The organism is Marisediminitalea oceani, from assembly GCF_003731635.1.
In the GTDB taxonomy this organism is placed as follows: Bacteria; Pseudomonadota; Gammaproteobacteria; order Enterobacterales; family Alteromonadaceae; genus Alteromonas; species Alteromonas oceani.
Genome location: NZ_RCUA01000007.1, coordinates 57,795 through 115,465, shown reverse-complemented (window position 1 = coordinate 115,465; position 57,671 = coordinate 57,795). Strand labels below are relative to the sequence as shown.

The following is a 57,671-nucleotide window of genomic DNA, read 5'->3' as shown; positions in this document are numbered from 1 at the left end:
GGGCGTCTCTATGGCGTTGGCCGACGGTATCGACGCGGTGCACGGCTGTGGCATCCAGGTAGACGGGATTAGTCTGATTGGCGGCGGAGTTAAAAGCACTTACTGGCGTCAGTTGCTGGCCGATGTCAGCGGCATTGCCATGAATTATCGCAAAGGCGGTGATGTAGGGCCGGCTTTAGGTGCAGCCAGGCTGGCACAGCTGGGTGTTTCACCACAAACACCGGTTAGTGATATTTGCCCGGTACCAGAGCTGGTTGCCAGCTACGAGCCTGATTCTGCGCTTAAAAACTACTACGATCAGCGGCGCCAGCAGTTCCGCGAGCTATACTTTTCACTTCATTCACATTTTTAACAAAAAACACAAAAGTCGATGAAGTTTACATAATTGTCGAATACACGCCGATTGCACAGTATTAGCAATCATCAAAATAACGGGCCATTCGGCCCACTCAGGAGTTAACTATGGCGGATTTTTTCCAGGACATCAGCCCAATCCAGTACGAAGGTGCTGAGTCCACTAACCCACTGGCATTCAAACACTATAACCCCAAAGAAGTGGTGTTAGGCAAAACCATGGAAGAGCATTTACGCTTTGCTTCCTGTTACTGGCACAACTTCTGCTGGGATGGCGCCGATGTGTTTGGTGGCAATACCTTCGACCGTCCCTGGTTACAGCCAGGCGATGCTATGGAGCGGGCAAAACAAAAAGCGGATGTCGCCTTTGAGTTTTTCAGCAAACTCGGCGCACCGTACTACTGTTTTCACGACGTTGACGTAGCGCCAGAAGGTGACAGCGTTAACGACTATATTCGTAATTTCAGCGAAATGACGGAAGTACTGGCGGCCAAACAGGAAGCCACCGGCATGAAACTGTTATGGGGCACTGCTAACGTCTTCAGTCACCCGCGTTATATGTCAGGCGCAGCGACCAATCCGGATCCGGAGATCTTTGCCCGCGCAGCAACTCAGGTATTTCACGCCATGAACGCCACTAAAACCCTTGGCGGTGCTAACTATGTACTGTGGGGTGGCCGTGAGGGTTACGAAACGCTGCTCAATACCGACCTCAAGCGTGAGCGTGCTCAGCTTGGCCGCTTTATGAATATGGTAGTGGAGCATAAACACAAAATCGGTTTTGACGGTTTGCTGCTGATAGAGCCAAAACCTCAGGAACCAACTAAACACCAGTACGATTACGATACGGCAACCGTTTATGGCTTCCTGAAAGAATTCGGCCTGGAAAAAGAGTTCGCGGTCAATATCGAAGCCAACCACGCAACGTTATCCGGCCATTCCTTCCACCACGAAATTGCCACCGCATTTGCACTGGGTGTGTTCGGTTCGATTGATGCCAACCGCGGTGACGCACAGTTAGGCTGGGATACTGACCAGTTCCCTAACAGCGTGGAAGAAATGACACTGATCTGTTACGAAATTCTCAAAAACGGCGGTTACACCTCAGGTGGCTTTAACTTCGACACCAAGTTACGCCGTCAGAGTATTGATGCGGCAGATCTGTTCCACGGCCATATTGGTGGTATGGATACCTGTGCTCTGGGTCTGAAAAAAGCCGCAGCAATGCTTGAAAACGACTTTATTGCCGATGCGAAAGCCAAGCGTTACGCAGGCTGGAACGGCGAGCTGGGCGAGAAAATCCTCAACGGTGCTTTCTCTCTGGAGTCACTGGCCGGCTTAACCACTGAGCAGCAGCTTAACCCAAGACAGGTGTCAGGCAGTCAGGAACTGCTGGAAAACCAGGTTAACCAGGTTATCTTCCGCTAAGTCGTTATTTTTACTTAAAAAGTGCAGACAACCTCTGCACTTTTTTTGTTTCTGAAGGAGACATAATTTGATTCGGTTACTTTTGCTATGTACCTGTCTTATCGCGCAATGTGCAGGGGCTGCCACCACATTACACCGGCTTATTTCAGACAACGCGGTGTTACAACGCAATAAGCCTGTTCCGTTAACCGGCACCACAGACTCAAAAGCACCGGTTCAAATCTTCTTTAATGGCGAACTGCTGGGTGAAACCAGCGCAAGCAACGGCAAATGGCGCTTTGAGTTGCCAGCCCAACCCGCCGGTGGCCCCCATCAGCTTGTTATCAAAAGCAACGACACCCTCACCGTTAATAACCTGTACTTTGGTGATGTGTGGCTCACCTCCGGGCAGTCAAACATGGAGCTCACCATGGCCCGTGTTGAAGAGGCCTACCCGCTCGATGTAGCCGAAGCCGACTTTCCGCTTATTCGCGAGTTCACGGTGCCCGATATCTATCGTTTCGATGGCCAGAACAACGATTACAGCGGCGGTCAGTGGCGTAGTGCCACGCAGCAAAACATTCGCCATCTGTCAGCCGTAGCTTACTACTTTGCCCGCCAGATCCACCTTGATCAGAATGTGCCCATAGGCATTGTTAATGCGTCGCTGGGCGGCTCGCCGATTGAGGCCTGGATGCACAAAGACATTCTAGCCCCCTATCCGGATAAAATTGCCGCCGGTGAACGCTTTGCCGATCCGGCAGTCGACGAGCAAACCCGCAAAGAGGATAAAGCCCGTTCAGATGCCTGGTATGCAAAACTCCATCAGTCCGATAAAGGGTTACAGTCTGATCCCACCTGGTATGACCCGAGCCTCGACGACAGCGACTGGCAATCAATCACCCTGCCCGGCAATCTGCCAACTAACGGCGAAGGCTTTATTGGTGTTTGGTGGCTCAGAAAAACAATTCACCTGGACGAAGTTCCCGCGGAGCCTGTCACACTCCGATTAGGACGCATTGTTGACGCCGACACGGCGTATATCAACGGCCATGAAGTTGGCGGCACAGGTTATCAGTACCCTCCACGGCGCTACAATGTTACGCCGGACATGCTTAAAAAGGGCGATAATGTGATTGCTATTCGCATTACTTCCGGCGGCGGCTCCACCGGTTTTGTGCAGGATAAAGCTTACTTTTTAGGCACCGACAAGGCGCGTTACCCACTGGCTGGCGAATGGCACTATAAGGTTGCGGCCGAAATGCCCCGTCTGAAAGGTTCCACCTTTATCCGCTGGCAGCCAACGGGGCTCTACAACGCCATGATAGCGCCGGCGACCCGGTTTCCGATTAAAGGCGCCTTGTGGTATCAGGGCGAATCGAACAGCGGCGCACCCCATGACTACGCCGACAGGCTCACGGCTATGATTAATCACTGGCGTGGCCAGTGGCAACAGCCAGACATGCCTTTCATTATTGTTCAGCTAACCAATTTTATGGCTCGCCGGGCTCAGCCGGTTGAAAGTAACTGGGCAGTTCTGCGAGACCAGCAACGCCAGGTTGGAACGCTTGACAACACCGCTTCTGTGGTCACCCTTGATGTGGGAGAGTGGAACGACATCCATCCGGTCAATAAGGCTACTGTAGGAGAACGGCTTGCACTGGCTGCCCGTAATATCGCCTACGGCCAGGACATTGCTTATCAGGGCCCAGTACCGACTACAGCAGAGCGACAGAACGACAAAGTCATTGTGCACTTTAGCCATACCGGCGAGGGCCTGACTGAAGCATCCCCCTTAACGCAGAGCTTTGCTATTGCCGGCGCTGATAACCAGTACTACTGGGCTGACGTACGCATTAGCAACGACAAGGTGATTCTATCCAGCGCTAAGGTCAGTCAACCGGTTCACGTTCGTTATGGCTGGGCTGATAACCCCGAACCCGGTTTGTTCAGTAGTACCGGGCTTCCCGCAGCGGCTTTCAGTATGGCCGTCACCAGCGCAACCAATGCTGATTAATCTTTGTTTCAGGCCGGAGTAAATATGAGCACTAAACTAAATTCATTCAGCAAGCTGGCGATGTCTTTATCACTGGTTTTCGCAATAGGAGCCTGTACGGGCGTTAACAGCACAAGCAGCACTGCCAGCTCCGCAACCGCCGATAGCGGTTCGCAGCCCGTTGAATTCTATGCCAATCAGGTTGGCTTTTTGCCGCAGCAGCAAAAGCATATCGTAATAACAACTTCGCAAGCGCTTTCTTATCGGGTAACCAATACCGCCAGCGGTCAGGTAATTCTGGAAGGCACTACCAGTTCACCGAACTACTGGCCACTGGCAGATCAAACCGTGGCTATAGCAGACGTGAGCAGTATTGCTACTCCCGGCCTTTACCGGCTGTCTGTTGGCGACAACGACTACACCACGTTCAGGATTTCTGCCCAACGTGTAAGTGCCCTGCATGACGCTGCGATTAAAGCGTATTATTACAATCGTTCAGGCATGGCACTGGACCCGGCCTTTGCCGGTAAATGGCACCGCGAAGCCGGTCACCCGGACACCCAGGTAATAAACCTCAACCAGCCGCAGGTGAGCCTGGCAAGCCCCCAAGGCTGGTACGACGCTGGTGATTACAATAAATACATTGTTAATTCAGGCATATCGACCTATACCCTGATGCGGGCATACCTCGACTTCCCGGATTTTTATGCACAGCGGCGCTGGAATATCCCGGAGTCCACTAACAACCAGCCCGATTTACTCGATGAAGTCAGCTGGAACCTCGACTGGATGCTAACCATGCAGGACAGCGACGGCGGGGTTTTTCATAAGCTCACCACGTTAAATTTTGCCCCGGCAGTAATGCCGGCAGAGGCCACAGAGCAGCGTTATGTGGTGGCCAAGGGGACCGCCGCGACACTCAATTTTGCAGCGGTAATGGCAACAGCCGCCAGAGTGTATCCGCAACAGCAAAGCAATTTTCTGGCAGCAGCGAAAAAAGCCTGGCAGTGGGCACTGGAAAATCCACAAGTAGCCTATAAGAATGCAGAAATCGTAAAAACCGGGGAATACGGCGACTCATCGTTTAACGATGAATTTGCCTGGGCCGCCAGTGAGCTTTTTGTTACCACCGGCGAGCAGGACTATCTTATTGAGGCGCAGCGTTATCTGGGCTCCCCGTCCACTCCGGGCTGGTCTGATACTATGGGATTAGCTTATCTTTCATTACTCTCTGAACAAGGCCAAAACGCTCTTCCCGCCGAGCGCTACCAGGCGTTAAAGACGCGCTTTCTGGACTACGCTGACGCACTGGTAGAAACCAGTCAGGCATCACCATTCAGAACAGCCATGACTGCCAACGATTTTGTGTGGGGCAGTAACGGCGTTGCCATGAACCACGCTATGGTTTTAGCCAGCGCCTACCGGATGAGCAATAACCCCGACTACCGTCATACCTTCACCGGCCTTGTGGACTATGTACTGGGGAAAAATCCGGTGGACTACAGCTACGTCACCGGGTTTGGTGAAACATCGCCACGCTTTATCCACCATCGCCAATCCCATGCCGACGACATTGCCGAGCCGGTACCGGGCTTTTTAGTGGGCGGCGCCCAAAACGGCCAGCAGGATAACTGTCAGTACAGTGCTTCGTTGCCCGCAACTTCATACAAAGACAACTGGTGTAGCTACTCTACCAACGAAGTCACTATCAACTGGAATGCCCCATTGGTGTATTCGCTGGCAGCAATGCTCACCCTTACAAAATAAGTATGTTGGGGGATAACAAATGTTAATCCTTTGTTACTCCCACATCTTCATAAAATTTGCATTAGAATAGTACAAACAAAGTCGATAAATCCCATAAAATAAGACTATTAGATATTACCTTTACGGCTTTTTGTTAATTAGATGTTGCGATATATGGTTTTTAGATTGTGATATTTTAACATCCCATTGATAGTTATGCCGGCTTCAACGAGTATTCTCCCACCATAATTGGCTTTCAAAATAGCGGTCACCAGCCGGTCAGCTTCAAAGCCAAGTAAATGGGTAACAATAACTCCATTCTATCTCAGCGGAGAAGTACACATGGCTAGGATTCGGGCACACAAATCTAACCGATACGCTACAACCTTTAATAAATCCCTCGTCGCACTAACGATCCTTTCTGCCCTGCATGGCGCGAATGCCCAGGAGCAGGATGATCAGGAAAAAGCGGCATCGAACGAAGAAGAAGTCGTAGAAAAAATTGAAGTTAAGGGGATCCGCGGTAATCTCCTTAATGCACAGAACCTCAAACGTTATTCGGATACGGTAGTGGATGCCATTACCGCTGATGACATCGGCACCCTGCCAGATCGCAGTGTTCTTGAAGCCATTCAGCGGTTACCCGGTGTATCCATTGAACGCTTTGCAGGCCCCGATGACCCAGACCACTTTAGCGTTGAGGGCAGTGGCGCCATTATTCGTGGCATGACCCAGACACGAAGTGAATTTAACGGGCGTGACTCTTTCACGGCTAATAGTGGTCGGGGCCTTTCTTTTCAGGACGTTTCGCCTGAGTTAATGGGTGGCGTTGATATCTATAAGAATCAGACCGCCGACATGATTGAAGGCGGTATTGGTGGGACAGTAAGCCTGCGAACCCGCAAGCCATTTGACTCAGAAGAGCGGGTCATTGCTTTTGGTGGTGATTATTCTTACGGTGATGTAGCCGAAAAAGGCAGTCCTACTTTTTCCGGCCTTTACAGTGACCGTTATGACCTCGATGGTAACGGCGAACTTGGTTTTTTAGTCAACTATGCTAACTCTCAGCTGTACGGTGAATCACACGGTATTCAGTCAGACGCTTACGTACAGGTGTACGCTCGCGAACTCGCGGGTGCTGAAGCTTTTACCGGGAGCGATAATAACGGTACAGTGTGGATCCCAAACGCATCGAACCTGTTGAAAAAGTTTGATGATCGTAAACGGGAAGGTTTCGCCAGCACATTGCAGTGGGAAAATGAAGACGAAACACTGCTGGCCACTATGCAGTATATTCGTTCCGATGCGTCCCTTTCATGGCACGAACAGGCTGTAAAATATCAGGGCGGCTACTACGGTATAGATAACCGCCGCACACGTGCGCTGGAAGGCACCGAGTTTGAATTCGATGACAATGGCCTGTTTGGCTCCGGCACCATGGTGCAGGGTGTTGACGGCTGGCGCGCCGCCGACGGCAATAACGACCGGGTAATCCGCTCATGGGAAAGCGGCGGGCGCCCGCAATTTGGCTATCCTTACCAGTTTGATTCGCGTGTCAAACAGACCGATACCCTGGTTGAGGATCTGTCGTTTAACCTTGAGTGGATGGCCACTGATGCGCTGGAACTGGAAGCTGATGTACAGTACATCAAAGCCAAAACCCGCGACGACGATGTGGTGGTTCATACTGCCGCTTTTGCCGGTCAGGCTTATGACGTAACCGGCAGCACACCTACCATGACCCTGATCGAGCCCTACTTCGGTTACCGGGATGCAAACCCCGACGTTTATGCCGAAGGGAATTATCCAGGCTTCACCGGCGACCCGGCTGGCGACAGCAACTACTTCCAGGATCCTACGTCTTATTTTCTACGCAGTGCCATGGATCACTGGGAACGTTCAGAGGGTGACTCTTTCGCCACGCGTCTGGATGCAACTTATCACCTCGACAGTGACGGCATTTTCACTTCTGTTCAATCTGGCGTGCGCTACGCCAAACGGGAACAAACCGTGCGCTCAACCAGCTGGAACTGGGGGGCCTTGGCACCTGAATTTAGCAGTGCAGCACCGGCTGGCTGGCTTGATACCATTCCGGTGGATAGCAGTAATTTTGAACTGGTAGACTGGTCTGATTTCCACGGTGGCGGCATAGCTAATATTCCAGGCAATCAAACCATTCACGCTACCGAAGCTTACGTACGTTCAATTATTGCAGGTGCGCGTCCGTATATGTCGGCAGGTGGTTCTTGGGAGCCTTATCCTGATCGCGCCGGCGTCGATGACAAATACGGTATCTTTACGCCCGGCGAGGTCAACGTCACGACTGAAGAGAATAAGGCGGTTTATGTACGGGTTAATTTCGAGGGCACCGGTGAACTGCGCTACAGTGGTAACGTCGGTTTGCGTTATGTTCAACTTGACCGTGAAGCCATTGGCGCGATTACTTTCCCTGATTTAGTACCTGACTTCCCACCACCGGAAGACTTACAAGGTGCACCTTTAACGGCTGAAATCGTGACCAACTGGCTGAATGACCAGATCAGTGCCGGCAACTACGCCGATATCGAAGAGGCCCTCGAGGCCGAAGAGAACCGATGGATCGGCGAACAGCGTAACTATTTGTCTACTGCCGAACGGAACTTTGGTAATGATGCTGAAGAGCGACTCGCCGCAGAAACCGACTTCGATATGTTATTGCCCAGTTTCAATCTGAAGGTTGAAGTCGCCGATGACCTGGTCACGAGATTTGCTTTCTCCAAAGCGGTTGCGCTGCCGGATATGTCAGAAATCCGTAACCGGGCTACGCTCGGCACTGAGTCAATTCAGGCTGTTCGTCCCATTACTAATCCGGATCCGGAAAATCCGCCTGAACCAGGTTCAAATCTGATTCAGTCTGCCTATGTGCCGGCCTGGACAGGTTCTGGGGGTAACCCATACCTGAAACCAATGGAGTCTACCCAGTACGATTTAGCCCTGGAATGGTATTTCGCCGAAGTCGGCCAACTAAGTGTGACCTACTTCCACAAAGACCTGAAGAACTACTTTATTCAGGGTGCAGCCGTACAGGAATACACTAACCCAACCACCGGTCAGGTGCAGTCGGCGCTGGTAAATGCCACCACCAACGGCGGCAAAGGCAAAATGGACGGCGTAGAAATCGCCTATCAGCAATTCTACGACATGTTACCAGCGCCCTGGGACGGACTGGGTATACAGGCTACCTACACCTACATCGACGCTTCCGGCGTGCCAAATAATGAGGTCGACGTAGAAGATGAAAGCTGGCTGGGTGATGACTTTACCGATACCGGGATCCGGGTCAGCCTCGACAATGTGCCGCTGCAGGGCCAGTCCAAACATACTGCCAATCTGGTTGCCATGTACGAAAAGAATGGCTGGAGTGCGCGACTGGCTTATAACTGGCGCTCGCGTTATCTGCTGACCACCCGTGACGTTATCTCTAAAGCACCGCTTTTTTATAACGACATCGGTCAGTTAGACGGTTCCATTTTCTACAACTGGAATGAGAATGTGACGGTGGGCCTGCAAGGTACCAACCTGACAAACTCACAGTCTGAAACCATTATGGTGTTAAATAATGAAGGTCAGGAAGCCGGACGTTCATGGTTTAAATCAGACCGTCGTCTGGCATTTGTGATCCGAGCTAACTTTTAACAGCCACATTGCAACGTGAAGGATCAGGCCCTGGCTCAGGGCCTGATTTTTTGTTTCAGGGGTAAAAATGCAAACACCGTTAAAGAAAATCATTGTGCTGGGCGGCGGCTCAGCCGGCTGGATGACGGCCGCTGCACTGGGTAAAGTTTTAAGTAAACATCCCTGCGATATTCAGGTTATTGAATCAGAAGATATCGGTACCGTAGGCGTCGGCGAAGCTACAATCCCGCAAATCCAGTTGTTTAATGATTTAATCGGACTCGATGAAGATACCTTTCTCAAACGCACTCAGGGTACCTTTAAACTGGGGATCCAGTTTCAGAACTGGCGCAAACCGGGCCACAGCTATTACCACGCGTTTGGTGAAGTCGGCAAAAACATGGAAGGCGTACATTTTTATCAGTACTGGCTCAAAATGCGCCAGCAGGGTAAAGCGGCTCCCCTTGATGAATATACGTTGTCATCGCTGGCGTGTAATGAAAAACGTTTTATGCGCCCCTTTGAAGCGGGCAACTCGCCGCTATCGAACATCGCTTATGCTTTTCATTTCGATGCGGGCCTGTATGCGAAATTTCTGCGTGAGGTAGCCGAGAGCCATGGTGTGCAACGGACCGAAGGCAAAGTCACTGAAGTCCGTCAGCATCCGGACGGTGCCATCCGCTCATTGGTTCTGGAAAACGGCGCTGAGTATGACGCCGACTTCTTCATTGACTGCTCAGGCTTTCGCGCACTGCTCATCGAGCAGACCCTGAAAAGCGGTTACGAGGACTGGCGTCACTGGTTACCCTGCGACCGGGCGGTTACCGCTCCCTCGGCTCTCACCGAAACACCCTGGCCCTTTACCCGGGCTGCGGCGCAGCAGGCTGGCTGGCAATGGCGCATTCCCCTGCAGCACAGGGTGGGTAACGGCCATGTTTATTGCAGTGAATTTATGACCGACGAGGAAGCAGAAAAGGCCCTGCGATTGAACATTGAGGGCGATCTGCTGGCAGACCCGAGACAAATTCGATTTATCACCGGTAAACGAAATAAGTTCTGGCACAAGAACTGTCTGGCGGTAGGCTTATCCGGCGGTTTTATGGAACCACTGGAGTCTACCAGTCTGCATCTGGTACAGGTGGCTATTTCTAAGTTTTTCAGTAGCTTCCCGTCTCAAACGCCGTGCCAGAGCGATATTGATCAGTATAACGCCGAGATGGACTTTGAATTTACCCGCATCCGGGATTTTCTGATCCTCCACTATCATGTGACCGAACGTGAAGACACTGAATTCTGGCGCTACTGTAAGCATATGGCTATTCCTGACACCTTGCAGGAAAAAATAAACCAGTTTAAGGCCAACGGCCGTATCAGCCGTTTCAATAACGAGTTGTTTAATGACCTGAGCTGGTTTGAAGTGATGTACGGTCAGGGCCTGCGTCCCGAGGGATATCACGCGCTGGCAGACATTTTTCCGGAGGAGGAATTGGCCCGTCGCCTGGAAGGGATCCAAAGAGTGGTGAGAAAATCCGTGGATTACATGCCCGGCCACGCCGAGTTTATTGCTAAAACCTGTGCCGCAAGCCGTGACTAATGTGAGGATGCTGCCGGTACCTGGCAGTAGCTATCAGGTATTGGTGATAGACGATTTTATGCCTGCTCCGCAAAAATTAATCGATTACGCGGTTGCCCGGCAACAGCCTCCTAGTGAATCGCCGGTGTACCCGGGTCTGAGGGCGCCAGTACCGCCCGGCTATCTGAAATACGCCATAGCCGCCATAAACCGGGTATTTCAGCGCGAAAAGGTCACTGCAAGGGTGAGTGATGGTGAAGCCTACTTTGCCATGGTAACCCGTACTGCTAAAGAGTTAACGCTTGAGCAATCTATTCCCCACTGTGACCGACCGCTGCTCAACGAGTTCGCCATTGTTCATTACTTGTGTTCACCCGCGTTTGGCGGCACCAGTTTTTACCGATACAAACCTACCGCTCAGGTGGCGATAACCCGGCCAGGCCTTCACGCTTATCAACAGAACCTGGCGCAACACCTGCAAACCTATCCTGCTGAGCGCGGCTATATAAATGGTGATACGCCATTATTTGAACGGGTATTGCAGGTGCCCTGTGAATTTAACCGGGCGGTAATTTACCCCTGTGCGCTGCTTCACTCGGGGGATATTTCAAAACAGTTTAAAACGGACCTAAACCCGTACACCGCTCGCTTTACCGTTACCGCCTTTTTACGCTAGTTACTCCGGTGTAACCAGCTCGGCCACGGCCTGATATGCCGCTTTGGGCTTGCCCTCGCGGTCCAGCAACAACGGATAATCCGTACGCCCCCGGATAGGCCAGTTGTTACGCCAGGAATCACCGTCGGTACTGCCCCAAAGCGTGACACGACTGATGTGTCCGGCGTGTTGCAGAAAGAGACTGAACAAGTCTTTATATTTGTCGGCCAGCAATTGCTGCTGCTCCTCGGGTAGACCATCAACATAAGGGTCATAAACCGGGTGCGCGGTAAAGCTCTGGGTAATATCCGCGCCAGTATGGGCATTTTCCGGTAGCGGTAACACGGTAACGTCCAGCTCGGTAATGGCTACTTTAGTACCGGCGTTAATCAGCGCCGCAATGCTTTGCTCAACCTCATTAAGGGACGGGTAAAACAACGAATAATGGCCCTGCATGCCCACGGCATGTACTTTAATCCCTTTGCTGGCCAGTTGTTTAACCAGCCGAACCGCTCCCGCCACTTTTTGCGGCTTATACATATTGTAATCGTTGTAGTATAGCTCGGCAGAGGGATCGGCCTGCCTGGCATATTTAAAGGCGTATTCTATGTAGTCATCACCGATGATGCGTCGCCAGGGAGTATCGCGTAGCGAGCCATCTTCATTAAGCGCTTCGTTGACGACATCCCAACCGGTCACTCGCCCTTTATAGCGGCCCACTACAGTGAAGATATGCTCGCGCAGGCGGGCGAGTAATGCCTCCCGGCTAATCATATTGCCCGCGTCATCCTCAAATACCCATTCCGGTGTTTGCTGGTGCCACACCAGGGTATGGCCAATCACTTTGCCGTTACATTGCTCAGCAATGCGGATTAACTGATCGGCCATGACAAAGGAAAAAACACCCGGCTCGGGTTGAATATGTTGCCATTTCATCGCATTTTCAGCGGTAAAAGCATTAAATTCGCGACAAACTGGTGCGTCTTTAGACGGCAGCGTTGACCGCAGCTCGCTTGATTTTACCGCGGTGCCAATTAAAAAATGCCTGGTATACTTGTCGGCCAGACCGGCGGCCGCATTAGCGGCGCAGCCAGTGAGAAGACAAGGCAGAACTAAGGAGGCAGTCAGGCGGCTCAACATCATCAGGCTCCTCTACTGCACATCAATACGGGTATGGGCAACTTTTTCCGGCTTACCGTAGCCTGGCTGACCATCGCCCATGTATACATCGAGCGCACCGGTATAAGGGACTTTTTGCCCTTGCTCGTTGATATAGACCAACTCGTCTGCACTCAGCGTAAGTGAAACCGTCTGCGCTTCACCTGCGCCAATCTGCGTACGGGTAAAGCCTTTAAGACTAAGTTTAGGTGTATCTACCGGAGCATCCGGCATGCTCACATAAACCTGAGTAACCTGACTGGCAGCCTGTTCCCCCAGGTTGCTAAGCTCTACCTGCAGCGTTAAATCCTCACCAGAAGCCAGCGATTCGGGGGCTTGTAAGTTGCTATATTGCATGGCGCTGTAACCAAGGCCATAACCGAAAGGATAAAGTACATCGCCTTCGAAGTAACGGTAGGTCCGATTCGCCATGGCATAATCGTCCAGCGGCGCAAACCCATCAAGATTCTTGTAGAAGGTAACCGGCAGGCGACCCGAAGGATTCACTTCCCCCCACAGAATTCGCGCCAGAGCTGTACCGGTAGCTTCACCCGGATAGAATGCCTGAATGATCGCATCAACATTTTGCTGCTCCCAGTTAAGCGCCATGGCACTGCCACTGAAGTTAACCAGTACCACCGGCTTACCGAGTTTTTCCACCGCTTTGATCAGAGCCTGTTGCTCTGCGGGTAGAGCAATACTGGTGCGATCGCCATAGTTAAAGCCTTCCAGCTTAACCGGCATTTCTTCCCCTTCAATACGAGGAGAAATCCCCACCGCCATTACTACCACATCGGCGTTGGCCGCTTTAGCAAGAGCTTGCTCCTGCAGCGCCTGGCTTTCATTCACCCAGCGCAACTGCCAATCTGCCCGCAGACCGCCAGCGGTGTTACTAACCGGATTGGATACCACCCTATGACTAACCTTAAAGTCGTAGCTTTCGTTTGCCTTAAGCTCCACCGCGCCGGTTACCACTTCACCGTTAAGCGTCACTTCACCCGGCCCATCGAATCGGTAACTGCCCGACTCCTGTGGCACCAGCTGGCCACTCGCCACCATAGCAAAGTCATCCAGCCACTTACCGCTAACCGGCGAACGCAGGTTACGCATTTGCAATTTATTCAGTACCTCAGAATGTATTGCACTACCGGTTTGCCTGGCTGGCACCCTTAATGAAGAGAAATCGGTGATAGCTTCACGCGCGACCGCATAGTATTCCACCTTCACGCCGGGGCTTAATTCACCAGATTCATCGCGGTGGAATAACACTGATTCATCGAGGATTTGCCAGTGGCCGTAAATGTCGTCAATCAGGGCACTGCCGGGAGCATAAGGCACCGCTGCATTGCCTGTGTAGTTTTTGATGCCCTGAAGTACGGTAACCGGATTAACCGGCAGACCATTGTAATTACCCAGCAGCACATCCTGATTATCCGCGTTGGGCCCAATCACTGCCACTTTAACGCCCGGCTGAAGAGGCAACACGCCGTTGTTTTTCAGTAATACCAGGGAGCGTTCCGATGCTTTTTGCGTAAGGGCCAGATGCTCTTCTGTTCCCACTACCTCCAGCGGAATATCAGCAAAAGGAACGCTACTATCCGGGTCGAACATGCCCAGTTTAAAGCGGGTCATCATCAGACGGCCTACAGCCTGATCTATCAACGACTCCTCAATAAATCCTTTTTGTACGGCAAAGGTAAGGTTGGCATAACTGCTCAGGCGTCCGGTGCCGCAGTTCAGATCAGTCCCACTCTTTACTGCCCAAGCTGCGGCAGCAGCAGGCGAGCGCGTTACATTGTGGGCTTTAGGATCGTAAAAATCGGCAATTGCGCCACAATCAGACATTACATGACCATCAAACTGGTAACTGCCGCGCAGAATATCTTTGAGTAAGCGGTCGGAACCACAGGCCGGGGCACCGTTGACCCGGTTATAGGCACACATAACCGCCTCTACATCGGCTTCCACTACCGCCTTCTCAAAAGCCGGTAAGTAGGTTTCGAACAGGTCTTTATCCGATACCACATAATCATCGGAATGGCGTGAGACTTCCGGCCCGTTGTGCACGGCAAAGTGCTTGGCGGTGGCAGCCGTTTTTAGATAGGTGTCATCATCACCCTGTAAACCATTGATGAACGCCACGCCTAGTTCCCCGGTCAGGTAAGGATCTTCACCATAGGTTTCCTGACCTCGTCCCCAGCGCGGATCACGGAAAATATTAATATTTGGCGACCAGTAAGTTAATCCGGTATAGCGATAACTCAACCCACGTTCCTTGAAGGCATGGTGCTTTGCGCGGCCTTCATCAGAAATGACCGTGGCAATCTCATTTAACAGCTCCCGGTCCCACATTGCAGCCATACCAATGGCCTGGGGAAACACCGTTGCCTCACCCGCCCGGGCTACACCATGCAGGGCTTCATTCCAATAATCGTAGGCCGGTACATCGAGCCGTTCAATCGCCGGTGCATCGTTGTACATTTGGGCCACTTTTTCTGCCAGTGACATTCTGCCCACCAAATCATCGACCCTTTGATTCATTGGTAACGACGTATCCTGATACGGCAGAACCTGTTCAGTTTGTGAGTCATTACTCTCGCTATTACTCATTGTATTATTGCTTTCGTTACAAGCAGTGAGGGTAAGCGCCAGCGTCAGCCAGGTTGCCAGCCGGCATTTGGCCAACAGGTCGATATTGCTTTTTTTGTGGATGGGTAGTTTCATCAGATGCCTCAACAATTGAATTAGAGGCACCATACCTGATGGGGTATCAGGCACAATCGAAGGACGGCAAAACGTAAACAAAAAGTTAAAAAACGCTAGACTTCAGTTTGAGTTGTACTTCATCCAATTTGCTTTTTACTGGCACACATCAGACGTTTTAACAGTGATAATGAAAACGTCGGTTGAATGGACTTTTATAACCACTTAACTCGATTAAGTATCGGTTTTAAGCCCGGTTTACGTTACACTGTGCTCAATTTTGCAACTGGTAAGATGACTGTAGTGAAAACCCTATTACATAGCCTCAACGGCGCGCTGTCGGCGCTACTTTATGGGCTCAACACGCTATTCTGGGTACCATTGGTATTAGCCCTGGCGGTGTTAAAGCTTGTTGTTCCGCTTAAACCCTGGCGGACTTTGATGACCTATCTGCTGGATGCCTGCGCCGTAGGCTGGATAAGCGTTAATAACTTTAATCAGCGACTATTCAGCAGAACAACGCTGGAAGTCTCAGGGCTGGAAGGCCTGGCCCGGAATGACTGGTATCTGGTAATCGCCAATCATCAGTCCTGGGTCGACATTTTATTACTTCAGCGAGTATTTAACCGCGAAATCCCGTTTTTAAAGTTTTTCCTTAAACAGCAACTGATCTGGGTGCCCTTTTTAGGTCTGGCCTGGTGGGCGCTGGACTTTCCTTTTATGCGCCGCTACAGCAAGTCGTTTCTGGCCAAAAACCCGCATTTGAAAGGAAAAGACATGGAAACTACCAAAAAGGCGTGTGAAAAGTTTCAGTACAAACCCACCAGCATTATGAACTTTGTGGAAGGCACACGCTTCACCAAAGAAAAACATGCCCGTCAGGCATCGCCCTTTAAGCATCTGTTAAAACCCAAGGCCGGCGGCATTGCTTTTGTTCTTAACGCCATGGGCGGTCAGCTTCATCAGTTAATTGATGTCACCATTTTTTATCCCGCCGGTACACCCTCTTTCTGGGATTTTATTAATGGTTCGGTCAGTAAGATAAAATTGCACGTAGACGTGAAGCCTTTGAAAGGTCTGTTTCCGGAAGATGTAAAGGTGATGGACTATTTTGAAAACCCCGAGCAACGGGCCCGTTTTCAGCAATGGCTCAATCAGCAGTGGCAGGCAAAAGACCAACGCCTGGAAAACTGGAAGACGGTGTAAGTAATGCTTAGAGTAGTACTGGCACCACTGATATTCGCAATCCATTTGCCGTTACAACTGGCCAACCTGGCCCTGTGGGGCGGGCTGGTTATTGTGTTTGGTTTACTGCGCTTTTTACTGCCGATTGGCGCAGTGCAACGAGCGCTGGCACCGCTGATGAACTTCTTTATGCTGTGTTTTGGTAAATGCAGTTTAGCGCTGATCCGGCTGTTTAATCCGGTCATCCTTGATTACCGGGTGCGGGGTGAGCTAAGTAAAGAAAACTGGTACCTGATAGTTGCCAATCACCTGAGCTATCTGGATATTGTCCTGCTCATCGAGTTTTCGGCCTTTCGGATCCCGGCACCCAAGTTCTTTCTGAAACAAGAACTGATCTGGTTACCCTTTGTAGGTCTCGCAGCCTGGGCGCTGGAAATGCCGTTTATGAAACGCTATTCGGCAGCCTATCTGAAAAAATACCCGCACAAACGGGGCGCCGATATCGAAACCACCAAACGCTACTGCCAGAAGTTTCGCCATAAACCCACTACTGTGATCAACTTTGTGGAAGGGACCCGATTTACCCCGGCCAAGCATGCCAGTAAACAAAGCCCCTACCAACACTTGTTGCCGCCAAAGGCCGGCGGTATCGCCTTTACCCTGGCAACCATGGGCGAGTTGTTCACCAATATTCTGGATATCTCACTGCTGTATCCGGATAATCCAAAGCATCCGATGCTGGCCATGTTAAGCGGTCAAATGCGACGAATCGTTGTAGATGTTAATGTGGTTGACATTCCGGCCGAAGCCATTGGCGATTATTATACCGATGAACAGTTTAAAGCCGGTTTCCAGCAATGGGTAAATACCCTGTGGCAGGACAAAGACCGCAACATTGATTGGATTAAAAAAGGGTAACTAAATGGTCACAGCGGAAACGCTTCGTGAAAACTTCGTTGAGCTGCTCAGGCAGGTGGATACTGATATCGTATTAAACGGTTCGCTGTATAACAGCTTTTCGTTATTGCTGATATTTGTGCTGGCTATCACCGGCCTGTTAGTTAGCAGAATCGTACTGAACTCGGTTGTTACCCGCTGGATCCTGAAAAGCAAAACCCACTGGGATGATGCGCTGCACAGCCACGGTTTTTTCAAACGATTAATTCACCTGACTCCGGCACTGATTATCTTTGCCAGCACCCACGTACTGCTCACCATCGACAGCCTGCTGTATACCGTTCTGTTGAAATGCTCACTGCTGTACCTGATGACCGTAGCAGCACTGTCTGTCAGCGCTTTACTCAATACATTTGAAGACTGGTATAACTCTACCCCTTTTGCTGCACAAGCCTCGATTACCGGCTTTGTGCAGGTGGCCAAGCTGGTACTGTTTATTGTACTGATGCTACTGAGCGTATCGCTGATTGTAGAGCGCAGCCCGCTGTTGTTGCTCTCCGGCTTAACGGCTATCGCCGCAGTATTGCTGCTGATATTCCGCGACACCATTCTGGGTTTTGTGGCAGGTATTCAGATTACGGCTAACCGGTTATTTACCAATGGCGACTGGATCCAGGTTGATAAATTTGGCGTTGACGGCGAGATCATCGAACTGGGTTTAACCAACGTTAAAGTAAGAAACTGGGATAACACTATTTCCACTATCCCTACCTACTCACTAACTAATGAAGCGATTAAAAACTGGCGTGGTATGCAGGAATCAGGCGGGCGACGCATCAAGCGTGCAATGTATATTGATATCCATTCTATCTGCCTGTATGACGAGAAAAGCCTGCAAAAAGTAGCCAAAATCCGCTTTATTGCCGATTACATCAAAAGCAAAATTGATGAATTACAACGCTACCATAAAGATAATTCCATTGATGAAGGCGACTTGCTCAATCGCCGCGCATTAACCAATATCGGTACTTTTCGCGCCTATCTGGAAGCCTATTTAAACAAACACCCAAAGATTAACCAGGACATGACGCTGATGGTGCGGCAGTTGCCGCCTAATGAGTTAGGATTGCCCTTAGAAGTGTATTGCTTTTGTAGAGATAAGTCCTGGGTAGCCTATGAGAAGGTGCAGGCTGACATTTTCGACCACATTATGGCGATGCTGCCCTTATTCGACCTGAGAGCCTACCAACGCGACAGCCATTTAGCGGCACTGTCTGGCCCTGCACCTCAAAGCCAGCCAGATGAAGCACCTGAGGCCATAAAAGACTGACAAAAGCATTCACCTTGTAAGATAAGGGCTTTAAATTGCCTATGCCAAGGACTTACTTTGTTTGAGTCGAAGAAAGACTAATAATTTCGCCCTTCTTCAGTGTTGTCATCGTCACTGGAAGACACAACAAACTAGAAGAATCATCATGGATGAGGATTCAGTTGATGCGGCACATGGATGTGCCGTCATTGACGGTCTAGTTTGTTCTTCCAGTGACGATGACGCTTTTCACTGATAAGGGCCGACAACGATCTTTATACACCAGTCTTAGCTAACTCCTTGCTTCACTTTCAAATCGCCATCTTTAAGATAAAAACCAACCGAGTAGGCTATTTATTCTGAAAACAAAAAAGCGCTCAAGTGAGCGCTTTTTGTTTACCGAAAATCGGTGAGCTGTTAATTAGCCGATTACGTAGAGCATCAACAGGCTGACTACCAGGCCGCTAACGCCCAGGTAACCCATCTCAATACGCTCGTGAAGGGCTTCGCTGCCCTCTTTACCAGACATAAAGCCCATGACGATGCTGCTCATGCCTAAAGTAAACGCTACTAACGCAACACCAAATAAAATTGCATCAATCCAGTCACTCATAATCTTTACCCTATAAAAATTCTGCGCGTATTATGCACTAAGGAAACAAAAATGAACATGCGCAAAATCAATATTCCGCTGAATAATGAACATGGTCAAATACGCTAATAATTAGTGTTACTTCCAAAACAATAGGGAATAAATATGTAGCTTTAAAACCAATAAAAACATAACCCATTGTTTTGTATAAACTTAACAGATTGGCCTGTGAATTGCGATACGACATTCGTATTGTTTAAAAGCATAATTTAGGATAACCATGAAAACTGTTGCTGCATCATTGATTTTAACCACTGCTTTTATTGCCCAACCTGCGCTGGCACACGTTGAAGTCGATAATCAATGTAATATGGAACTGCACGGCTCGGTAACCTTTGACCATGGCGATCTGACCATTACCACCGAAAGTGGCGAAAAGGTTCTGATCACGCCAAGTCACCAGTTATATGTAGATAACCAGGCAGTTAATCTGGATAACGACGAACAACGCTGGGTGTCTGATTATTACAGCAGTATTGAAACCGCTATTCCTATGACAGTTGAAATTGCCCGCGACGGCATCAAGATTGCCAGCTTCGCCATTACCGAAGTATTCACTGAACTGCTGGGTGAAGATAACGACCTGGCTGAAGATTTTGATACGCTGTTTACTGACCTGTCGAATGAGATTGACGAGCGCTTTTACGCTGCCGACGGTACTTATAAGTTCGACAGCACTGGCCTCGATGGCGACTGGGCCGATGCCGCCTGGAGCGAAGAGTTTGATGACAAGATTGAATCGCTGGTAGAGCGTTCTACCGGTCACCTGTTAATGGCGATTGGTCGTCAGATGCTGTTTGAAGACGGTGATATGGACGCCTTTGCTAACCGTATGGAAAACTTTGGCGAAATGATTGAGCAACGCGTAGAAGGTGAAGCGGATGCGCTGGAAAGTAAAGCTGAAGCATTATGCACCGTGCTGGCTAAAGCAGACTATGCCGAATCACGCATGCAGAAGAATATCGCCGGATTATCTGGTCTGGATTTACTGGAAACCACCGGCAAATCGACCCTGAAACAATAATGAAATCGCTACCGGAAGTGTTAAGCTTTAGCAAAACAAACACCGGTAGCGTAAATGACATCTCAACAGGAAAATAAACTAATACTTTGTGGTTGTGGCTGGCTGGGAGGTTATCTCGCCAGCCATTTTCGTTCTCAGATGACTATCTACGGAACCACCCGCAGTGAAGACAAAGCCCGGGCATTAAGTCAGCAAGGTATTCAGGCCATCCCTTATACGCTGGGAGATAATCCTCAGGACCTGCTTGCGGTAGCCCCCGACAGCACTTTTGTTCTTAATATTCCACCAGGCAGACGCAATACCGATTTAAACCAATTTACCTCAGCCATGCAGCAACTGATATCGGCGTTGTATAACCAAGCTCCTCCCAAACAGCTCATTTTTATCAGTACCACATCGGTTTATGGCGATCAGGAAGGTGATATCACCACTGGTACCGCGCCAGCCCCGAACACCGCCTCTGGCGAAGCCCATGTTGAGATTGAGCAATGGCTTCAAAACACTGCGCCGGACTCGGGATACATATTGCGCCTGGCCGGTTTAACGGGGCCCGATCGGCATCCGGTAAAGACCCTGGCAGGCCGGACACTGAGCGGCGCAACTCAGGTAGTAAACCTGGTTCATGTTGATGATGTGGTAAAGGTGATAGAGGCGCTCTTAGTGCAAAAGCCCGCTAACAAGCTCTGGCATTTATGCAGCGATGAACACCCTATGCGCGGTGATTATTATCCGCAAATGGCAAAACGGCTGGGGTTACCAGCCGTTGAATTTAGTGACGAATTAACCAGCGCAAGCGTGCCTTCAGGTAAACATATCAACCCCGGGGCAACCCTTACCGGCCTGGGGATAACGCTTAATTACCCCACCCCCTGGACAATGCAGCCGGCCTGATGGCCGGCCTGGCCTAGACTATCCAAACAGACTGACACCGAAATATTTCAGCGCCACGGTATTAACGAAGATCACCGCCAGGATAAGCGGAATAAACGTACCTACCGAAATATCCACATAGCGTTCGACCCAGCTACCTTTGTAGTTGGGGGCGCCAACCTGCAATGCCTTGTTAAAGTTATGGCGTTTCCAGCGATACATCACAAAAATACAGATCAGTAATCCGTTGAGTGGCAAAATCGTGTCGTAGAACACGTCATATACGACATCGAAGAAAGACTTATCCGCTCCCGCATAGGCGGTGAATGAAGTCAGAGCCGGCACAAAGCCAAACGACAATGCACACAGCGCGGCGAAGATAACCAGCAGAGCGCCTAGTACTACCAGCGACTTGCGACGGCTGTAGTCTTTTTCATCCATTAACGCAGCCACGGGCACCTCAAAGATAGAGACCAGGGAGGTTATGGCGGCAAAGAAAACCAGCAGGAAGAATATGCTGGCCACGATACTGGCGCCAATAAATCCGATGCTGGTTTGCAGTGCCAGAAAAATCTGCGGCAAAAATGAGAAAATCATACTAATTGATGACTCACTCAGCTCGTTAGGATCGATATTCGGATTAAACGAGAATATCGCTGGCAGGATCATCAGACCGGCGGTAAACGCCACCGCGGTATCGGTGATAGCCACCAGCTTGGCCGAGTTAGGGATGTCAGACTGGTTATCTATGTAACTACCATAGGTAATCATGATCCCCATGCCCAGACTTAATGAGAAGAAAGCCTGCGACAGGGCGCCGTTGATAACCGAGGCATTAATTTTGCTGAAATCCGGTACCAGATAAAAGCTCACACCAGCCATAGCGTTGTCGCGTGTCAGCACGAAAATCACCAGTAAAACCAGCATCACAAACAAGGTGGGCATGAGTAGCTTGGCCGCTTTTTCGATACCTTGCTTAACACCGCCCTGTAAGATGCCGTACATAATGCCCAGCACCGCAGCCATGTAAGCGAATATCACCGGCGAGTTGATAAAATTACCAAAGGTACTCGGATCGGCGAGTAACTCTAAATCGCCGGTCACCGCATAAAACAGGTAGCCAAATATCCATACCGTGATTACCAGATAAAACACGGCAATCATAAAGGGCGTAACAATGGATAACCAACCGGCTATCTTCCACTTTGCCGAGTTGCCGGTAAGATCAGAATAGGCTCCCAGCGGATCTTTCTTGGTATGCCGTCCCACCGACATTTCAGCCATCATTACCGGTAAACAAATAGCGAATACAAAAATGGCATACATCAGCAGGAATGCGCCGCCACCATTTTTTGCAGCGCCTACCGGAAATCCCACCAGGTTGCCAATACCTACCGCAGAGCCTGCGGCGGCCAGAATAAATCCAAGGCGCGATCCGAACTGTTCTCTGGTCCCGCTCATATAAGTTCCTCTTGTGATTTTTATTGTTGCTTTATTTCGGAACGGTGCGCACAACTTCTTTTATTGGTAATGACGGTTGGCTGCGTCCTGTCGTCCGATTTTTTCCAATTGGCATACTATCAATACCCTGTAAAAAAGTCTTGGGTTTCATCGGAAGCAATCAGCCAGCGGGCGGGTAACGCTGTACGCGCAACTTACCAGGGGATGGGTTTGTTGTCCCAGTCGAGGAAATAAGGACTGTGTTCTACTTTGCGTTGCTGAATCATGGCAACCAGTTGCTGCGCAGTAAACTCAGGCGTAAACAGTTTTTCAGGTTTTACGTTACGCTGAAAAGGCTCGGATAGCTGCGAGTCCACCGTGCCCGGATGATAGCAAATCAGACTGGTATGTTTGGCTCGCCGCTTATATTCCACCGCAGCGGTTTTAACCAGCATATTGAGCGCCGCCTTTGAGGCCCGGTACCCGTACCAGCCACCGAGGCCGTTATCTTCGATACTACCTACCCGGGCGCTCAGCACGGTTAAAGTTGAATGCTCAGAAGGAAAAAAGCCTACCAGCTGTTTTATCCACAGCATCGGCAGCACAGTGTTAATGGCAAAGTAGTGTTGCAGAGCCTCAGACGTGATGTCTTCAAGCCGTTTTTCCGGCTGTACCTCGCTGTCGTGCAATATACCGGTGGTACACACCACATGGTGAAACTGCATGTCGTGTTGCTTACATTCTGCCAGCCAGTCTGCAATCGCCTGCTCATCCGTTGTATCCAGCTGTACTGATTTGAGGTTTGCCTGCCCGTCGTCACTCTCCTGCGCCTGACGTGACACCGCGTAAACGGTAGCCTGTGGAAATACCTTGTGCATTTGCTGCGCAATGGCCTTACCTATAGCGCCGCTACTGCCAATCACTAATACATTCATGTTTTTTTAAGCTCACACTGCTGGCAACGTTTTTGCCCGGTTAATAAGTAAGATATGCGGTAACGGTGTTTGGCAAACCACAGGTAAAATCGGTCAGCAAGCGGCTTTACCAGTGGCCAGCGCAATGGCGCATACAACCAGCCTTTTCCTACCAGCCGCCAGGCTTCATAGGTGACATCCAGGCCGATAAGCATGGTGCCATCAGCCCGCATAGCATGGATGCGGTCGTTCAGGGCCTGCCAATCAAGCTCGGGGTAGCGCTGATCAAAGTCCGCCGCCATAATATCGACAAAGCCAAGTTTATTATCTTGGTTAAGGCGTTTCAGATGGCGCATTTCTATGGCGCACAGCGGGCAACCGCCGTCATAGAATATGGTGAGTTGTGGAGTTGTATTTGTATTCATGCCTGCTTATACGCACAAATTTATCGCCTGGATGACTTGAAGATCACGCTTTGCGCCACCACACTTCATGCATAACAAAAACGCGGAGTTTTTATGACAACCACAGCGACAGAAACCACAGCAACTGCCACCCTGGCCGGCGGCTGCTTCTGGTGTATCGAATCAGCTTTTAACCAGGTTCAGGGCATTAAACTGGCAACTTCCGGCTACGCCGGCGGCCACACTGATTCACCCAGCTATGAGGCCGTTTGTAAAGGTGATACCGGCCATGCAGAAGTAGTACAGCTGACTTACTATCCTGACCAAATCAGTTATCGGGAAATACTTGAAATCTTTTTTGCACTGCACGATCCAACCCAGTTAAACCGTCAGGGTAATGATGTGGGCACGCAGTATCGCAGTGCGGTGTTCTATCATGACGAAGAACAAAAAGCCGCAGCAGAAGCCATTATTCAGGAAATGACAGACGATAAGGTATGGCCGGATCCCATCGTGACCGAGGTAGTACCGTTATCCAACTATTCGGCTGCAGAAGATTATCATCAGTCTTATTTTAAAAATAATCCGCAAAACCAATACTGCGCAATGGTTGTCGCGCCAAAACTGGCAAAATTTAAAAAGACCTTTGCCGAGCGCCTGCGCTAATCAATTCGGGCTGGTTAAAGCCAGCCCGCTATATCTTTTCCTAATTAAACCAGCTGGCATCCAGCGGCATGCTGAACAACAGCGGTGCCATCCCCTCGTAACGACTACGGTTAGCCTCGCACTGCAGGTTCTTCATATAATTTACTTTCCATGGATCGTTTACCAGCCACAGGGTGTCACCAATCACCGCCAGCCCTTCGATTGAGGCATTGTCCATGACTTCCTGTGCAGCGCAGTTCTCCGGGTCGCCACCAGGCGCGGTAAATTGCAGGGCGATTTTCCGGGTGGGCTTTTCAGCCGCCGTATCAATGACCCACAACTCGTTATCGTTACGTGCCGCAGCAAGTAAAAAGCCGCTGGCTGCACCAGCAGGCTTATAATATTCCAACCCGTTGATTGGATGGCGACCACTGTCGAATGCCGGAACCTGCAGGCCCGGATCGGTGACTACGGCAAAATCAGTGCTGTCCCAGAAGCTATCATCCAGGGTCACCGAGAACACTCTGGGGTTGCCGGCATTATCCCGCTCAAGAGCCAGGTACATTGTGCGGTTCTGGCCCAGTGCCATGCCTTCAATGCCATCATTAGGAAAGTCTCCCACCGCATACTCGAGCGGAAACTGCAGAGGGCGCACATGTGTCATGGTAGCGTTGCCGCTATCGTGCTTTTCAATACGCACTAATAATGTGGGGTAATCGGTTGAACCGGTTGCCTCATAGCGCTGCTGGCAGCGGTCAGACATCGCGCCGGTGCGCGTGGCATCCTCAGTAACGGTGTAAAACACATTGGGTTGTTCGGGGTCGGCCACCAGCGCTTCTAAATCAGGCTCATCTGCCAGATACTGAGAGAAACAGCTGCGGCGAACACGGCTTGCCATGCCCATATCGTCCGGGCGCGGCGCCAGGGTGGCACTGGCAGGATCGATTCTGTGTAAACGACGGCGCTGGTACTCTTTTGCGCTACCATCGGAAATAGTGTAAAGCATCCCATCAACATGGGTCAGGCCGGAAGTTTGCGGATCCAGCATAACACCGCCGGCGGCCTCCATAATCCAGGCACCGGCAAGCACATGCTCCTGCGGCGCCGATTTTAATTCGTTTGTGGTTTCGGTAGGTTGCTTGTCGTTACTGCAGGCACTTAATAAGCCGGCGGCTAGCAGGCTTAAAAACCAGGCTGATTTCATTGTCAGGTCCAATCCATAGTCATTTTGCGCTTATCGTCGCTTACTGACTCACCGTGGTCAAGCCCGTTGAGCAAACGCCCTGAGCCGTTGAGCGCACTTGCCTGAAGCCAACCAGCACCGTATAGTCTGGCAGTAACTACTACAGGAGCAGTTTTGACCTCATCACCCCTTCCTCTTGTTATCGCCGGCCCTGTTTTAAGGCATACGCAACAGGCTGGTTTTACCTTATGGCTGGTTACGTCAGAACCGGCCGATATTGATGTATCCCTGCATCAGGCGCAGCAGGCACAAAACAGTAACTCTACCGACCGCGTTATTCAGGTGGGTGAAAAGGCTTTTATTCATGTACTGACCTGCTCACCACAAACGCCGCTGGCGGCAAACACGCTGTATCATTACCGGCTTAATTTTAATCACACTGAGCAACAGCAACGCTGGCAAAACGAGTTACCTTCGCTGTGCTACCCGGGCCAGAATGACCTGCATTTTCGCGTGCCCGCAGCGCTATCCAATGTGCTGCATGGCAGTTGTCGCAAACCTCATCACCCGTCAGAAGACAGTCTGGTGAGGGTTGATGAACTCATTCATCAGGAGTGTGAGGGCGGCGCGCAAAGACCAGACCTGCTGCTGATGACCGGCGATCAAATCTACGCTGATGACGTAGCCGGACCCATGCTGCAGGCGATAATGCAAACCATCAGACGACTGGGGTTATTTCATGAAGATCTCGATGAGGCAATTGTGGATTCAACAGCCCAGCTTGATGGTCACCCGTACTGCTATTATCACCGCCAGCAAATTCTGCCTCAGGTAGCCACCAATACGGCGTTATCCAAGCTCTTTTTTGGCGCCAAGAAAAAACCGGTGTTTACTTCGGTTAACGCGCAGAACCACCTGATTGGGCTGGCCGAAGTGATTGCCATGTATTTATTGGTGTGGTCGGAATCGCTGTGGGCCGATATCTCGTTTACTGCCGATGAGGTCGACCCGGACCATCAGGCCTTATTTAACCGCGAAGCTGACATTATTAAGCGGTTCAGCCAATCCCTCGGGCAGGTTCGCCGGGCGCTGGCACACATTCCTACCTACATGATATTTGACGATCATGATGTCACCGACGACTGGAACCTGACCCGCGGCTGGGAGCAGGAGGTTTACGGTCATCCGTTATCCCGGCGAATGGTGGGCAATGCGCTGGCCGGTTACTGGCTTTGTCAGGGCTGGGCAAATCAACCCGACAGGTTTACCGCTATCGAAAAACTCGCCAATGAGAACTTTACCGCTAAAGGCATGATGAACCACCCTGCTTTCATCGACGCGTTATTCGACTGGGAACAATGGCATTACCAGCTGGACACTCAGCCTCCGGTACACGTACTGGATACCCGAACCCGACGTTGGCGCAGTGAATCCAGTCTTAATAAACCGTCGGGTCTGATGGACTGGGAAGCCTTGTGTGAGTTTCAGCACCAGCTTATCGGTCAGGATGCCGTTATCGTTGTCTCCGCCGCGCCCATATACGGCGTGAAGTTTATCGAGGTGATCCAGAAACTCTTCACCCTGGCCGGCAAAGCGTTAACCGTAGACGCGGAAAACTGGATGGCCCATAAAGGTACTGCCAGTGTTATTCTGAATATCTTCAGACACTACAAAACGCCACCGCACTTTATTATCTTATCTGGCGACGTCCATTATTCCTTTGTTTACGATGTGCGTTTGCGGTTCAGGCGTAACAGCCCTGAAATCACTCAGTTTACCTGTAGCGGTATTAAAAACACCTTCCCGGATACGCTGATCCGCTGGCTCGACCGTTTCAACCAGTGGTTTTACAGCACCCGCTCTCCGCTCAATATTTTCACCCGACGACGCAATATGTCGGTGCACGACCGCCATCCTGACAGCAACGACAGTATCGCACTGCTTAATCAGTCGGCCATTGGCCAGATGCTGATTGATCCCGAAATCGAAAATGTTCGTTGTATTGCCTTGTGTAGTAATGGTGACACGGTAGAATTCCCCCCGGAACTGTCGGATGACGAAACACCAGCAAGAGAGCAGTAAATGAGTGATACCGGATTAAAAATTGGCCTGTTTTATGGCTCAACCACCTGTTATACGGAAATGGCGGCTGAAAAAATTCAGGACCAACTGAATGCCTTATTCGGCGAACCGGTTGTGGAGCTGCATAACATACAGGATGTATCACTGAGTCAGACTGCCGGTTACGACATTTTAATTCTGGGTATTTCTACCTGGGACTTTGGTGAACTGCAGGAAGACTGGGAGTCGAGCTGGGATGACGTTCATCAGCTCGACCTGTCGGGCAAAATTGTTGCTCTGTATGGTTTGGGCGATCAGCTGGGCTATGCAGACTGGTTCCAGGATGCGCTGGGAATGCTACACGACGCCATCGCGCCAACCGGATGTCAGTTTATTGGTTACTGGCCCAATCAGGGCTATGAGTTTGCCCAGTCCAAGGCACTTACCGAAGATGGCTCCCATTTTGTGGGACTGTCGCTGGATGACGAGAACCAATATGACCAAACCGATGACAGGATCCTGACCTGGTGTACCCAACTGGTAACCGAACTCAGTGAGCTCTGAGGGTAAAAGTCCTCCTCCTGCCGGACGACTTCACCAACAGTACTACCGCAACGGTCAGAGCCATCGTGATGGTGCCGATGTGTCTTTTCAGGATATTCGCCGCCTCTTTGGCTTTCAGTCTATTACGGTGGGCCGCTGGGTAACCGCCGCAGAACAACAAATAGCCGCTAACCTGTTCTTTGATGCATTATATGATCTAATTGATATATTGCAGATCAACGAGCGGGTAGTGTCGCTGAATGGCTCACTGTCTCTTGCCTTTGGCACCGGCGGACAAAAACACGCCAATGCCCATTATCATCCCGCTAAACGCCAACTGGCACTGGCTAAAAATGCCGGCGGCGGCGCGCTGGCCCATGAGTGGTTTCATGCCTTCGACCATTACATCAGCCAACGCTTTTTAAGCGCTCCCAAACCCTTGCTTTTTGCCTCCCAGGCCTGGCTTGATGATGCTGAACTGGTCGAACATCCTTTGAATCTGCGCCTGGCAGATTGCTTTCAACTGATGTTTTTAGATAACGATGGCAGCGCCCCAAACGATTATGTTTTACGTTCAGTTGAGGCCGATAAGGCATTGAAAAGCTTTTACTTTGCATCTCCTCCGGAAATGGCGGCGAGAGCCTTTGAAGCGTGCATTCAGGATCAGGACATTAAGAACGCATTTTTAGTGCAGGGGACAAAAATGTCGGTAGAGGCTAGACTTGGCATTTATCCTCATGGTATTTTGAGACAGCAGCTAAACGAAGCATTTAAGTTGTATTTTTACCAACTGGGTGTGGCGCTGTCCGCAAAATGATGTTGCTTTCTAACGAAAGTGAACGATTAAGTCAGTAAGTTTATCGCTTTTGGTAATATTGTTTGTACAAATTACTACATATTTTTGTTACAAACAGTATACTAGGCAGACAAGTGTTAGAGACAAGAAAACGAAATGAAAAGAAAAAAGCATACTTCTGGGGATGACGAAGCCCAGGTCGACATGACGCCCATGTTGGACATTGTGTTCATCATGCTGATCTTCTTTATCGTAACGACATCATTCGTTAAAGAGAAAGGTCTGGATGTTAATCGCCCAGAAAACAAAAACGCATCAAACCAGCCAAGTAAATCTCTGTCTATTCGTATCGATGAGACAGGTACGATTGTGATGAATGGCCGTGAAGTCGACATCCGTCGTGTTATCGCGAACATTCAGACTTACTTAGCTGAAAACCCAACTGACACTGCAGCTATCCAGGCTCACGAAAATACTGAGCACGGTGTTGTGGTAGAAGTAATGAACCAGGCGAAAGAAGCAGGTATTGGTAAAGTATCTGTACTGGTTAAGTCTTAAGTCAGGGCTTAAGACAAGAAAAAAAGCGCGTCCATCGCGCTTTTTTTGTGCCTGTAGCTTTTCAAAAGTTCAGGTAAAAGTCTGCACATAGCTGTTTATATTCAGCCGTATACTGATTTTCGCCGGTTCGGATGGTTAGCGTTTCTACTGCTACCGATGCTGGTACACGCACAAAGCAATACACGCCGAGGTAGGGCGCAGAACTGGCGTTATGCCGTACGCTAAGACTCTGCTTTACATGCCAGCCTGATTGCAAGGCACTGTTAAACACCACCGCTTCCCTGGCAATTGGATACATACAGTAAAGCCTGCTCCCCGCATGGCTAAGTACGGCAGTTTGTGCAAAAAAATCATCAATACTCAGCGTTTGTTCCGTGCGCGCCAGCCCCCTACTCTCAGACATAGACGCATAAGCGCGGGTGGGGCTTACGGCATCCGCAAAATACGGCGGGTTCGATACTATCAGGTCATATTGCTGCTGATGATCCATCTCCTGCAGCGGGCTTTGCTCTACCCGAACTTTTTCTGGCCACGAACTGTTAGCCGCGTTGTGCCTGGCCTGAGCAATCGCCCCCGAATCGATATCAATGGCAGTAATGGCAGCATCAGGCGCACTTTTTTGTGCCATCATCAGCGCCAGAATGCCCGAACCTGTCCCCACATCCAGCATAGAGCTGGCATTCGTCGTATCAACGAAGCTCCCCAGAATCAGACTGTCGGTAGAGACCTTCATGGCGCACTGGTCGTGGGCGACAAAAAACTGCTTACACTGAAAACCTTTGGGTTGCTTAGAAAGCTTACTCATCAGAAAGTCTGGTGGCGCATCATTTCTCTGGCCACCTGGTGAGGATATACCGCACGGTATTTTTTAAGCCGGCCAACCAGCAGTGGTTTCAGCAGTTGCATTATGCTTGCCCCAACCCGCTCCAGCGGGCGATTATCGTTAGCCCGTTCGCCAATTAACACGCCCGGCCTTACCGCAGCGGCATTGGGCAACTGCGGCATGCGCATGATGGCGTTTTCCAGTTCCCCTTTCACACGCAGGTAATAGTTTTTACTTTTAGCATTGGCACCTACCGAGGAAATCCACACAAATCCGCCAGCCCGCTGTGCCCTGGCTAACTGGGCCGCGACGTGAACATATTCAAAATCCACCTTACGAAAGGCGCTGATGTCACCGGCTTTCTTTAGCGTGGTTCCCAGGCAACAGTACACATGATCAACCGAAAAATAACCCTGATACTCATCCAGGTTATCAAAATCAATCACCACCGGCCGCAGCTTGTTATCGGGATCCTGATAGTGTTGCCGCCCCAGTGGACGCCGGACCAGGCAAGTGACCGATTCATAGCGGGGATCGAGTAACAGCAGCCTCAGCAGGTTCTGCCCTACCAATCCACTGGCTCCCAGGATAAGTGCGCTTTTTAATACTGCCAAATTGTGTCATCCTCTAGCTTTAATATGGAGCCCGCACACTGCCGGGTTCTCCTGTATAACAACAACTTGTTTATACGTATTTCAGAGCAAATACGTGCAGTAAGCAAGCCCTAATAACGACAGATAATAGCGTATCCATGAAAAAAGCTTTAATACTTGGAGCCCTTATGCTCACAAACACGGTAGCCGCTGAAAAGCTGACCATCGAACGGATTTATGCGTCGCCGTCACTGGACGGTAGTTCTCCCAGAAACCTGCAGGTGGCCCCCGACGGCCAACGCGTGACCTACCTGCAAGGAAAACAATCTGACTACGAGCGCCTCGACCTGTGGGAATACAACATTGCCTCAGGGGCCTCGCGATTGTTGTTTGATTCCGATGACTTATCCAGTGGCGAAGAGACTCTTTCTGACGAAGAAAAAGCGCGCCGTGAGCGCATGCGCTTATCCGGCAGCGGAATTGTTAGTTATCAATGGTCGGCCGACGGCAAAGCGCTGTTATTCCCTATGGGCGGCGATGTATTTTATCACCAGTTAGGTAAGCCCGGTGCCCGCCAGTTACTCGATACCGAAGCCTTTGAAACCGATATTAAGTTATCGCCCAAAGGTAACTATATCTCGTTTATTCGCGACCAGAACCTGTACATCAAACATATCGGGTCAGGCAAGGAAACGGCGATTACCACTAAAGGCGGTGGCAACATCAAATACGGTATGGCCGAGTTTGTTGCGCAGGAAGAAATGAACCGTATGACCGGCTACTGGTGGTCTCCGGATGAGTCTTACATTGCCTTTACCGAAGTGGATGAAGCGCCGGTTGAAGTGATTACCCGCTCAGAAATCTATGCTGACGAGATCAAGATGATCGAGCAGAAGTACCCCAAAGCGGGGACGCCTAATGTCACCATCAAACTGGCTGTACAGAACATTGAAAGCGGCGACCGTCAGTGGATTGATACCGGTAAAGAGCAGGATATTTATATTGCCCGCGGTAAATGGATGCCCGACAGCGAGCATTTTACTTATCAGTGGCAAAGCCGCGACCAGCAACAGCTGGAGCTGCGCAGTTACAACGTAAATAACCAGCAGCAGAAACTGGTGCTTAAAGAGCAGTCGGATACCTGGGTTAACCTGCATGACGACTTTACCTTTTTAGCCGATGGTAAACATTTTATCTGGGCCTCGGAGCGCGACGGCTTTAAACATCTTTATCTGTTCAGCAATGAAGGCAAGCTGATCCGTCAGCTGACTGCAGGCGAATGGGTAGTGGACGAACTGGAAGCGGTTAACGATAAAACCGGCCAGGTATACTTTACCGGCCGCATGGACACTCCGCTGGAACGCCATTTATATGTGACTGATCTTGAAGGCAGCAAACCACAGCGCCTGACCGATCGCGACGGCATGCACGGCATCAGTTTTAGCCGCGATGCGTCAATTTATGTGGATAGCTCTTCTACCGCAAACCGTCCTACTCAGGTAAGTTTGCACAGCGCCGACGGCAAGCAGCTCACCTGGCTGGAAGAAAACGCGCTGGATGAAAACCACCCGCTTACGCCTTACCTTAGCGACTGGGTAGAGCCTGAGTTTGGCACCATCACCAATGACGACGGCATTGACCTGCATTATCGCCTTTACAAGCCGGCAGAGCTGAAAGGCAAGCATCCGGTGATTGTTTACCTGTATGGTGGTCCTCACGCGCAGGTAGTCAATAACGCCTGGGGCGGCAACCGTGGCCTGCTGATGCAGCACTGGGTAAGCAAGGGCTATGTGGTATTCAGCATTGATAACCGTGGCTCAAATTACCGTGGCAAGGCGTTCGAGGAACCTATCTACAAAGCGATGGGCAGCGTAGAAGTTGACGACCAGGTAAGCGGCGTTAAATTCCTCCACACCCTGCCCTATGTGGATAAAGAACGCATCGGCGTATACGGTCACAGCTATGGCGGTTACATGACGCTGATGAGCATGTTTAAGGCCGGTGATTACTTTAAAGCCGGGGTATCCGGTGCACCAGTGACCACCTGGCGGTTGTACGACACGCACTACACCGAACGCTATATGGGCAACCCGAACACCGATAGCGATGCCTATGAAGCGTCATCGGTATTCCCTTATGCAGAAGGACTACAAGGCCCGCTGCTGATTTATCATGGCATGGCCGATGACAACGTATTGTTTACCCACAGCACCAAGCTGTATAAACACCTGCAGGATGCCGCCAAACCTTTCGAGGTGATGGACTATCCTGGCAAGAAACACAGCATCCGGGGTAAACAAACAGGTATACATTTGTATCACACCATCACTAATTTCTTCGACAGACATTTTGATGTGAAGTAAAAAACCCGATAAGTGACAGGGACTTCCTGTCACTTATCACATCGTCCCGGCACACACAGGGATGAAAAATTATACTTATTAACTAAGCTATTCACTTGCACCCGCCAAATAAATTTCATAATTTCAAATAAGGCCCTGGGCCTGATAACAATAAAAACTATATTAGCCGAATACTATTCGGTATCTCTTTTTTAGTAGCACAAGTGAATAATAATATGTTTAAAACAACCCTAAAACCTACACTGGCAGCAGTCCTGCTTGCCGTTAGCGGTTCTGCCCTTGCGGCAGACGACAGATACATTATCCAGGTCGATAACAACTCCAAAGGCATAATCAAAGCACTGGCTAAACAGTCCGGCGCAGAGATCCACATTGATGCTGACGGCTTTATCGCCGCAACATTCACAGGCAAATCACTCGATGAAGTAAAAGGCCTGATGAATAATCCTCATGTCAAACTGGTAGAAGCCGATCAAAAGCGCTACCCCACGGCTCTTTTCAATGACGACACTGGTAGCCCGATGCAAACGCAGATCACCCCGTATGCGGTGTACCAGGCGCAGGCTGATCAGGTAACGTTTAACCCTAACGCCGGCATGAAAGTCTGTGTTATCGATTCTGGTCTGGACGACTCTAACCCGGATTTTGTCTGGTCTAACATTACCGGCGATAACGACCCGGGCACCGGCAACTGGTTTGACGCTGGCGGCGAACACGGCACTCACGTAGCCGGTACCATTGGCGCTGCCGACAACACTTTCGGCGTGGTTGGTATGGCGCCAGGCGTGGATATGCACATCATTAAGGTCTTTAACGAGTCTGGCTGGGGTTATTCGTCCGGCCTCGCTCAGGCAGCCCAGCTTTGTCAGGCGGCCGGCGCTAATCTGATCAATATGAGTTTAGGCGGTGGTGGTGCTTCCAGTACCGAGGATAATGCGTTTGCAGACTTCACTGCTGCAGGCGGTCTGGTGGTAGCGGCAGCCGGTAACGATGGCAACTCAGTACGTTCTTATCCGGCAGGTTATTCGTCGGTAATGATGGTTGGCGCTAACGATGCCGACAACAACATTGCCTCATTCTCACAGTACCCGAGCTGTACCAGCGGTCGTGGTAAGCGAGCCACCACTGACGAAACCATCTGTGTGGAAGTGACCGCCGGTGGTGTGGATACGCTGTCAACAGTACCAGCGGGTTTATCAACCGCATCGGGCCTGCTGGCCGATGGCAGCGGCTTTGCTTCTTCCGGCATGGAAAACATGGGTAGTGCCGCTGGTAGTACATATTTTATGGGCACTGCCGAGTCCGTTGATAGCGGTGCAGCTGGCAAAATTTGTGTTATCGACCGTGGCGTAATCAGCTTCTTCGATAAAGTGGCTAACTGTGAAGCATCTGGTGGTGTTGGTGCGGTAATCATCAATAATGAAGCTGGTATGTTGTACGGTACGCTGGGTGACACCAACACAACCTCTATCCCTGCGGTTGGCGCAGCGCTGGAAGATCGTTCCGCATTGCTGGCCGCAACAAGCATGGAGGTGTCTGTTGAAGCCAGTGATTATGCTTATCTGAGCGGTACTTCAATGGCTACACCTGCAGTTGTGGGCGTGGCAGCACTGGTGTGGTCGAATCACCCAAGCTGTAGTGGTACAGAAATTCGTGAGGCGTTAAAAGCGACCGCACTGGATGGTGGCGCTGCCGGTAAAGACGAGTATTTTGGTTACGGTATTGTGCAGGCAGCCGCGGCAGATACTTACCTGACCACCAACGGCTGTGCCGGCGGTGACAACGGTGGTGGCGACAATGGCGGTGGCGACAATGGCGGTGGTGACACCGGCACAGATCTGACCCTCACGGCATCCGGTTACAAAGTGAAAGGCTCTCAGGTAGTCGATTTGAGCTGGGCTAACAGTACTGCCGATATGACTATCTACCGTAATGGCAGTGAGATTGTCAGTGTAAGCGGCGTAACGGCTTACACCGACGCACTTAACACCAAAGGCGGCGGCGTCTATGACTATCAGGTTTGCGAAACCGGCACTACTACCTGTTCGGCAACCGTTACGGTAGTTTTCTAACGACACCGGGATAACGAAAAAGGGCTGTGATCACACAGCCCTTTTTAAATCACACCACGATAACTCAGGCTTCTTTGGCAAAGCCCCTGAAAACATACCCCAGTGCATCACAAGCCCGTCCTACCGGACAGTCTTCTTTATGCACTATATCCAACCCCACCTTTACTGCTTTTTCTTTGCACACACTGCACTCACAAGCCGTGTTAAACGACTCGTCACTGATAAACTGGCCAGCGTCGAGCAAATCCATAATGATGATCTTGAGATCTTCCCGAGAAACGTCCACTTTCGTCTCCTGCATACGATAAATTTCATCATTATTATATTTGCAGTGGCCGGAAGAGGTGCATATTGATACGGATAATCAGGTATAGTCAGACAAACTCTGACTTATTGAACTTAAGTATAAATAACTTAAAAATTCTCAGAAAATCAATGCACCAACTGTTCACGGTCAGAGGCGTGCCTGATTGTGACATCGACGAATAATTCCTGCTAACATAACAACAAATTTCCTGGCCAGATACGATTGTGAAAATACTTGTTATTCCTGTTACCCCGTTTGCTCAGAACTGCTCATTAATCTGGGATCCCGACACCATGAAAGGTGCGCTGGTCGACCCGGGCGGTGATGAAGAAAAGCTTTATAAAGCGGTCACCGAGCAACAGGTTACCATCGAAAAAATTATTCTCACCCATGGGCATCTCGACCATGTTGGCGGCACTACCGCTGTGGCCGCCCATTACAACGTGCCAATCATTGGCCCGCACATTGGCGACAAGTTCTGGCTAGATGCGCTGATGCAACAGAGCCAGATGTTTGGCTTTCCACCGGCCCAGCCTTTCAGCCCTAACCAGTGGTTAACCGAGGACGATACCATTTCGGTGGGCAACCTGAAGCTGGAAATTCTGCACTGTCCCGGGCACACCCCAGGCCACGTTGCTCTGGTTGAACGCAGCAGCAATAAAGTGATTGTGGGCGATATTATTTTTGCTGGTTCAATTGGCCGTACTGACTTCCCTCAGGGCAACCACCAGCAATTAATTGAAGCGATCCGTGAAAAGCTCTTCACACTGCCAGATGAAATGACGGTATACCCCGGCCACGGCCCAACCACCAGCATTGGGCACGAACGCTCAACCAACCCATTTGTGGCAGACGCCAAATTTGGCTAACGTCTACCAGAAAAAAGCCGCGGTCAGCGGCTTCTTTCTTTTTTATCAGCTTTACCAGGTGGCTTTAGCGTCGCTTTTATAGGCACGCCAAACAAACCCGACACCCACACTATAGGTCACATCTTTCTCAAAAAGCGGACTTTTTTCATTCGCAGAACCACTATTAAATTGTACCGATGTGGTTAGAAAGCCCCGCACGTTTTTAACTACCGGGAAGGCCAGTCCTGCCGACAACTCTGCGCCCAGGTAGCCACTTTGCGCATCGTAGGCAGGCCTGACCGTTGTGGCATATTCCGGCGTTACCTCATAGAAGTAATCATGTAACTTTTCGGTGGCCCAGGTTGCTCTGAGGGCCAGGCTAAAACCTGTATCTGGCAGGAAAACGCCCCGTTGCTGATAGGTCAGGGTCGGCTCAAAGACAAATCCTCTGCCATCAAATCCGCCAAAATCGGTAGAGAAGACGGCACGAGCCTGAAGCCGGGCATTCAGGCGCGAGTTACCGCCCCCGCTAAAAGAAAAGTCTCTAATTTTGTAGATCAGCTGCGGGCCAATCTCAACCAGATAGTCGAGCTCAGGCATGCCTTCGCGAACGGTATTGTCATCGCTGTCTGCTGCAAAGGCTCCGCCAAAACTCATGTCCAGTTCCAGCCTGTCATTTTCGAGGAATACGGCTCTTGCTCCCCCTCTTCCGCCAACACGAAAAATATCACCGCGATAAATCACATAAGGTAATGCCAGAGCTACAAAATTGCGCTCTGATGAGGCCGGATAATTCGGTGACTCTATCATGCCGCCGCCCACCCCCGCTTCCCAAAGGGGGAGTCGCCCATTCAGGCCCTCAAAGCCGGTTAAATCACGATTTGGCGAGTCTTCGATAGCGGCATCTTCAGACGCGGCCAGGCCTCCATTGCATAGCAACGTCAGCAAAATCAGCCCGCCAAGTTTTTTAAAAAAGTACATGGTGTAATCCTAAACAACAAAAATAGAGTCCATAAGACCGATCATAATCTGGCATAAACGACTCTTTATACTCAGTAAATCACGTCAGGGATGAAAAAATCACCAAAGAGAGGCAGCAAGCTACTAACCTATGGGCAGTACCGCATAATTAAGGCTTTTGCTCAAGGCAATTTGCGCTATGATGCCATTACTTCAGACTAAGAATCTTTTCTGATGGGATTGCCGGACTTTATAAAACAATGGTTTCGCCCTGCCCCGCTCCCTGTGATTGCGGTAGGTACTGATATCGCCTCTTACCAACTGCTTGAATATCTGACCAACTCACCAAAGTTCGCCCCCTTATACGTACTGAACGAAGAGCCCTGGCATCACCGTACTTATATGTTTGGTGCGCAATTGCGCTATGCCAGTGAGCTTCTTGCTCTGGTCGAAAAGCATCAAATCAAAAAGATTTATTGTGTCACGGCGGAAGACTACGCCAGGCTCGAGAGTGAGTACGCTAAAGCGTTATCGGTAAAAGACTGTGAGCTTTGTTTGCTGGGTAAGGGGGAGTTACCGCAAAGCTGAACCGCTCAGGTTCAAAAACAAAGGCTGACCGTTTTTAACGATCAGCCATTAGCCCGCTAAGCTTGTTCGTAGGGTTCGTTGTCTTCCAGCACATTCTGATTCATGGAGTCGCAGGGTCGCGGACAACAGGGACGGCCCACCACTTTGGCCGGTACACCTACTACCGTAACATGAGGCGGAACATCGTTAAGCACAACACTGCCTGCGCCCACTTTTGAACCTTCGCCAATTTCGATATTGCCCAGCACCTTAGCACCAGAACCAAGCATGACGCCCTGACGAATCTTAGGATGACGGTCGCCGCTCTCGTTACCAGTACCGCCAAGCGTAACGTTTTGCAGAACCGACACGTTATCTTCGATCACTGCTGTTTCGCCCACCACAATACCTGTGGCGTGGTCGAACATTACGCCCTTCCCAATGGTGGCCGCCGGGTGAATGTCCACTGCAAAAGTTTCGGAATTACGGCTTTGTAAAAACAATGCCAGTTGCTGCCGGCCCTGCTGCCACAAGTAGTGCGCCATACGATGCACCTGAACAGCCTGGAAGCCTTTGAAGTGCACCAGCACATTAAGGTAATTGGTTACCGCCGGGTCACGGGTGTAAATGGCGCGAATATCTTCGATAGCCGACTCAACGATGGCCGGTTCCAGCAAGTAGGCTTCGTCCAGAATTTCTCTGATAGTCAGCGCTGGCATCACATCGTCTGCCATTTTGTTCGACAAAATAAAGCTCAGCGAAGACTCAAAGTTATGATGGGTTAAAATGCAGGCATGAATAAAACTCGCTAACAGCGGTTCTTCATCGACAATTTGACGCGCTTCTTTTTTTAGCTGCAGCCAAAAATCAGCGGTATCGGTCAGTGCATGCATGGGCGTTCCTAATTAGTTTGCTGTGCGGGTAAGGTTGAACAAGAATAAACCAGCCAACGCGCGTAGCGGTAACATAATGGTTTATGGCTTCAATTCAAGAGGTAACCCGAAAAAATTGCGATAGCCGGAGAATTCAGCGCGGTCTGCGACACCGGAAGGTTAATACTACCTTATATCCGACCGGAGTTCGCCAGGATCACTTTCATTAAGTTGCTACGGGCAATAATCCGCCATTATTGTGCAAGCGCGGTTTAACGCAGTAGGCTTTAATGGCATACTTTGCTTTTTATGGCCTGAATAAAAATACAGGTGTTTTTGTATTGTTATGGATGTTTCTGAGTTACTCGACGAATTAAACGATAAACAGCGCGATGCCGTGGCCGCACCGCTGTCTAATATGCTGGTACTGGCGGGTGCTGGTAGTGGTAAAACCCGTGTACTGGTGCATCGCATCGCGTGGTTAATGCAGGTAGAGAATATCGCCCCTTACAGTATTCTGGCGGTAACCTTTACTAACAAGGCTGCGCGGGAAATGCGCGGGCGTATTGAGCATGTAATGGGCCGGCCATTAAATACCATGTGGATAGGCACCTTCCATGGCCTGGCGCACCGTTTGTTGCGGGCTCATTACGCGGAAGCCAATCTGCCGGAAAATTTTCAAATCCTTGACTCAGACGACCAATACCGACTGGTGCGCCGGGTGCTTAAGGCCATGAACCTGGATGAAAAACACTGGGCGCCACGGCAAATCCAGTGGTACATCAACGGTAATAAAGACGAAGGTCTGCGCCCCCAGCACATTGAAACCCACGGCGATCATACCCAACAGAAAATGCGCGATATCTACGCCGCGTATCAGGAAGCCTGCGACCGCTCCGGACTGGTAGACTTTGCCGAGCTATTGCTGCGGGCCCACGAATTATGGGTTAAGAATCCCGATGTGCTGGCTCACTACCAGCGCCGTTTCCGCGCCGTGCTGGTTGACGAATTCCAGGATACCAACAATATCCAGTACGCCTGGTTACGCCTGCTGTGTAATCAGGACAACAATATTATGATTGTGGGTGACGACGACCAGTCTATCTATGGCTGGCGTGGCGCGAATGTAGATAACATCCAGCACTTCCTGAAAGACTTCGACGGCGCATCAACCATTCGCCTGGAACAGAATTACCGGTCTACCGCGACCATACTTAAAGCCGCCAATACGGTTATCGATAATAATCAGGGCCGGCTGGGTAAAGAATTGTGGACCGATGGCGACGATGGCGAACCGATTTCGATTTATGCCGGTTTCAACGACCTCGATGAAGCCCGCTTTATTGTTGCGCAGATTTCCGACTGGCATAACCAGGGTAATCAGTTAAAAGAAGTGGCCATTTTATATCGCAACAACGCCCAGTCGCGGGTACTGGAAGAAGCCTTGCTGCATCAGAGCCTTCCCTACCGCATATACGGCGGCCTGCGCTTCTTCGAACGGCAGGAAATTAAAGATGCGCTGGGCTATATGCGGCTGGTTAATCACGCCCATGATGACGCCGCGTTTGAGCGGGTAGTCAATACGCCCAGTCGCGGTTTGGGTGAGCGCACGCTGGCCACCATTCGCGAGCAAACCCGTTTGCAGGATTGCTCTATGTGGCAGGCCAGCTTACAGCTATTGCAGGATGGCAGCCTGAAAGGCCGCGCCGCCAATGCGCTGAATGCCTTTATTGAGCTTATCAATAAACTGGCCGACGAATTTGAAGGCCAGCCGCTCGAAGAACAAGCCAACAAGGCCATTAATCAGTCAGGCCTGTATGCCATGTACCAGGCTGAGAAGGGCGAAAAAGCCCAGGCCCGCCTGGAAAACTTAGAAGAACTGGTTACCGCCTGTAAGCAGTTTGTGATCCCCGAAGAAGCAGATGAAATGACCCCGCTGCAGGCTTTCCTTGCCCACGCTTCACTGGAAGCCGGTGAGACCCAGGCCAGCGGCGATCAGGACGCAGTGCAGCTAATGACCATTCACACCGCCAAGGGTCTGGAATTCCCGTTGGTCTTTATTGCCGGGGTGGAAGAAGGCATGTTCCCCAGCCAGATGACCAACGACGAGCCTGGCCGCATGGAAGAAGAGCGCCGCCTTTGTTACGTAGGTATGACCCGGGCAATGAAAAAACTGTATATGACCTACGCCGAAATGCGCCGGGTATACGGGCAGGAAAAATATCACACAGCGTCACGCTTTTTACGGGAAATTCCCAGCGAATGTGTGGAAGAAATCCGTCTGACGTCTACAGTATCAAGACCGGTAACAAGTCGTTTCAGCAATGCAGCGTCCCATGAGCGGATGGAGCAAAGTGGTTTTTCACTGGGTCAGCGGGTAAGACACCGCAAGTTTGGTGAAGGTGTAGTGCTAAACTATGAAGGTAGTGGCGATCATGCCCGGGTTCAGGTGAATTTTGATGAATTCGGCAGTAAATGGCTGGTACTGAGCTTTGCCAAACTAGAGGTGATATAGGACGCATTAATGCAGCAGAAGGTGCTGATAATTGAAGACAGTGCGAGTACTATCAGCCTGCTGACCAAGCTGGTTGAAATGGCGCAATTAAAGCCGGTACTCGCCACTTCACTGACTGCAGCCAAACATATTTTTATTCACAGCGACCCGGAAGACTATCTGTGCGCCATTGTCGACTATGACCTACCAGATGCTCCCAACGGTGAGGCCATCGACTTCGCTGTAAAAAGTTACCTGCCCACCATTGTTACCACAGCCAGACTCGATGAGGACATTCGTAAAGCAGTGCTGTCGCGGGATGTAGTAGATTATATTCCCAAAGAAAACGCGCAGATTTTTGATTACCTCATGCGGCTGATTGGCCGGCTTGAGAAAAACAAAACCACCGGTGTGCTGGTTATTAATCCCAAACGCAATGAGCGCTCCGCCATGGCAGCCCTGTTGCGCCGGCATAACTTCATTACCTATGAATGTGCCACCGCCGCTCAGGCGGAGACCCTCCTCGATGAACACAGTCACATTAAGCTGGTGTTTGTTGACAGTGATATTCAGGATAAGCCGCCTACCCAGTTTGTTGCCTGGCTGCGCAAGCAATACAGTAAGGAAGATCTGGCGATAATTGGTATCGCTAACGATCGCAACAATCTGCTCTCGGCACGCTTTATTAAAAGTGGTGCCAATGATTTCGTGCGGAAACCTTATCACCTGGAAGAGTTTCTTTGCCGGGTAAACCAGAACATTGAACTGCTGGAAAATGTAGAAACCATCAGACGCACGGCGAATACCGACTACCTCACAGGTTTACCTAACCGCCGCCACTTTTTCTATACCGTAAATAAAATGCAGCGCAACCAGCCAGCCAATCAGGCGCTGGCGTTACTCGATTTAGATTTTTTTAAAGCCATTAACGACACCCATGGCCATGACGCCGGCGATGAAGTGCTCAAAGTGGTAGCCAACCGCCTCGCGGTGATGTGTGCAGATGTGATTATTGCTCGCTTTGGCGGCGAGGAATTTTGCCTGTATTTGCCCGACACCACTCCTCACAACGCAGTAAGCCGACTTAAAGATATACGTCATAACATCAGTGAACACCCGGTTAAATTCGGCGAACTGACCTTAAACGTAACAGTCAGCATCGGACTTACCACACGAAGTGATCATAATATTCAGGCCATGCTCACCACCGCCGACAAGCTGCTCTATCAGGCCAAACACAATGGCCGTAACAGAGTGGAGCATGATGCAACAAATCTGAACTAACTATGCGTGAAAGAGAGTAGTAGTAATGTTAAACAAGGTTGTCTTTACGCGCGTTGTTGCTACCGCCTGAGATTATCCAGTTAACCAACAATAACAATTACTACCAGCATCACATACCTGCCATTTACGTATAAATAAATATACATAGTTATTTTTTTGCACAACAAATCCCCATTCAGGCTGGTCTAGGGTAAAAAAGTTTGTACAAAATATCATCGGAACATCTGATTATCTAAAAAACAAGGCTGTAAAATATGTCGTTACTCCCTCCTCAGTTAAAACCAAAATCCATTTTGCCATGCATATTGCTATCACTTTCTATCGGCGGATGCGGAGGAGGTGGCAGTGATGACTCTTCCGGCACTACCGCACCACCGCCTAGCACTGGTGGTAATGAAACACCTGAATGGAGTGCGCCGCAAAAAGTATTGTCATCACTAATGATGGATGCAAATGGTGACGGCCACGTTGATATTCTGGTCGCATCCTATAGTGATCAGGGCTACAGCACACCGCTGCTATTAGTAAATGATGGCAATGCCAGTTTTGCTGAACTCGACAACGCAGTGGAGTGGGCTGGTGCTTCTGAAAGTCAACAGACCATCCACATGGCACAGATAGACGCAAATGGCGATGAATATGCAGATTTAATCGCGGTGGTTACCGAAGCTGATTACAGCTCCTCATCGTTCAAATTATTACTGGGCTCTGCCAGCGGTCAGTTTACCGAGCAGTCTGGTAATATCGCCGATGACACCTTTACTGGTTGGGGTGAGGTCATTGTTGCCGATTTTGATAACGACACTAATCAGGACTTTATCTTATCCTACAATCCAAATGGTGCGAGCTGCGAAGTACTGCAATCAGAGAAGAATGGCTGTTTGGGCGGTACGATTTATCTTAATGATGGAAACGGTAGTTTTACGCCGGCCACTATTCAAATCACTGATACGCTCGACAATAATCAGTACGCCAGTAACACACTGGACTTCTCAGACAAATCCAATGGCTTCGTAAACGGCAGCTCGGCTGCCATCTGGCGGGTTGAAGTGGGTGATTTAAACGTTGATGGCTTGCTTGATGTTGTCTCCCCGACCTTTGGCGAACGGGAAATTCCTACCTTTGTTAACGAAAGCTCGCCAGGCCAGCTTGCATTCAGGGTGATTTACTCTGATATTCCGCTCTCCGCCGGTGGCGGCAGCCAGCTTCTGGATATTAATCAGGATGGCATTAAAGACCTCGTGATGTCTGAGGCTATATATAACGGTGCGGAAGTTCAGAATGAAGACATGACTACTCCGGTCTACCTTGCAATCAATGATGGCAACGGTAATTTTACCCTTGCCAACGATCTGTTTGATGGTGCACAACCCACAGTACAACACGCCAGAGCCTGGATAGTAAAAGACTTTGACCAGGATGGCAGTGACGACCTATTCGTTGCCGATCACGGCTATGACTTTTCGCCATTTACGGGTTTCCGGAATTTACTGTTATTAAATTCTGTTGAGGGATTGAGAGATGCAACGGAAGCGTCTTTAGGTTCAGAAAATACCTTTACTCATGGTGCCAGCGCAGGAGACGTGAACGGTGATGGATTTCCGGATCTGTATTTGAACAACGATTTACAGCTTACCGATACAAATCCTGACGCAGCACAAGCTATTCCTCGCCTGTGGCTCAACAATGGTGATGGTACATTTAGCGCCAGCGCCCAGGATTTATAGCCTTACCGCAGTAACGACAACCGTCGTTACTGCCCTTTCCAACGTCTGAACTATGCCGCCCTTAGTACTTTACGCTGCTGCCGGTAGGTTTTCAGTGAGTCGAGACTAAATAACACCAGACCACACCACACAAAGCCAAAGGTAACGAGTCTGGCGGGTTCCAGCGGTTCGTTGTACATCCCTACTGCAAAGATAAACATCAACGTTGGGCCGATGTACTGAATAAGCCCGAGCGTGGTAAACATGATGCGTTTAGCCGCCGCATTAAACGCCAGCAGCGGCAGTGTGGTAACCACTCCGGCAGCCATCAGCCAGGCATTTAACGACCATTCGTTGGTTAGCATATTGGCTTCAGCAGAAGCAAAGTACACCCAGTAAAGTGCTGCAAACGGCAACAACACCAGAGTTTCCATAAACAATCCCGGCAGTGGCTCTACGGGGATTTGTTTACGTAACAGGCCATAGATAGCAAAACTGCCCGCCAGTAACAACGCCACCCAGGGTAAGGTACCGTGGGCAATAATGATATTCGCCACCCCGATGATCGCCAACACCACAGCGGCTTTTTGCATGGTGCGCAGCCGTTCATTTAAAAACAGCCGGGCCAGAAACACATTAAGCAACGGGTTTATGTAATAACCCAGGCTGGCTTCGAGCATCATATCGGCATTGATAGCCCAGATAAATAACAGCCAGTTTCCCCCCAGCAACACGCTGGCCACAGCAAGCAATCCCATTAAGCGTTTGGAGCGGAAAATGGCTCTGACCTTGGCAAACTGTCCTAAACCAAGCAGCAACAATGCCAGTAGCGCTGCTGACCAGACAATCCGATGCATCAGAATATCCGGCGCCGGTACACTGGCAATTTGCTTAAAATATAATGGGGCAATGCCCCACATGGTGTAGGCCGCCACCGCATAAAGTAGACCGGCGGTGGCCTGGCGTTGCGTAGCCTCAGCGTTCAAAGCATTTCCTTTTCATTACAGTAAAAACAGGCTACCCAGGCCCAGGAAGGCCACAAAGCCCACGATATCGGTAACAGTGGTGAGGATCACCGAACCTGAAAGTGCCGGGTCAATTTTGAGTTTTTCGAGGATCACCGGTAATACCACGCCGGCCAGGGCTGCAGCCAGTATGTTCACGAAGATAGCCAGGCAGATAACCAGCCCCAACAGCGGATCGCTAAACCACATAAAGGCCACAATGCCGATCACCAACGCCCAAATCACACCATTAACACCACCCACTTTGAGCTCTTTGGTCATCAACGCTTTTAAGTTAGCACTGGTGATCTGGCCGAGGGCGAGGCCCCGCACAATCAGGGTTAAGGTCTGGCTACCGGCGATCCCGCCCATACTGGCCACCACTGGCATCAGTACTGCTAACGCAACCACTTGTTGCAGAGTGGCTTCAAACAAGCCAATAAACCACGAGGCCATAAACGCGGTAAGCAGGTTGATACCTAACCATAATGCACGGCTACGGGCACTTTTTGCCACCGGGGCAAATAAATCCTCGTCTTCATCCATACCGGCGGTTGCCATCACCTGACGTTCGTAATTTTCGTTAACCAGCTCACTGGCACTGACAATATCGTGGCGACCGAGCAGTTTATTGTTGTCATCAATCACCGGCAGCGCGGCATAACCACTGCGCTGCACCAGCAGAGAGGCCGTGGTTGAATCATCGGTACCTTTAATGACCGGCATGGACTCTTCGGTCAGCTCTACCATGGGCAAATGTTCGGGAGCACCAAATACGGCAGTGAGTTTTACGGCAGCCGAGAACTGGCCGGAGCGGTTGACCAGGAAAATGCTGTCACAGTGAGCCGGTACATTGCGCCTTATCAGACGCAAACCATCGCGTACCTTGGCATTTAATGGCAACACCAGCATTTCATGAGATATCCAGTGCCCGACCTGCTCATCGGGAAACTGGGTCGCGTCGCGGAAATAGGCCTGTTGTTGTTCATCCAGTGCCTGAATCGCCAGTTCCAGTAGTTTGCTGGGCAGGGAGTCCATCAACTCGAGTAAGTCCTCAGCATCGATGCCGAGTAAAATGGCACTCCATTTATCGTCCGGCGTAGCGGAAATCAGCACTTCCCGTGGATCGCTCCGCATTTCTACCAGCACGTCTATCTTGCGCACATCCGGCAGCACTTCCCACAGCGACATCCGCTCTTCTACGGGGAGTGACTCTAACAGTGTGGCTATTTCGACATCTTCAGCCGGTAACAGCTGCTCAGCCACAGCCTGAAAGTCGTCGACACCGTTATCGGCAACGATTTCTTCAATGAGATCGGGTAAGGGTTCAGCCATGAGTTCCACCACACAACAAAATTTGGCTCATAATAACACTGTTGTTATCGCCGCAGGAATGACTCTGTCGCGGTACATCAGTCAGTTATGGCAAGACGCAGAAAAAGTCGGGCAAAACCCGTGAACCTCAGGCAAAAAACGCGTAAACTCTGCGACTCATGACTGCAACACCAGATACCCCCACCGCCATCGACGAAAACGATAGCCAGCCTGCTATCGTGGCAAGTGCTGCGCAGCCCGCAGACAGCCGTAACGCTCAGCAAATTCTTGAAGATATTTTCGGTTACAGCGAGTTTCGCTCCGGTCAGGCTGAGGTGATTGATCACACCATTAATGGCAAGGATGTGCTGGTATTACTGCCTACCGGGGGCGGTAAGTCGTTGTGTTATCAGATCCCGGCCATGGTACGCGACGGTACCGGTATTGTGGTATCGCCTCTTATCTCGCTGATGCAGGATCAGGTAGAACAATTACGCGAGGCAGGAGTGAAGGCTGCGTACCTGAATTCCTCGTTAGATCAGGACGATTACCAGGCCACCGTGCAGCGTCTTCAGGAGGGCCACTATGACATTATTTATGTGTCGCCCGAGCGCTTGTTACAGCGCTACTTTCTGAACATGCTGGCACAAACTAAAATCGCGCTGTTTGCGGTGGATGAAGCGCACTGCGTGTCACACTGGGGGCATGATTTTCGGCAGGACTACCGGTCTTTAGGGCAGTTAAAACAACGCTTTCCGGACATCCCGGTAATTGGCCTTACGGCAACCGCCGACACCACCACAGAACAGGATATTCAGGTACAGCTCGGACTGGACAACCCGCTGGTATACAAAGGTTCCTTCGACCGGCCAAATATACGCTACCGGGTAATGGCCAAGTACAAACCCTTTGAGCAGATCGTTACCTACATTCGTCAGCAGGATGGCAGCGGCATTATTTACTGTAATTCCCGGGCCAAGGTTGATGATCTCAGCGCCAAATTACACCGCCAGGGCTTCAAGAGTGCCGCCTATCATGCAGGTATGGATGCCGACGAGCGGGCCTACGTGCAGCGCCAGTTTATTACCGACAAGATTGACGTGGTTGTGGCGACCGTGGCCTTTGGTATGGGCATTAATAAATCTAACGTGCGCTATGTGGTTCATCACGACGTACCGCGCAGTATCGAGAGTTACTACCAGGAAACCGGCCGGGCTGGCCGTGACGGTTTGCCCGCCGAAGCATTATTGTTGTTCGACGAAAAAGACAGCGCCCGGGTAAAACAGTGGATTGATCAGGGCTCAATGGCCGACCGTAACGCCATAGAACTGCAAAAATTCGCCGCCATGGAAGCCTTCGCCGAAGCGCAAACCTGTCGCCGTCAGGTATTACTCAATTACTTTTCGCAGTTCAGCGATACTGCATGCGGTAACTGTGATATCTGCCTGGATCCGCCGCGTCCCTTCGATGGCCTGGAAACCGCTCAAAAAGTGCTGAGTTGTATTCTGCGCCTCCAGCAGCAGGCCGCCACTCAGTATGTGATTGATGTACTGCGCGGTAAAAACCTTAAACGCCTGCAGGAAGCCGGGCACGACAAGCTGTCTACCTGGGGAATAGGGAAAGACCAGAGCGATCAGTACTGGCATAACATTATCAATCAGCTCATCCACCGCGGCTATATTCGGGTGGATATTGCCAGCCACGCAATGCTGCGCTTAACCGAGGCTGCCCGCCCGGTTCTGAAAGGAGAAATTGGCGTCGAGCTGGCTACACCACGGCTTGAAATTAAAGCCGATAAACCGGCAAAAACTGCGCTTAAAAACTACGATAAAGCACTCTTCGCCCGGCTTAAACACTTACGCAAAGTACTGGCGCAGGAAAATGACGTACCGCCGTTCGTTATATTTAACGATGCTACGCTGGCCGAAATGGCCGCCAGCAAACCCACTGATAAGCAGAGCCTGCTGGCAGTCAGTGGCGTAGGCTTAACCAAGCTGGAACGCTACGGTGTGCCTTTCCTGCAACTGATTAACGACTACCTGGAGAGGGACGACGAATAATCGCTCAGGCGTAAGCGTACTCACCGCCTTTTTCGAGGCCACGCAGGTAAGCATCGCGGCTGTGGATTTTATTTACCCAGGCATCAATAGCTGCATACTGCCCTTTACCAACCCGCCCCTGCATGGCTTCCAGCGGAAAGCTCATCTGAAAATCTGCACCGCTTAAACATTCCCCTGCAAACCACTCATTCTCTTTAAGATAACTATCAACATAGTCGAGACTGGCTTTTAAGTTTGGCCCGTAATAGGCACTGGTGATGGCATCAACCACCTTAGCCACCACGGGTTTCATAAAAAACGGGCTGGCCTTTTCTTTGGCTTTACTCATCACCAGACTGGCTACCAGCGGGGGCATCAGGCTACCTTCGGCAAAGTGCATCCAGAATCGATACTGATTGAGCGCGTAACGGCTGTCAGTGGGTTTAAATTGCCCGCCAAACTCGTCTATCAGGTATTCGATAATAGCACCGGACTCCGCCAGTGTGGTATCACCGTGGGTGATTATGGGCGCCCGGCCCAGAGGATGAACCGCTTTCAGACTTTGCGGTGCCAGATTGGTTTTGGCATCACGCTGATAATGCTTAATTTCGTAGTCCACCCCCAGCTCTTCCAACAGCCATAAAATACGCTGCGAGCGGGAATTATTAAGATGGTGCAATACGAGTGGAGATGCTGTTGTCATAAAAAACCTTGTGGGCCGTATTTCCATATCCACGGCCATAAAAAACAATAAGATGAAACTAATACGCAAAAAGCCGGAGTTGGATTACATTTTTCTTAAACACGCAGCGAAATGATGTTTACACGCTGAGCACAGGGGTTGCATTAATCACCGCAAACCGATGATAACCGTATTAAAGCAGTCATCGTTTTTGGAGCAAGCCGGGCGCAAACTTACCCCGCCCAAACCAATAATGGATTCTCATCCGACAAACAGTAATGCTATGGTACGCGCTATACCTTTCAGTCTTACTTAGTCATCAGGGGTAGTTGGTATGGTCGAAGTCACTAAGGCGTCATTCATCTTCGGTTTGTTAATGACTGCATTGTTACCCACAATTGCCCGCGGTGAAACCAACGCGCCGGAAGCCTCTGTGCCCTGGCGCTATTACAACGGCGACCAGCAAGGCCAGCACTTTTCTTCTCTGACTCAAATTAATAAACACAATGTGAGTCAGCTTGAAATTGCCTGGCAGATGGATATCACCGGTCAGGGCGATCCCCAGACGAACCCATTAATTATTGGTGACAAGCTATTTGGCTTCACGCCCGGATTGACTGTTTTTGCCGTCGATGCCACTAACGGCAAAAAACTGTGGGAGTTCAACCCTAAACTAAAAGGCAGCAAGTTACCCAGTGGTAAACTATTTACCGGCCCGTCACGCGGGTTGGCCTTTTATGAGGGGAAGGAAAAGTCTTATCTGGTTGCCGGGGTAATGAACTACCTGTTTGCCATCGACAAAGACACCGGTGAACGGGTCTCTTCGTTTGGTAACGATGGCGCCATTGACCTGCGAAAGAATCTCGGCGGTGATTACACTAAACATTATGTATCTCTGACAACCCCTGGCGTCATCTTTAACGACCTCTATATTGTGGGTTACCGCACATCAGAGAATCCCCCCGCCCCCATTGGCAATATTCGCGCTTACAACCTGACAACGGGAGAGTTGGCCTGGCAGTTCAGAACGATGCCAGACAACACATCGCCTCACGCTGCCAGCTGGTCAGATCCATCTTATGCAAATACCGGTGGAGCTAACAGTTGGGCCGGTATGGCCCTGGATGAGGAAAACGGCATCGTTTTTGTGCCTACAGGCTCTGCCGTGCCAGACTTTTTTGGTGGTTCGAGGTTAGGTGATAACCTGTTTGCTAACACCTTGCTGGCCCTTAACGCGCGTACCGGCGAAAAACTATGGCACTTTCAAACGGTACACCACGACATCTGGGACCGCGATCTCCCCTCACCACCATCGCTGTTAACGGTTCGCCATAAAGGTCAGGTCCGGCAGGTAGTGGCCCAGCCTACCAAGCAGGGCTTTTTATTTGTGTTCGACCGTTTAACCGGTGAACCTTTATTTGATATCAAAGAACAGGCATTCCCACCTTCTGCATTGGAGGGCGAAGTCACCTCTCCTACCCAACCAGTGCCTGTGCTGCCTGAACCCTACGCTAGGCAACACCTCACTGAAGCACTCCTCACCGACAGAACGCCGGAGGCTAACGCCTGGGCAAAAGCGGAGTTTAACAACATGATCAGCGAAGGCCTGTTTGTACCATTTACCACCGACCAGCCTACCGTAATCTTCCCGGGCTTCGATGGCGGTGCAGAATGGGGCGGCGCGGCAGTAGACCCTGACCAGGGCGTGATATTTATAAATTCCAATGATATTGCCTGGACAGGCTCGATGGTAGAAGCCACGCAGCATGCTGATAAAGGGCATAATTTATATGCGCAAAACTGTGCAGTATGCCATGGTGAAGACAGAAGCGGTTCTCCGCCGGCGTTTCCTTCGCTCATCGATATTGGCAATAAACTCGCCGACCATGACATCAAAAATGTTATCAAAAACGGCCGGGGGAGAATGCCCCAGTTTGCCGGGCTAACAAAGCAAGAGCTTACCGACCTTACCAGCTTCCTGACTGATGAAAAGCCTCCATCCAGCGAGGAACCCGCCAAGACCGGCGATAAAGTAGAAATGGTTTCCCCGTTTAACAGCGCCAAAAATGCGCGTTACTACTTTTCCGGCTACCACAAGTTTTTGGATCCCGACGGCTACCCGGCAGTCAAACCACCATGGGGCACTCTGAACGCAATCGATGTAGCAACCGGTCAGTATTTGTGGCGTAAGCCGCTGGGTGAATATCCCGAGCTCGCCGCCGCAGGCCTGACTAACACCGGTTCTGAAAACTATGGCGGTGCAGTAGTCACAGCCTCTGGCTTATTGTTTATTGGCGCAACCATTTACGACCGCACAATTCGCGCCTTTGATACTTCAGACGGCAAAATTTTATGGCAGGCACAACTGCCCTATGCCGGTACGGCCACACCAGCGACCTACATGGTTGATGGGGTTCAGTATATCGTCATCAGCACCAATAACGCCCGTAATCCTAAGGGGCAACAAGGGGCGGCTTACGTAGCCTTTAAACTCGCGAATTAATGGCTGGTAACTATGGCGTCGGATGACTGCAACATTATCCTGCGCCCTTCCCCATCTACACTATAGTTCAGGCAGGTGTTACACTTTTCTTCCTGTAGTTTATTGAGAGTCCAATGCAATTACACCATCGCTACGCTACCGAATTAGCCGACACAGTCAGCGCAGTAAAGCCGCAGCCTTTGAGCGAAATGAGCATGCCGATGTACAACCGCGAGCTGGCAGCACAGTTTGAACTGCCGGATAGCGACGCACTGATGTCGGCGATATTTGATGAAGGCGGTGAGCTGGCGACTAACGCCGTGGCGCAAAAATACGGCGGCCACCAGTTTGGCCAGTGGAATCCTTTTCTGGGCGATGGGCGTGGTTTATTACTGGGTGAGGTAAGCGATGACCAGGGCACTAGCTTTGATCTGCACTTAAAAGGCGCCGGCCAGACCCCCTATTCCCGCCATGCCGACGGGCGTGCCGTGTTACGCTCAACCTTGCGGGAATACATTGCCTCAGAAGCACTGCATCATCTGCGCATCCCAACTTCCCGGGCGCTGTGTTTAATGACCAGTGAACAATCCATTGTGCGGGAGTTGCCTGAGCCTGGCGCCATGATGATCCGCATGGCCCCGAGCCATATTCGCTTTGGCCACTTTGAGTTTTATTACCACAATAAACAACAAGACACGCTGGACAAGCTGATGCAGTACACCCTCACTCATCACTTCCCGGAGTGTTTACAAGACGCCAATCCGCATAAAGCGCTGCTGACAGCCATTACATTACGCACCGCGCGCATGGTGGCGCTTTGGCAGGCATACGGCTTCGTACACGGCGTAATGAATACCGACAATATGTCAATCCACGGTATTACCTTCGATTACGGGCCTTACGCCTTCATCGAACACTTCCAGTCTGATGCAGTATTTAACCACTCCGACTACGAAGGCCGCTATGCCTTTGATCGTCAGCCCGGAATCGCGCTGTGGAACCTTAACGCGCTGGCCTATGCGTTTTCTGGTCACCTGAATACCGATGATATCCGCGCCTGCCTGACGTTATTTGAGCCCACCTTTTTAAGTCAGTACCATCATCAGATGCTCAGCCGCATTGGCCTTGAGGATAATGCAGAGAACGAGCCCTGCCTGAATACCTGGCTGAGTTTGCTTAACGCTGAGAAACGCGACTATACCCAAAGCTTCAGGCAACTCATTATGACCGACCCACAGCAGGAATCAGTGCCGTTACGCGATCAGTTTGTTGACCGTAACGCCTTTGATAACTGGTGGCAGGATTACCGCCAGCGCCGCCTTGCTGCGGGTGTTGCAAATGATGCGCTTTACCCGCTTAATCCACTGGTTATCCCACGTACGCACTATTTACAATCGGCTATCGACGCCGCCGAACAAGGTGACTTCGGGCCGGCGCACAAGCTGATGGAAGCCATTCGTCAGCCATTTGATGATAACGAGATAACCCGGGAATATTCCCAACCCGGCGCTGCCAGTTCGCAAGGGAGTCTTTCATGCAGCAGTTAACCCCACCCGCTATTGCCAACTTGCTGGTATGCGAACCCGGCATTATCCGCTGGACCGGGCCGATCCCCGCTACCCAGCAACAGGCAGTGGGTCTGTGCCACAATATTGCCCGTTTACTCAATGCCCGCCAGGGCGAGAATGACTGGGGTGCTGACAGGTTACAGGTGCGCCTGGTGGCCGATGATTTTGAGCTACTGTTTAACGTGGAATGGCTGTGCGAAGCGGTTTGGCTGGAGCCGGTAGGCGCCTCTACCGCCCATATCAGCAAGGCAGACATGCTGCAAAACGTACAGCTAAAACTACAGCAAGCGCTGGAGCAGGCGGATCTTTAGTATACCAATTTAGTTCGGCCTGAATATTAGACCCGTGCCCTGATAGGCGGTATAATCGCCGCCCCTGAGGGCTTGTAAACCTGTGTTCCTGCCCTCATGTAGTGGTACTTATTAGGCAGTTTCTACATCAACCCGGCTCGAGTTTCATGACCAGTAAATCCCAGCAATACCGATTTGTCAGCGCAGCAAAGCTTCCTACCCGCAAGGGAGAATTCACTATCCATGGTTTTGTGGAAGAAAACTCGGGTGTAGAGCACGTTGCATTATCATACGGTACCTGGCAGCCGGAAGACGTGGTGCCTATTCGAATCCATTCTGAATGCCTCACCGGCGATGCGCTGTTCTCTACCCGTTGTGACTGCGGTTTCCAGTTAGAGCGAGCGATGGAAAATATCGTCGAAAACGGCTGTGGCGTACTGCTGTATTTGCGTCAGGAAGGGCGTGGTATCGGCCTTATCAATAAAATCCGTGCCTATCATCTGCAAGACCAGGGCATGGATACCGTTGAAGCTAACGAACATCTGGGTTTCGATGCCGACATGCGCACCTACGAGATGTGCAAGGTCATGCTGGATAAGCTGAATGTTAAGAATGTTGAGCTGATGACCAATAACCCCCGTAAAACCGCGGCGCTGAAAGATCTCGATATTAACGTGGTGGCCCGCAAGCCCATTGATCACGGTATCACCAAAGACAACAAAAACTACATTAAAACCAAAACCGAAAAACTCGGCCACGCCTTCGACCCACATATTCTGGGTGACTAAGCTTTATTTGCCAGCAAGCTGAACAATTGGTTCAGCTTGGTTCAGCCTGAATTAATCTTGCCCTTGCTATAACGATACAAACATCACACCAAGTGCCCTGTGGCACAGGAGAGTTTGTATGAAAAAGCGATTAATACTGGCCCTGTTTCTGCCGCTGGTCTACGGCGGTCATGCACTGGCTACCACGGCCCCCGAAAATCAACCAACATATAATGCGCAGCGTCTCAGCGAAGAAACGCTCGACACCCTGTTGGCGCCAATCGCGTTATACCCCGACACGCTGGTAACCCATATTCTGATCGCCAGTACTTACCCGTTACAAGTGATAGAAGCCGACCGCTGGCGTCAGGATAATCAGTCGCTGGAGGGTGACGCACTGGAGCGGGCGCTGGAAAACGCCGACTGGGATCCAAGTGTAAAGGCTTTGGTGCCGTTTACCGATGTCCTGCGTCACATGAGTGATGACCTCGGCTGGCTGCAAAACCTCGGCGACGCGGTGATCACCAATGAAGACTGGGTGCTCGACAGAGTACAGGCGCTGCGTTTACAGGCGCGCCAGAGTGGCAACCTGCAAAGCAACGATTACCAGCAGGTTTCCACCGAAGATAAGATCATTGTGATTGAATCCCGCCAGCCCGAAGTGGTGTATATTCCTTACTACGACACCCGCCATGTCTATGGCCACTGGCATTACCACAGCCAGCCGGTTTTCTGGCCCACCAGCGTACGGATAGCCCTGGGTCATCGTATTTACTGGGGCCCGCGGGTAAGCATTTCAGCCGGCTTTTACTTCGGTAATATCTGGTGGCCTGAACGGCACATTATTATTCGTAGTACCCCTTCACGTCGTTATGTGAGACCACACTATCCGACCAAGCGTTATTCTGTAAAAGAATACCATCGCTGGCAGCATAATGTGGGCAACCGCCATGCCCGTTATTCGCAACGGGTAGCGACCCACAAACCGGCCATCGTTAAGCAACACCGATCATTAGATAATGCAGCCAGACATCGCGAACTGTATACCCGAACCCAGGCTGGCAATAGCTATCGGATAGATGGCGGGAAACAGGGTAAACCATTACAGCGCGAGTCCAAAGGGCAGAAACCTGTGAAATACAGCCAGGACGCCAAACAGTTAAAACAGCGCCTGCAAAGCCATGAGAATAACCCAGGTAATCGCAGCCTGCCCAAAAATGTGGTGAGAGCGCCTAAAGAACAGGCTCATGGCGGTAAGCCGGGCTATAAACAGCGGGAATTTGCGCCAGCTGAACGGCAACAGGTTCGTCAACAACCTCAGGAGCGTACGGTACACAAAGAGCGCAAGTGGGTAAATAAAGCGCCGTCGCATTCACAGCGTCCGCAGCAAGCCTACTCTAAGCCAAGCCAGCAGCGCCCGGTTAAGCAATCACATAGTCGCCCGGCACCGCGGGATAATGCTCAGAAACCTCGGGTTAAGCGTGAGCATTAAGATAGCGAAGGTAGGCGTTAACAAACCGCTGGGGTGACTGTTCATCCAGGTTGAAATAGAGTGAGGGCTCAATGAGCTCGAGCTCTATGATGCGCCATTCATCGGCAAACCATAATAAATCAACCCGCGCATACAGGTAATCATCAGGCATGGCATTCAGCGCCGCCTGCGCATTTGCCAGCATAGCGGGTTCCGGCGTAATCGCCTGCAGGCTGCCGCCATGCTCTTCCTGCACTCTGAAATCCCCTGCTTTCGGCTGCTTGAGTATGGCATGACTCAGTTTGCCAGCGAAATAAAACAAAGACACCTCGCCTTGTTCGGTAACACTCCGTACAAACGGCTGAACCATACACTCGCGCCCGGCAAAACATGTGGCCAGCTCAGCAGCGGTAGACGTCAGCTTAGCTGGTGTTAAGCGAAAGGTATCGTCGGCATTAGCACTTACGCAGGGCTTAATAACCAGTTCATCGCAGGCAAATTCGCTAAACGCCTCGGTAATAGCGCTTTGATCAAAGCCGCAAAGCCAGCGCGTGGGCAGCACAGGTACGTCAGCAGCTTCCAGATCTTTAAGATACTGTTTGTTTAGATTCCACATCATCAGTGACAACGAGTTCATCAATCGGGATTGCTGATCAATACGCTTCAGGCAGGCGACAAACTCAGTTTCATACTGTTGGTAATCCCAGGGGCTGCGCACAATAACTGCTTCATAGCTACTGTAATCCACTTCCGGCTGGTGCCAGGAAATCGTATCCACTTCATACCCCAGCTCGGCAAAAGGCGCCAGCAGCAGCTCGTCGTAAACAAAGAAATCCTGCAAATCGTCCATCGACAGAAACGCGAGCTTTTTCATAATCATTCCCGAGGTAATAACAGATTATATTTCGATGAGAAGACCCTGACTGGTTATGTCGATGCGTTTGGGCTTTTGAATACCAAACGCCGCCATATCCAAATCGTCGAAGTCTAACAGCAGGATCACCGGCACTCGTTTACCTTCAAGACGCTTTATGCCATTAACCAGGCTATCGGATACTACCGCCTGATTATCCAGCACTTTTAGCTTATCCAACCGCGGCTCAATAAGGCGCAGTTGCGCCAGTTGATGGTGGTAGGCAATGCGCCCGGAAATCTCCGCCTTGGCTTGCAACCGTTGACCATTTTGCTCTGCCAGTACGGTGACTTTCACGTTCACTTCATCTTCCAGTGGGTCAAGCTCAACAAAGGGGTCAGAGAAGGTAAACACTACATCGTCAAAGGTGCGCTGCTGAGGAAACACTGCGGTCACCATAGTATTTAACTGGCTTTCCGAAAAGGTCATGGTGAAAGCATGCGCGGCAGGCATACCCACCAGCAAAGTAAACAGGCAAATCCAGAGGCGGCAAAGATACTTCATGGGACAACATCAGTTGATTAC

47 protein-coding genes (1 of these 47 only partly in view) are annotated in these 57,671 nt (G+C 50.6%); 30 read left to right on the top strand and 17 right to left on the bottom strand.

From position 1 onward, the window contains the following. The 7 genes from xylB to D9T21_RS01885 form a co-directional block, all read left to right on the top strand. Window positions 1-352, top strand: the 3' portion of a protein-coding gene (gene xylB / locus D9T21_RS01915; RefSeq protein ID WP_123323474.1) for a xylulokinase. 1,106 nt of this gene lie to the left of the window's left edge; the window shows 352 of its 1,458 coding nt (coding positions 1,107-1,458); its start codon lies beyond the left edge, outside the window; its stop codon occupies window positions 350-352. Window positions 353-462: 110 nt separating this feature from the next. Further along, window positions 463-1,782, top strand: a complete 1,320-nt coding sequence (gene xylA / locus D9T21_RS01910) for a xylose isomerase (protein WP_123323473.1) — start codon at window positions 463-465, stop codon at window positions 1,780-1,782. Between the two features lie 67 nt (window positions 1,783-1,849). Further along, window positions 1,850-3,778, top strand: a complete 1,929-nt coding sequence (locus tag D9T21_RS01905) for a sialate O-acetylesterase (RefSeq protein ID WP_123323472.1) — start codon at window positions 1,850-1,852, stop codon at window positions 3,776-3,778. 24 nt (window positions 3,779-3,802) lie between these two features. After that, window positions 3,803-5,524: a glycoside hydrolase family 9 protein gene (locus tag D9T21_RS01900; protein ID WP_123323471.1), complete on the top strand. Its 1,722-nt coding sequence runs from the start codon at window positions 3,803-3,805 to the stop codon at window positions 5,522-5,524. 321 nt (window positions 5,525-5,845) lie between these two features. Continuing rightward, entirely contained in the window at window positions 5,846-9,178 is a 3,333-nt protein-coding gene (locus D9T21_RS01895) for a TonB-dependent receptor (RefSeq protein WP_123323470.1), read from the top strand. 67 nt (window positions 9,179-9,245) lie between these two features. After that, window positions 9,246-10,751: a tryptophan halogenase family protein gene (locus tag D9T21_RS01890; protein WP_123323469.1), complete on the top strand. Its 1,506-nt coding sequence runs from the start codon at window positions 9,246-9,248 to the stop codon at window positions 10,749-10,751. After that, entirely contained in the window at window positions 10,744-11,406 is a 663-nt protein-coding gene (locus D9T21_RS01885; RefSeq protein WP_164464547.1) for a DUF6445 family protein, read from the top strand. Before D9T21_RS01890 ends, D9T21_RS01885 begins: the two co-directional genes overlap by 8 nt. Here the strand turns inward: D9T21_RS01885 and D9T21_RS01880 are convergent, their stop codons facing one another. Both D9T21_RS01880 and D9T21_RS01875 read right to left on the bottom strand, forming a co-directional pair. Beyond that, the gene (locus D9T21_RS01880) at window positions 11,407-12,528 is read right to left on the bottom strand and encodes an endo-1,4-beta-xylanase (protein WP_123323467.1); all 1,122 of its coding nucleotides are present in this window, start codon (window positions 12,526-12,528) and stop codon (window positions 11,407-11,409) included. It lies immediately after the preceding gene. A 9-nt stretch (window positions 12,529-12,537) separates the two neighbouring features. Further along, a complete protein-coding gene (locus tag D9T21_RS01875) occupies window positions 12,538-15,267 on the bottom strand; it encodes a glycoside hydrolase family 3 C-terminal domain-containing protein (protein WP_123323466.1) in 2,730 nt (909 codons plus the stop codon). A 273-nt stretch (window positions 15,268-15,540) separates the two neighbouring features. Here D9T21_RS01875 and D9T21_RS01870 point away from each other — a divergent pair, with 273 nt between their 5' ends. From D9T21_RS01870 to D9T21_RS01860, 3 genes are read left to right on the top strand one after another with little or no spacing between them, the layout of a single operon-like run. Further along, window positions 15,541-16,452, top strand: coding sequence for an acyltransferase (locus D9T21_RS01870; RefSeq protein WP_123323525.1), 912 nt, complete (start codon window positions 15,541-15,543; stop codon window positions 16,450-16,452). A 3-nt stretch (window positions 16,453-16,455) separates the two neighbouring features. Continuing rightward, window positions 16,456-17,349, top strand: a complete 894-nt coding sequence (locus D9T21_RS01865) for an acyltransferase (RefSeq protein WP_123323465.1) — start codon at window positions 16,456-16,458, stop codon at window positions 17,347-17,349. Window positions 17,350-17,353: 4 nt separating this feature from the next. Further along, window positions 17,354-18,658: a mechanosensitive ion channel family protein gene (locus tag D9T21_RS01860; RefSeq protein WP_123323464.1), complete on the top strand. Its 1,305-nt coding sequence runs from the start codon at window positions 17,354-17,356 to the stop codon at window positions 18,656-18,658. A 400-nt stretch (window positions 18,659-19,058) separates the two neighbouring features. Here D9T21_RS01860 and D9T21_RS01855 read toward each other — a convergent pair whose 3' ends face one another. Then, window positions 19,059-19,250, bottom strand: a complete 192-nt coding sequence (locus D9T21_RS01855; RefSeq protein WP_123323463.1) for a hypothetical protein — start codon at window positions 19,248-19,250, stop codon at window positions 19,059-19,061. A 259-nt stretch (window positions 19,251-19,509) separates the two neighbouring features. Between D9T21_RS01855 and D9T21_RS01850 the strand changes: the two genes are divergently transcribed. After that, window positions 19,510-20,313, top strand: a complete 804-nt coding sequence (locus D9T21_RS01850) for a YggN family protein (RefSeq protein WP_123323462.1) — start codon at window positions 19,510-19,512, stop codon at window positions 20,311-20,313. Between the two features lie 54 nt (window positions 20,314-20,367). Further along, entirely contained in the window at window positions 20,368-21,204 is an 837-nt protein-coding gene (locus D9T21_RS01845) for an SDR family oxidoreductase (protein WP_123323461.1), read from the top strand. 18 nt (window positions 21,205-21,222) lie between these two features. On the opposite strand, the gene D9T21_RS01840 is transcribed toward D9T21_RS01845, so the two are convergent. The 3 genes from D9T21_RS01840 to D9T21_RS01830 form a co-directional block, all read right to left on the bottom strand. Continuing rightward, complete coding sequence (locus tag D9T21_RS01840) at window positions 21,223-22,644, bottom strand: sodium-dependent transporter (RefSeq protein ID WP_123323460.1); 1,422 nt, start codon at window positions 22,642-22,644, stop codon at window positions 21,223-21,225. A gap of 194 nt (window positions 22,645-22,838) precedes the next feature. Continuing rightward, window positions 22,839-23,558: an SDR family NAD(P)-dependent oxidoreductase gene (locus D9T21_RS01835; RefSeq protein ID WP_123323459.1), complete on the bottom strand. Its 720-nt coding sequence runs from the start codon at window positions 23,556-23,558 to the stop codon at window positions 22,839-22,841. Then, window positions 23,555-23,962, bottom strand: coding sequence for a thiol-disulfide oxidoreductase DCC family protein (locus tag D9T21_RS01830; protein WP_123323458.1), 408 nt, complete (start codon window positions 23,960-23,962; stop codon window positions 23,555-23,557). Before D9T21_RS01830 ends, D9T21_RS01835 begins: the two co-directional genes overlap by 4 nt. A gap of 93 nt (window positions 23,963-24,055) precedes the next feature. Here D9T21_RS01830 and msrA point away from each other — a divergent pair, with 93 nt between their 5' ends. Beyond that, a complete protein-coding gene (gene msrA / locus D9T21_RS01825; RefSeq protein ID WP_123323457.1) occupies window positions 24,056-24,607 on the top strand; it encodes a peptide-methionine (S)-S-oxide reductase MsrA in 552 nt (183 codons plus the stop codon). Window positions 24,608-24,647: 40 nt separating this feature from the next. On the opposite strand, the gene D9T21_RS01820 is transcribed toward msrA, so the two are convergent. Continuing rightward, a complete protein-coding gene (locus D9T21_RS01820; RefSeq protein WP_123323456.1) occupies window positions 24,648-25,790 on the bottom strand; it encodes a hypothetical protein in 1,143 nt (380 codons plus the stop codon). Window positions 25,791-25,943: 153 nt separating this feature from the next. Here D9T21_RS01820 and D9T21_RS01815 point away from each other — a divergent pair, with 153 nt between their 5' ends. The 4 genes from D9T21_RS01815 to D9T21_RS01800 all read left to right on the top strand — a co-directional run bounded on the left by D9T21_RS01815 (window position 25,944) and on the right by D9T21_RS01800 (window position 29,727). Then, window positions 25,944-27,851, top strand: a complete 1,908-nt coding sequence (locus tag D9T21_RS01815) for a metallophosphoesterase family protein (RefSeq protein WP_123323455.1) — start codon at window positions 25,944-25,946, stop codon at window positions 27,849-27,851. Further along, window positions 27,852-28,394 (top strand): flavodoxin FldB, encoded by a 543-nt coding sequence (gene fldB, locus D9T21_RS01810; protein WP_123323454.1) that lies wholly within the window; start codon window positions 27,852-27,854, stop codon window positions 28,392-28,394. It abuts the gene before it with no gap. Further along, on the top strand, window positions 28,384-29,190 hold the full coding sequence (locus D9T21_RS01805) for a CLCA_X family protein (RefSeq protein WP_123323453.1): 807 nt from the start codon (window positions 28,384-28,386) through the stop codon (window positions 29,188-29,190). Before fldB ends, D9T21_RS01805 begins: the two co-directional genes overlap by 11 nt. A 135-nt stretch (window positions 29,191-29,325) precedes the next feature. Next, a complete protein-coding gene (locus D9T21_RS01800; protein WP_105932896.1) occupies window positions 29,326-29,727 on the top strand; it encodes an ExbD/TolR family protein in 402 nt (133 codons plus the stop codon). Between the two features lie 61 nt (window positions 29,728-29,788). Here the strand turns inward: D9T21_RS01800 and D9T21_RS01795 are convergent, their stop codons facing one another. Beyond that, complete coding sequence (locus D9T21_RS01795; protein ID WP_123323452.1) at window positions 29,789-30,532, bottom strand: tRNA1(Val) (adenine(37)-N6)-methyltransferase; 744 nt, start codon at window positions 30,530-30,532, stop codon at window positions 29,789-29,791. Then, complete coding sequence (locus tag D9T21_RS01790) at window positions 30,532-31,164, bottom strand: NAD-dependent epimerase/dehydratase family protein (RefSeq protein WP_123323451.1); 633 nt, start codon at window positions 31,162-31,164, stop codon at window positions 30,532-30,534. The genes D9T21_RS01795 and D9T21_RS01790 overlap by 1 nt, the downstream gene beginning before the upstream one ends. A 137-nt stretch (window positions 31,165-31,301) precedes the next feature. Here D9T21_RS01790 and D9T21_RS01785 point away from each other — a divergent pair, with 137 nt between their 5' ends. Together D9T21_RS01785 and D9T21_RS01780 are read left to right on the top strand one after the other, a co-directional pair. Further along, window positions 31,302-33,506: a S9 family peptidase gene (locus D9T21_RS01785; protein ID WP_123323450.1), complete on the top strand. Its 2,205-nt coding sequence runs from the start codon at window positions 31,302-31,304 to the stop codon at window positions 33,504-33,506. Between the two features lie 215 nt (window positions 33,507-33,721). Then, a complete protein-coding gene (locus D9T21_RS01780; protein ID WP_123323449.1) occupies window positions 33,722-35,578 on the top strand; it encodes a S8 family serine peptidase in 1,857 nt (618 codons plus the stop codon). Window positions 35,579-35,642: 64 nt separating this feature from the next. Here the strand turns inward: D9T21_RS01780 and D9T21_RS01775 are convergent, their stop codons facing one another. Continuing rightward, window positions 35,643-35,864 (bottom strand): hypothetical protein, encoded by a 222-nt coding sequence (locus D9T21_RS01775; protein ID WP_123323448.1) that lies wholly within the window; start codon window positions 35,862-35,864, stop codon window positions 35,643-35,645. Between the two features lie 245 nt (window positions 35,865-36,109). Here D9T21_RS01775 and D9T21_RS01770 point away from each other — a divergent pair, with 245 nt between their 5' ends. Next, the gene (locus D9T21_RS01770) at window positions 36,110-36,754 is read left to right on the top strand and encodes an MBL fold metallo-hydrolase (protein WP_123323447.1); all 645 of its coding nucleotides are present in this window, start codon (window positions 36,110-36,112) and stop codon (window positions 36,752-36,754) included. Between the two features lie 51 nt (window positions 36,755-36,805). Here the strand turns inward: D9T21_RS01770 and D9T21_RS01765 are convergent, their stop codons facing one another. After that, window positions 36,806-37,714, bottom strand: coding sequence for a MipA/OmpV family protein (locus D9T21_RS01765; protein ID WP_123323446.1), 909 nt, complete (start codon window positions 37,712-37,714; stop codon window positions 36,806-36,808). Between the two features lie 213 nt (window positions 37,715-37,927). On the opposite strand from D9T21_RS01765, the gene D9T21_RS01760 reads away from it, so the two are divergent. Continuing rightward, on the top strand, window positions 37,928-38,281 hold the full coding sequence (locus D9T21_RS01760) for a hypothetical protein (protein WP_123323445.1): 354 nt from the start codon (window positions 37,928-37,930) through the stop codon (window positions 38,279-38,281). A 56-nt stretch (window positions 38,282-38,337) separates the two neighbouring features. Here D9T21_RS01760 and cysE read toward each other — a convergent pair whose 3' ends face one another. Next, window positions 38,338-39,153, bottom strand: a complete 816-nt coding sequence (gene cysE / locus D9T21_RS01755; RefSeq protein ID WP_105936996.1) for a serine O-acetyltransferase — start codon at window positions 39,151-39,153, stop codon at window positions 38,338-38,340. A gap of 325 nt (window positions 39,154-39,478) precedes the next feature. On the opposite strand from cysE, the gene uvrD reads away from it, so the two are divergent. From uvrD to D9T21_RS01740, 3 genes are all read left to right on the top strand, one after another. Further along, window positions 39,479-41,647, top strand: a complete 2,169-nt coding sequence (gene uvrD / locus D9T21_RS01750; protein WP_123323444.1) for a DNA helicase II — start codon at window positions 39,479-39,481, stop codon at window positions 41,645-41,647. Window positions 41,648-41,656: 9 nt separating this feature from the next. Continuing rightward, a complete protein-coding gene (locus D9T21_RS01745) occupies window positions 41,657-42,910 on the top strand; it encodes a GGDEF domain-containing response regulator (RefSeq protein ID WP_123323443.1) in 1,254 nt (417 codons plus the stop codon). 254 nt (window positions 42,911-43,164) lie between these two features. Beyond that, on the top strand, window positions 43,165-44,637 hold the full coding sequence (locus D9T21_RS01740) for an FG-GAP repeat domain-containing protein (RefSeq protein WP_123323442.1): 1,473 nt from the start codon (window positions 43,165-43,167) through the stop codon (window positions 44,635-44,637). Window positions 44,638-44,687: 50 nt separating this feature from the next. Here D9T21_RS01740 and rarD read toward each other — a convergent pair whose 3' ends face one another. Both rarD and D9T21_RS01730 read right to left on the bottom strand, forming a co-directional pair. Next, window positions 44,688-45,602, bottom strand: coding sequence for an EamA family transporter RarD (gene rarD, locus D9T21_RS01735; protein WP_123323441.1), 915 nt, complete (start codon window positions 45,600-45,602; stop codon window positions 44,688-44,690). 15 nt (window positions 45,603-45,617) lie between these two features. Further along, window positions 45,618-46,955: a magnesium transporter gene (locus D9T21_RS01730; RefSeq protein ID WP_123323440.1), complete on the bottom strand. Its 1,338-nt coding sequence runs from the start codon at window positions 46,953-46,955 to the stop codon at window positions 45,618-45,620. Window positions 46,956-47,113: 158 nt separating this feature from the next. On the opposite strand from D9T21_RS01730, the gene recQ reads away from it, so the two are divergent. Next, window positions 47,114-48,994: a DNA helicase RecQ gene (recQ, locus tag D9T21_RS01725; protein ID WP_105936991.1), complete on the top strand. Its 1,881-nt coding sequence runs from the start codon at window positions 47,114-47,116 to the stop codon at window positions 48,992-48,994. 4 nt (window positions 48,995-48,998) lie between these two features. Here the strand turns inward: recQ and D9T21_RS01720 are convergent, their stop codons facing one another. Beyond that, window positions 48,999-49,676: a glutathione S-transferase gene (locus tag D9T21_RS01720; protein ID WP_105936990.1), complete on the bottom strand. Its 678-nt coding sequence runs from the start codon at window positions 49,674-49,676 to the stop codon at window positions 48,999-49,001. Between the two features lie 313 nt (window positions 49,677-49,989). On the opposite strand from D9T21_RS01720, the gene D9T21_RS01715 reads away from it, so the two are divergent. From D9T21_RS01715 to D9T21_RS01695, 5 genes are all read left to right on the top strand, one after another. Next, window positions 49,990-52,158 carry an outer membrane protein assembly factor BamB family protein gene (locus tag D9T21_RS01715; protein ID WP_105936989.1) on the top strand — a complete coding sequence of 723 codons (2,169 nt, stop codon included), beginning with the start codon at window positions 49,990-49,992 and terminating at the stop codon, window positions 52,156-52,158. Window positions 52,159-52,271: 113 nt separating this feature from the next. Beyond that, entirely contained in the window at window positions 52,272-53,684 is a 1,413-nt protein-coding gene (locus D9T21_RS01710; RefSeq protein ID WP_105936988.1) for a protein adenylyltransferase SelO, read from the top strand. Then, window positions 53,672-54,016, top strand: coding sequence for a DUF3630 family protein (locus D9T21_RS01705; RefSeq protein ID WP_123323439.1), 345 nt, complete (start codon window positions 53,672-53,674; stop codon window positions 54,014-54,016). The genes D9T21_RS01710 and D9T21_RS01705 overlap by 13 nt, the downstream gene beginning before the upstream one ends. Before the next feature lie 146 nt (window positions 54,017-54,162). After that, window positions 54,163-54,783: a GTP cyclohydrolase II gene (ribA, locus tag D9T21_RS01700; RefSeq protein ID WP_105936986.1), complete on the top strand. Its 621-nt coding sequence runs from the start codon at window positions 54,163-54,165 to the stop codon at window positions 54,781-54,783. Between the two features lie 118 nt (window positions 54,784-54,901). After that, window positions 54,902-56,254, top strand: coding sequence for a DUF3300 domain-containing protein (locus tag D9T21_RS01695; protein ID WP_105936985.1), 1,353 nt, complete (start codon window positions 54,902-54,904; stop codon window positions 56,252-56,254). Here D9T21_RS01695 and D9T21_RS01690 read toward each other — a convergent pair. Both D9T21_RS01690 and D9T21_RS01685 read right to left on the bottom strand, forming a co-directional pair. Then, a complete protein-coding gene (locus D9T21_RS01690; RefSeq protein WP_105936984.1) occupies window positions 56,238-57,107 on the bottom strand; it encodes an ATP-grasp domain-containing protein in 870 nt (289 codons plus the stop codon). The two genes, D9T21_RS01695 and D9T21_RS01690, sit on opposite strands and share 17 nt — an antisense overlap. Window positions 57,108-57,131: 24 nt before the next feature. Further along, window positions 57,132-57,650, bottom strand: a complete 519-nt coding sequence (locus tag D9T21_RS01685; RefSeq protein ID WP_105936983.1) for a hypothetical protein — start codon at window positions 57,648-57,650, stop codon at window positions 57,132-57,134. Between the last annotated feature and the right edge of the window lie 21 nt (window positions 57,651-57,671).

What these genes read in the sequence shown, in the direction of transcription:
- xylA (WP_123323473.1), top strand. Translation starts at nt 463, where the DNA reads ATGGCGGATTTTTTCCAGGACATCAGCCCAATCCAGTACGAAGGTGCT.
- D9T21_RS01900 (WP_123323471.1), top strand. Translation starts at nt 3,803, where the DNA reads ATGAGCACTAAACTAAATTCATTCAGCAAGCTGGCGATGTCTTTATCA.
- D9T21_RS01895 (WP_123323470.1), top strand. Translation starts at nt 5,846, where the DNA reads ATGGCTAGGATTCGGGCACACAAATCTAACCGATACGCTACAACCTTT.
- D9T21_RS01890 (WP_123323469.1), top strand. Translation starts at nt 9,246, where the DNA reads ATGCAAACACCGTTAAAGAAAATCATTGTGCTGGGCGGCGGCTCAGCC.
- D9T21_RS01880 (WP_123323467.1), bottom strand. Translation starts at nt 12,528, where the DNA reads ATGATGTTGAGCCGCCTGACTGCCTCCTTAGTTCTGCCTTGTCTTCTC.
- D9T21_RS01875 (WP_123323466.1), bottom strand. Translation starts at nt 15,267, where the DNA reads ATGAAACTACCCATCCACAAAAAAAGCAATATCGACCTGTTGGCCAAA.
- D9T21_RS01870 (WP_123323525.1), top strand. Translation starts at nt 15,541, where the DNA reads ATGACTGTAGTGAAAACCCTATTACATAGCCTCAACGGCGCGCTGTCG.
- D9T21_RS01865 (WP_123323465.1), top strand. Translation starts at nt 16,456, where the DNA reads ATGCTTAGAGTAGTACTGGCACCACTGATATTCGCAATCCATTTGCCG.
- D9T21_RS01860 (WP_123323464.1), top strand. Translation starts at nt 17,354, where the DNA reads ATGGTCACAGCGGAAACGCTTCGTGAAAACTTCGTTGAGCTGCTCAGG.
- D9T21_RS01855 (WP_123323463.1), bottom strand. Translation starts at nt 19,250, where the DNA reads ATGAGTGACTGGATTGATGCAATTTTATTTGGTGTTGCGTTAGTAGCG.
- D9T21_RS01850 (WP_123323462.1), top strand. Translation starts at nt 19,510, where the DNA reads ATGAAAACTGTTGCTGCATCATTGATTTTAACCACTGCTTTTATTGCC.
- D9T21_RS01845 (WP_123323461.1), top strand. Translation starts at nt 20,368, where the DNA reads ATGACATCTCAACAGGAAAATAAACTAATACTTTGTGGTTGTGGCTGG.
- D9T21_RS01840 (WP_123323460.1), bottom strand. Translation starts at nt 22,644, where the DNA reads ATGAGCGGGACCAGAGAACAGTTCGGATCGCGCCTTGGATTTATTCTG.
- D9T21_RS01835 (WP_123323459.1), bottom strand. Translation starts at nt 23,558, where the DNA reads ATGAATGTATTAGTGATTGGCAGTAGCGGCGCTATAGGTAAGGCCATT.
- D9T21_RS01830 (WP_123323458.1), bottom strand. Translation starts at nt 23,962, where the DNA reads ATGAATACAAATACAACTCCACAACTCACCATATTCTATGACGGCGGT.
- msrA (WP_123323457.1), top strand. Translation starts at nt 24,056, where the DNA reads ATGACAACCACAGCGACAGAAACCACAGCAACTGCCACCCTGGCCGGC.
- D9T21_RS01820 (WP_123323456.1), bottom strand. Translation starts at nt 25,790, where the DNA reads ATGAAATCAGCCTGGTTTTTAAGCCTGCTAGCCGCCGGCTTATTAAGT.
- fldB (WP_123323454.1), top strand. Translation starts at nt 27,852, where the DNA reads ATGAGTGATACCGGATTAAAAATTGGCCTGTTTTATGGCTCAACCACC.
- D9T21_RS01800 (WP_105932896.1), top strand. Translation starts at nt 29,326, where the DNA reads ATGAAAAGAAAAAAGCATACTTCTGGGGATGACGAAGCCCAGGTCGAC.
- D9T21_RS01795 (WP_123323452.1), bottom strand. Translation starts at nt 30,532, where the DNA reads ATGAGTAAGCTTTCTAAGCAACCCAAAGGTTTTCAGTGTAAGCAGTTT.
- D9T21_RS01785 (WP_123323450.1), top strand. Translation starts at nt 31,302, where the DNA reads ATGAAAAAAGCTTTAATACTTGGAGCCCTTATGCTCACAAACACGGTA.
- D9T21_RS01780 (WP_123323449.1), top strand. Translation starts at nt 33,722, where the DNA reads ATGTTTAAAACAACCCTAAAACCTACACTGGCAGCAGTCCTGCTTGCC.
- D9T21_RS01765 (WP_123323446.1), bottom strand. Translation starts at nt 37,714, where the DNA reads ATGTACTTTTTTAAAAAACTTGGCGGGCTGATTTTGCTGACGTTGCTA.
- D9T21_RS01760 (WP_123323445.1), top strand. Translation starts at nt 37,928, where the DNA reads ATGGGATTGCCGGACTTTATAAAACAATGGTTTCGCCCTGCCCCGCTC.
- cysE (WP_105936996.1), bottom strand. Translation starts at nt 39,153, where the DNA reads ATGCATGCACTGACCGATACCGCTGATTTTTGGCTGCAGCTAAAAAAA.
- uvrD (WP_123323444.1), top strand. Translation starts at nt 39,479, where the DNA reads ATGGATGTTTCTGAGTTACTCGACGAATTAAACGATAAACAGCGCGAT.
- D9T21_RS01745 (WP_123323443.1), top strand. Translation starts at nt 41,657, where the DNA reads ATGCAGCAGAAGGTGCTGATAATTGAAGACAGTGCGAGTACTATCAGC.
- D9T21_RS01740 (WP_123323442.1), top strand. Translation starts at nt 43,165, where the DNA reads ATGTCGTTACTCCCTCCTCAGTTAAAACCAAAATCCATTTTGCCATGC.
- D9T21_RS01730 (WP_123323440.1), bottom strand. Translation starts at nt 46,955, where the DNA reads ATGGCTGAACCCTTACCCGATCTCATTGAAGAAATCGTTGCCGATAAC.
- recQ (WP_105936991.1), top strand. Translation starts at nt 47,114, where the DNA reads ATGACTGCAACACCAGATACCCCCACCGCCATCGACGAAAACGATAGC.
- D9T21_RS01720 (WP_105936990.1), bottom strand. Translation starts at nt 49,676, where the DNA reads ATGACAACAGCATCTCCACTCGTATTGCACCATCTTAATAATTCCCGC.
- D9T21_RS01715 (WP_105936989.1), top strand. Translation starts at nt 49,990, where the DNA reads ATGGTCGAAGTCACTAAGGCGTCATTCATCTTCGGTTTGTTAATGACT.
- D9T21_RS01710 (WP_105936988.1), top strand. Translation starts at nt 52,272, where the DNA reads ATGCAATTACACCATCGCTACGCTACCGAATTAGCCGACACAGTCAGC.
- D9T21_RS01705 (WP_123323439.1), top strand. Translation starts at nt 53,672, where the DNA reads ATGCAGCAGTTAACCCCACCCGCTATTGCCAACTTGCTGGTATGCGAA.
- ribA (WP_105936986.1), top strand. Translation starts at nt 54,163, where the DNA reads ATGACCAGTAAATCCCAGCAATACCGATTTGTCAGCGCAGCAAAGCTT.
- D9T21_RS01695 (WP_105936985.1), top strand. Translation starts at nt 54,902, where the DNA reads ATGAAAAAGCGATTAATACTGGCCCTGTTTCTGCCGCTGGTCTACGGC.
- D9T21_RS01690 (WP_105936984.1), bottom strand. Translation starts at nt 57,107, where the DNA reads ATGAAAAAGCTCGCGTTTCTGTCGATGGACGATTTGCAGGATTTCTTT.
- D9T21_RS01685 (WP_105936983.1), bottom strand. Translation starts at nt 57,650, where the DNA reads ATGAAGTATCTTTGCCGCCTCTGGATTTGCCTGTTTACTTTGCTGGTG.